This window comes from Sphingomonas jeddahensis, assembly GCF_001981525.1.
Classification (GTDB): domain Bacteria; phylum Pseudomonadota; class Alphaproteobacteria; order Sphingomonadales; family Sphingomonadaceae; genus Sphingomonas; species Sphingomonas jeddahensis.
In genome coordinates, this window is sequence record NZ_MPSB01000015.1 from 1 (window position 1) to 56040 (window position 56040).

General features: G+C 65.5%; 53 protein-coding genes (1 of these 53 only partly in view). 25 read left to right on the forward strand and 28 right to left on the reverse strand.

The genetic code is table 11. The features are described 5' to 3' along the window. Window positions 1–81 precede the first annotated feature (81 nt). The gene (locus tag SPHI_RS13155) at window positions 82–840 is read left to right on the forward strand and encodes a DUF2243 domain-containing protein (protein ID WP_076745419.1); all 759 of its coding nucleotides are present in this window, start codon (window positions 82–84) and stop codon (window positions 838–840) included. A gap of 173 nt (window positions 841–1013) precedes the next feature. After that, window positions 1014–1784, forward strand: a complete 771-nt coding sequence (locus tag SPHI_RS13160; RefSeq protein WP_076745420.1) for a CsgG/HfaB family protein — start codon at window positions 1014–1016, stop codon at window positions 1782–1784. Between the two features lie 21 nt (window positions 1785–1805). On the opposite strand, the gene SPHI_RS15025 is transcribed toward SPHI_RS13160, so the two are convergent. Further along, window positions 1806–1973, reverse strand: a complete 168-nt coding sequence (locus SPHI_RS15025; RefSeq protein ID WP_158049716.1) for a hypothetical protein — start codon at window positions 1971–1973, stop codon at window positions 1806–1808. Window positions 1974–2012: 39 nt separating this feature from the next. Beyond that, window positions 2013–2975, reverse strand: a complete 963-nt coding sequence (locus SPHI_RS13165) for a threonine ammonia-lyase (protein WP_198927877.1) — start codon at window positions 2973–2975, stop codon at window positions 2013–2015. A 163-nt stretch (window positions 2976–3138) separates the two neighbouring features. Here SPHI_RS13165 and SPHI_RS13170 point away from each other — a divergent pair, with 163 nt between their 5' ends. From SPHI_RS13170 to SPHI_RS13180, 3 genes are all read left to right on the forward strand, one after another. Further along, window positions 3139–4371: a type III PLP-dependent enzyme gene (locus tag SPHI_RS13170; protein ID WP_076745422.1), complete on the forward strand. Its 1233-nt coding sequence runs from the start codon at window positions 3139–3141 to the stop codon at window positions 4369–4371. Window positions 4372–4486: 115 nt separating this feature from the next. Beyond that, the gene (locus SPHI_RS13175) at window positions 4487–5566 is read left to right on the forward strand and encodes a 1,9-bis(guanidino)-5-aza-nonane synthase (protein ID WP_076745423.1); all 1080 of its coding nucleotides are present in this window, start codon (window positions 4487–4489) and stop codon (window positions 5564–5566) included. Between the two features lie 319 nt (window positions 5567–5885). Then, a complete protein-coding gene (locus tag SPHI_RS13180; RefSeq protein WP_076745424.1) occupies window positions 5886–6830 on the forward strand; it encodes an alpha/beta hydrolase in 945 nt (314 codons plus the stop codon). Between the two features lie 66 nt (window positions 6831–6896). On the opposite strand, the gene SPHI_RS13185 is transcribed toward SPHI_RS13180, so the two are convergent. From SPHI_RS13185 to SPHI_RS13200, 4 genes are all read right to left on the reverse strand, one after another. Further along, the gene (locus tag SPHI_RS13185) at window positions 6897–7742 is read right to left on the reverse strand and encodes an RcnB family protein (protein ID WP_233130927.1); all 846 of its coding nucleotides are present in this window, start codon (window positions 7740–7742) and stop codon (window positions 6897–6899) included. 262 nt (window positions 7743–8004) lie between these two features. After that, on the reverse strand, window positions 8005–9594 hold the full coding sequence (locus SPHI_RS13190; RefSeq protein WP_076745426.1) for an AMP-binding protein: 1590 nt from the start codon (window positions 9592–9594) through the stop codon (window positions 8005–8007). Window positions 9595–9722: 128 nt separating this feature from the next. Beyond that, a complete protein-coding gene (locus SPHI_RS13195) occupies window positions 9723–11300 on the reverse strand; it encodes an acyl-CoA synthetase (protein ID WP_076745427.1) in 1578 nt (525 codons plus the stop codon). A gap of 58 nt (window positions 11301–11358) precedes the next feature. Beyond that, window positions 11359–12618: an acetyl-CoA C-acetyltransferase gene (locus SPHI_RS13200; RefSeq protein ID WP_076745428.1), complete on the reverse strand. Its 1260-nt coding sequence runs from the start codon at window positions 12616–12618 to the stop codon at window positions 11359–11361. 86 nt (window positions 12619–12704) lie between these two features. Between SPHI_RS13200 and SPHI_RS13205 the strand changes: the two genes are divergently transcribed. The 3 genes from SPHI_RS13205 (at window position 12705) to SPHI_RS13215 (ending at window position 16098) form a co-directional block, all read left to right on the forward strand. Then, the gene (locus SPHI_RS13205; RefSeq protein WP_233130928.1) at window positions 12705–13286 is read left to right on the forward strand and encodes a TetR/AcrR family transcriptional regulator; all 582 of its coding nucleotides are present in this window, start codon (window positions 12705–12707) and stop codon (window positions 13284–13286) included. 10 nt (window positions 13287–13296) lie between these two features. After that, window positions 13297–14256, forward strand: coding sequence for an NADPH:quinone oxidoreductase family protein (locus tag SPHI_RS13210; protein WP_076745430.1), 960 nt, complete (start codon window positions 13297–13299; stop codon window positions 14254–14256). Between the two features lie 225 nt (window positions 14257–14481). Next, window positions 14482–16098, forward strand: a complete 1617-nt coding sequence (locus SPHI_RS13215) for a choline dehydrogenase (protein ID WP_076745431.1) — start codon at window positions 14482–14484, stop codon at window positions 16096–16098. 119 nt (window positions 16099–16217) lie between these two features. Here the strand turns inward: SPHI_RS13215 and SPHI_RS13220 are convergent, their stop codons facing one another. The 3 genes from SPHI_RS13220 to gap form a co-directional block, all read right to left on the reverse strand. Continuing rightward, window positions 16218–17408, reverse strand: coding sequence for a phosphoglycerate kinase (locus SPHI_RS13220; RefSeq protein ID WP_076745432.1), 1191 nt, complete (start codon window positions 17406–17408; stop codon window positions 16218–16220). Next, a complete protein-coding gene (locus SPHI_RS13225; protein ID WP_076745433.1) occupies window positions 17333–17866 on the reverse strand; it encodes an MOSC domain-containing protein in 534 nt (177 codons plus the stop codon). The genes SPHI_RS13220 and SPHI_RS13225 overlap by 76 nt, the downstream gene beginning before the upstream one ends. Window positions 17867–18042: 176 nt before the next feature. Then, window positions 18043–19044 carry a type I glyceraldehyde-3-phosphate dehydrogenase gene (gap, locus tag SPHI_RS13230; protein ID WP_076745434.1) on the reverse strand — a complete coding sequence of 334 codons (1002 nt, stop codon included), beginning with the start codon at window positions 19042–19044 and terminating at the stop codon, window positions 18043–18045. A gap of 158 nt (window positions 19045–19202) precedes the next feature. On the opposite strand from gap, the gene SPHI_RS15030 reads away from it, so the two are divergent. The 4 genes from SPHI_RS15030 (at window position 19203) to SPHI_RS13245 (ending at window position 20569) form a co-directional block, all read left to right on the forward strand. Beyond that, on the forward strand, window positions 19203–19361 hold the full coding sequence (locus tag SPHI_RS15030; protein WP_158049718.1) for a hypothetical protein: 159 nt from the start codon (window positions 19203–19205) through the stop codon (window positions 19359–19361). Beyond that, a complete protein-coding gene (gene zapA / locus SPHI_RS13235; protein WP_076745435.1) occupies window positions 19361–19654 on the forward strand; it encodes a cell division protein ZapA in 294 nt (97 codons plus the stop codon). Before SPHI_RS15030 ends, zapA begins: the two co-directional genes overlap by 1 nt. A 151-nt stretch (window positions 19655–19805) precedes the next feature. Further along, the gene (locus SPHI_RS13240) at window positions 19806–20366 is read left to right on the forward strand and encodes a 5-formyltetrahydrofolate cyclo-ligase (RefSeq protein WP_076745436.1); all 561 of its coding nucleotides are present in this window, start codon (window positions 19806–19808) and stop codon (window positions 20364–20366) included. Continuing rightward, window positions 20363–20569, forward strand: coding sequence for a DUF2842 domain-containing protein (locus tag SPHI_RS13245; RefSeq protein ID WP_076745437.1), 207 nt, complete (start codon window positions 20363–20365; stop codon window positions 20567–20569). The genes SPHI_RS13240 and SPHI_RS13245 overlap by 4 nt, the downstream gene beginning before the upstream one ends. Before the next feature lie 218 nt (window positions 20570–20787). Here the strand turns inward: SPHI_RS13245 and SPHI_RS13250 are convergent, their stop codons facing one another. Further along, window positions 20788–20988, reverse strand: a complete 201-nt coding sequence (locus tag SPHI_RS13250; RefSeq protein ID WP_076745438.1) for a hypothetical protein — start codon at window positions 20986–20988, stop codon at window positions 20788–20790. A gap of 226 nt (window positions 20989–21214) precedes the next feature. Here SPHI_RS13250 and SPHI_RS13255 point away from each other — a divergent pair, with 226 nt between their 5' ends. Beyond that, a complete protein-coding gene (locus SPHI_RS13255) occupies window positions 21215–22291 on the forward strand; it encodes a PA0069 family radical SAM protein (protein ID WP_076745439.1) in 1077 nt (358 codons plus the stop codon). Then, window positions 22291–22617 (forward strand): DUF1905 domain-containing protein, encoded by a 327-nt coding sequence (locus tag SPHI_RS13260; protein WP_076745440.1) that lies wholly within the window; start codon window positions 22291–22293, stop codon window positions 22615–22617. Before SPHI_RS13255 ends, SPHI_RS13260 begins: the two co-directional genes overlap by 1 nt. A 164-nt stretch (window positions 22618–22781) precedes the next feature. On the opposite strand, the gene SPHI_RS13265 is transcribed toward SPHI_RS13260, so the two are convergent. Both SPHI_RS13265 and dnaE read right to left on the reverse strand, forming a co-directional pair. Next, window positions 22782–23600, reverse strand: coding sequence for a transporter (locus tag SPHI_RS13265; RefSeq protein ID WP_076745441.1), 819 nt, complete (start codon window positions 23598–23600; stop codon window positions 22782–22784). A 9-nt stretch (window positions 23601–23609) separates the two neighbouring features. Continuing rightward, complete coding sequence (gene dnaE, locus SPHI_RS13270; RefSeq protein ID WP_076745442.1) at window positions 23610–27206, reverse strand: DNA polymerase III subunit alpha; 3597 nt, start codon at window positions 27204–27206, stop codon at window positions 23610–23612. Between the two features lie 90 nt (window positions 27207–27296). Here dnaE and SPHI_RS13275 point away from each other — a divergent pair, with 90 nt between their 5' ends. After that, a complete protein-coding gene (locus tag SPHI_RS13275; protein WP_076745443.1) occupies window positions 27297–27863 on the forward strand; it encodes an HdeD family acid-resistance protein in 567 nt (188 codons plus the stop codon). A gap of 117 nt (window positions 27864–27980) precedes the next feature. On the opposite strand, the gene SPHI_RS13280 is transcribed toward SPHI_RS13275, so the two are convergent. The 3 genes from SPHI_RS13280 to SPHI_RS13290 are packed head-to-tail and all read right to left on the reverse strand — an operon-like array spanning window position 27981 to window position 30433. Continuing rightward, window positions 27981–28460, reverse strand: coding sequence for a glutathione peroxidase (locus tag SPHI_RS13280; RefSeq protein WP_076745444.1), 480 nt, complete (start codon window positions 28458–28460; stop codon window positions 27981–27983). Between the two features lie 49 nt (window positions 28461–28509). Then, window positions 28510–29190, reverse strand: a complete 681-nt coding sequence (locus SPHI_RS13285) for an ABC transporter ATP-binding protein (protein WP_076745445.1) — start codon at window positions 29188–29190, stop codon at window positions 28510–28512. Further along, on the reverse strand, window positions 29183–30433 hold the full coding sequence (locus tag SPHI_RS13290; RefSeq protein ID WP_076745446.1) for a lipoprotein-releasing ABC transporter permease subunit: 1251 nt from the start codon (window positions 30431–30433) through the stop codon (window positions 29183–29185). Before SPHI_RS13290 ends, SPHI_RS13285 begins: the two co-directional genes overlap by 8 nt. 369 nt (window positions 30434–30802) lie before the next feature. Between SPHI_RS13290 and SPHI_RS13295 the strand changes: the two genes are divergently transcribed. The 3 genes from SPHI_RS13295 to ctrA all read left to right on the forward strand — a co-directional run bounded on the left by SPHI_RS13295 (window position 30803) and on the right by ctrA (window position 33316). Further along, on the forward strand, window positions 30803–31387 hold the full coding sequence (locus SPHI_RS13295) for an isochorismatase family cysteine hydrolase (RefSeq protein ID WP_076745447.1): 585 nt from the start codon (window positions 30803–30805) through the stop codon (window positions 31385–31387). 41 nt (window positions 31388–31428) lie between these two features. Then, window positions 31429–32523: an AI-2E family transporter gene (locus SPHI_RS13300; RefSeq protein WP_076745469.1), complete on the forward strand. Its 1095-nt coding sequence runs from the start codon at window positions 31429–31431 to the stop codon at window positions 32521–32523. Between the two features lie 94 nt (window positions 32524–32617). Then, window positions 32618–33316: a response regulator transcription factor CtrA gene (gene ctrA, locus SPHI_RS13305; protein WP_076745448.1), complete on the forward strand. Its 699-nt coding sequence runs from the start codon at window positions 32618–32620 to the stop codon at window positions 33314–33316. Window positions 33317–33426: 110 nt separating this feature from the next. On the opposite strand, the gene SPHI_RS13310 is transcribed toward ctrA, so the two are convergent. Then, window positions 33427–34596, reverse strand: a complete 1170-nt coding sequence (locus tag SPHI_RS13310) for a glycosyltransferase (RefSeq protein ID WP_076745449.1) — start codon at window positions 34594–34596, stop codon at window positions 33427–33429. Between the two features lie 85 nt (window positions 34597–34681). Between SPHI_RS13310 and SPHI_RS13315 the strand changes: the two genes are divergently transcribed. Beyond that, the gene (locus SPHI_RS13315) at window positions 34682–35656 is read left to right on the forward strand and encodes a cation diffusion facilitator family transporter (protein ID WP_076745450.1); all 975 of its coding nucleotides are present in this window, start codon (window positions 34682–34684) and stop codon (window positions 35654–35656) included. Window positions 35657–35675: 19 nt separating this feature from the next. On the opposite strand, the gene SPHI_RS13320 is transcribed toward SPHI_RS13315, so the two are convergent. Together SPHI_RS13320 and SPHI_RS13325 are read right to left on the reverse strand one after the other, a co-directional pair. Further along, window positions 35676–36005 (reverse strand): DMT family transporter, encoded by a 330-nt coding sequence (locus tag SPHI_RS13320; protein WP_083719995.1) that lies wholly within the window; start codon window positions 36003–36005, stop codon window positions 35676–35678. A gap of 7 nt (window positions 36006–36012) precedes the next feature. Next, window positions 36013–37023, reverse strand: coding sequence for a polyprenyl synthetase family protein (locus SPHI_RS13325; protein ID WP_076745452.1), 1011 nt, complete (start codon window positions 37021–37023; stop codon window positions 36013–36015). Window positions 37024–37085: 62 nt separating this feature from the next. On the opposite strand from SPHI_RS13325, the gene SPHI_RS13330 reads away from it, so the two are divergent. After that, entirely contained in the window at window positions 37086–37364 is a 279-nt protein-coding gene (locus SPHI_RS13330; RefSeq protein ID WP_076745453.1) for a chorismate mutase, read from the forward strand. A 159-nt stretch (window positions 37365–37523) separates the two neighbouring features. Here SPHI_RS13330 and SPHI_RS13335 read toward each other — a convergent pair whose 3' ends face one another. The 6 genes from SPHI_RS13335 to SPHI_RS13360 all read right to left on the reverse strand — a co-directional run bounded on the left by SPHI_RS13335 (window position 37524) and on the right by SPHI_RS13360 (window position 43708). Beyond that, a complete protein-coding gene (locus SPHI_RS13335) occupies window positions 37524–38315 on the reverse strand; it encodes an enoyl-CoA hydratase/isomerase family protein (RefSeq protein WP_076745454.1) in 792 nt (263 codons plus the stop codon). 126 nt (window positions 38316–38441) lie between these two features. Beyond that, window positions 38442–39377, reverse strand: a complete 936-nt coding sequence (locus SPHI_RS13340) for an NAD(P)H-dependent flavin oxidoreductase (protein ID WP_076745455.1) — start codon at window positions 39375–39377, stop codon at window positions 38442–38444. Between the two features lie 75 nt (window positions 39378–39452). After that, on the reverse strand, window positions 39453–40436 hold the full coding sequence (locus SPHI_RS13345) for a DUF2891 domain-containing protein (protein ID WP_076745456.1): 984 nt from the start codon (window positions 40434–40436) through the stop codon (window positions 39453–39455). Next, window positions 40433–41335, reverse strand: a complete 903-nt coding sequence (locus SPHI_RS13350) for a DUF979 domain-containing protein (RefSeq protein ID WP_076745457.1) — start codon at window positions 41333–41335, stop codon at window positions 40433–40435. The genes SPHI_RS13345 and SPHI_RS13350 overlap by 4 nt, the downstream gene beginning before the upstream one ends. Further along, entirely contained in the window at window positions 41332–41973 is a 642-nt protein-coding gene (locus SPHI_RS13355; RefSeq protein WP_076745458.1) for a DUF969 domain-containing protein, read from the reverse strand. Before SPHI_RS13355 ends, SPHI_RS13350 begins: the two co-directional genes overlap by 4 nt. Window positions 41974–42184: 211 nt before the next feature. Next, a complete protein-coding gene (locus SPHI_RS13360) occupies window positions 42185–43708 on the reverse strand; it encodes a fumarate hydratase (RefSeq protein WP_076745470.1) in 1524 nt (507 codons plus the stop codon). A gap of 96 nt (window positions 43709–43804) precedes the next feature. Here SPHI_RS13360 and SPHI_RS13365 point away from each other — a divergent pair, with 96 nt between their 5' ends. The 3 genes from SPHI_RS13365 (at window position 43805) to SPHI_RS13375 (ending at window position 50989) form a co-directional block, all read left to right on the forward strand. Next, on the forward strand, window positions 43805–46447 hold the full coding sequence (locus SPHI_RS13365) for a putative bifunctional diguanylate cyclase/phosphodiesterase (protein WP_096348773.1): 2643 nt from the start codon (window positions 43805–43807) through the stop codon (window positions 46445–46447). 566 nt (window positions 46448–47013) lie between these two features. Next, window positions 47014–48912 carry a ribonucleoside-diphosphate reductase subunit alpha gene (locus SPHI_RS13370; RefSeq protein ID WP_076745459.1) on the forward strand — a complete coding sequence of 633 codons (1899 nt, stop codon included), beginning with the start codon at window positions 47014–47016 and terminating at the stop codon, window positions 48910–48912. A 223-nt stretch (window positions 48913–49135) separates the two neighbouring features. Beyond that, on the forward strand, window positions 49136–50989 hold the full coding sequence (locus SPHI_RS13375) for a putative bifunctional diguanylate cyclase/phosphodiesterase (protein WP_332888925.1): 1854 nt from the start codon (window positions 49136–49138) through the stop codon (window positions 50987–50989). A 480-nt stretch (window positions 50990–51469) separates the two neighbouring features. On the opposite strand, the gene SPHI_RS13380 is transcribed toward SPHI_RS13375, so the two are convergent. After that, entirely contained in the window at window positions 51470–51718 is a 249-nt protein-coding gene (locus SPHI_RS13380; protein WP_076745460.1) for a DUF2171 domain-containing protein, read from the reverse strand. Between the two features lie 175 nt (window positions 51719–51893). On the opposite strand from SPHI_RS13380, the gene SPHI_RS13385 reads away from it, so the two are divergent. Together SPHI_RS13385 and SPHI_RS13390 are read left to right on the forward strand one after the other, a co-directional pair. After that, window positions 51894–52094 (forward strand): hypothetical protein, encoded by a 201-nt coding sequence (locus SPHI_RS13385; protein ID WP_076745461.1) that lies wholly within the window; start codon window positions 51894–51896, stop codon window positions 52092–52094. A gap of 65 nt (window positions 52095–52159) precedes the next feature. Beyond that, the gene (locus SPHI_RS13390) at window positions 52160–53215 is read left to right on the forward strand and encodes a ribonucleotide-diphosphate reductase subunit beta (protein WP_076745462.1); all 1056 of its coding nucleotides are present in this window, start codon (window positions 52160–52162) and stop codon (window positions 53213–53215) included. A 40-nt stretch (window positions 53216–53255) separates the two neighbouring features. Here the strand turns inward: SPHI_RS13390 and SPHI_RS13395 are convergent, their stop codons facing one another. The 3 genes from SPHI_RS13395 to SPHI_RS15435 all read right to left on the reverse strand — a co-directional run. Continuing rightward, complete coding sequence (locus tag SPHI_RS13395; protein WP_076745463.1) at window positions 53256–54209, reverse strand: 50S ribosomal protein L11 methyltransferase; 954 nt, start codon at window positions 54207–54209, stop codon at window positions 53256–53258. Continuing rightward, a complete protein-coding gene (locus SPHI_RS13400) occupies window positions 54199–54900 on the reverse strand; it encodes an SDR family NAD(P)-dependent oxidoreductase (protein ID WP_076745473.1) in 702 nt (233 codons plus the stop codon). The genes SPHI_RS13395 and SPHI_RS13400 overlap by 11 nt, the downstream gene beginning before the upstream one ends. 268 nt (window positions 54901–55168) lie before the next feature. Beyond that, on the reverse strand, window positions 55169–56040 hold the 3' portion of the coding sequence (locus tag SPHI_RS15435; protein WP_269844746.1) for a methyl-accepting chemotaxis protein. 445 nt of this gene lie beyond the right edge of the window; 872 of the gene's 1317 nt are visible here — the last part of the coding sequence; its start codon lies beyond the right edge, outside the window — the gene reads right to left on this strand; the stop codon is at window positions 55169–55171.

Genomic DNA, 56040 nt, shown 5'->3' on the forward strand with positions numbered 1-56040 from the left:
CGCCCCGCCCGCCTCTTCCGCCCCCTGCCAACGGACCCGTCCCCCCGCTCCACACGTTCGCCTCCCATCGGAGGACCGCGCATGCAACGAGGATCATGGGTCGGCTGGGCCATCGGGCTCGGCGTCGCGCTGGGCGGGTTTTTCGACGGCATCCTGCTGCACCAGATCCTGCAATGGCACCATCTGCTGAGCCTCGTCCCCGGCGTCGAGAGCCTGCGCGAACAGGTGCTTTGGGACGGCTATTTTCATGCGCTGATGTACGTGATCGCGGCGGTGGCGCTCTGGGCCTTGTGGCGGCGGCGCGCCCAAATGGCCGGGGCAGCACGCCCGATGACGGGCGCGCTGCTGATCGGCTTCGGATTGTGGCACGTCATTGATGCGCTGTTGTCCCACTGGCTGCTCGGCATTCATCGAATCCGCGTGGACAGCCCCGATCCGCTCGCCTGGGATCTGTTGTGGCTTGCCGTGTTCGGGCTGGTGCCGATCGCGATCGGTTGGTGGTTGCTGCGCGCGCACCGTTCGGCGACAGGCGCGGGCCGCGGTGCGATGACGACGCTGCTGGCGGTCGCCACGCTGACCGGCGGCGCGGCGCTGTGGTCGCTGCGAACGCCGGAGGATCAAAGGTTCACCACGATCGTCTTTGCGCCGGGAACGGAGCCGCGCGAAATCATGAACGCGCTGGTCGCGCAACAAGCCGCGATCGTCTGGGCCGAGCCGTCTTTGTCGGTGGTGGTGGTCGATGTGCCGGCGGCGCAGCGGATGAGCTTTTATCGACATGGTGCGCTGCTGGTTAGCGGGGCGGGCGTGCCAGCAGGCTGCTTCAATTGGACGCGCGTCTAAGACATTCAGATCAGGACGTTCTTGAACAACATCGGCGGGCGTCAGCAATAGCGCGATGATCTTACTGGCTGCTGGCTAGTAATGCGGGACCGTGCTATTCTTCTTCCCATAAGTTCGCATCAGAGGAACGCTCGTGGTTCCAAAGCGCCACGGGTAAATGAAGGGGGAAATCCATGCGTTATACATTGGCCGTCGTGGCAATCGCCGCACTCCTGGTCGATGCGCCCGCATTCGCGCAGAACCGCGGTTCATCCGCCCACCAGGCACAGCGAAAAGGGGAAGCGCAAATTCCCGTCTGTACCAAACGACTTGGCTCGATCGCGATCGTCGAACCTGACAATCAGTGGTGGCGTGAGTTCGACCTTGGCAGCCCCGAGGCGATCATCAAGATTTTCGTACAAAAGTCCGGATGTTTTACCATGGTGAACCGTGGACGTGCGATGATGAGCCGCAACATGGAACGCGCCATGGCTGATTCCGGTGAGCTGCAGGCAGGATCGAACCTGGGGCGGGGCCAGGTGAAGGCGGCGGATTACTTCCTGCAACCCGACATCGTCACCGCCAACCGCAACTCTGGCGGCGGCGGACTCGGGGGCGTGCTCGGCGGGGTCGGCGGGCTGCTCGGCGGAGCGGTCGGTGCGATTGCTGGCGGCATCAACGTGCGCAAGGGCGAGGCGAAGACGACGCTGAGCCTGGTCAACGCGCGGACCACCGAAGAAGAAGCGATGACCGAGGGCTATGCCCGCAAATCAGACATCGGCTTCGGCGGGGGCGGCGGCTTGTTCACGGGCGGCACGTTCGGCGGTGCGGGAGCCGGCGGATATCAGGACACCGCAATCGGCCAGATCATCGTGCTGAGCTATCTCGACGCTTACACGCAGTTGGTGTCGCAGCTTGGCGGCCTGCCGGAGAATGCCGCCGCGGCGGCTCCGCGCGCGCAATAAGCCGTTCGGCGGCCGGGCTGTTTATAGCGTCCAGATCAGGACATTGCCGAACAGCACGGCCGCCATCACGATCAGCAGCCAGCCGCGCTTGGGATCACGGCGCGTGCGGATCATCCAGCCGCCGCCGATGACGCAGGCGAAGGCGGCGAGCATGGCGATCGCGGGGGCGGCGCTGGAGATGGCGTTCATGGGGTGCGCTTACTCACTCCTCTCCTCCAAGGGGAGGAGTTAAGATGCGATCGCCTTTGCGTAGGCGGCCGTGTCCACGTTTCCGCCCGACAGGATCACCAGCATGCCCGGCACCGGGGTCACTTTGCCGGCCAGCAGAGCCGCCAGCGCCACCGCGCCGCCCGGCTCGATCACCAGCCGCAGCTTTTCCGCGGCCCAGCGCTGCGCCGCCACGATTTCGATCTCACTGACCGCTACGCCCTTGGCGTCGCGGCGCGAGAGGACGTCGAAGGTCAGCGGTGAAACCTGCTTGGTCTGCAAGGCATCGCAGGCGGTCGGCGGAGGCGAATCGCCGACCGGCAGGATCCAGCTCGCCTCCAGGCTGCGGCGCATGTCGTCCCAGCCTTGCGGCTCGACCACGGTGATCGCCGCGTCGAGCAGCGCCAGCGTGATCCCGGCGGCCAAGCCGCCGCCGCCGCATGGCACCACGACGTGGCTCGGTGTTCCAAGCCGGGCAGCAGCCATCTGTGCGGCCGCCTCAATTCCGGCGGAGCCCTGCCCTTCGATCACCCAAGGATCGTCGAAGCTCGGCACCAATGTGGCCCCGCGCGCCTCGGCGAGTCGGGCGGCGATCTGTTCGCGCGACTCGGTGGCGCGGTCGTAGCTCACCACCTCGGCACCCAGCGCGAGCGTGCCCTCCACCTTGGCGCGCGGTGCATCGGCGGGCATCACGATCGTCGCCGGCATACCAAGTCTCTTCGCCGCCCAGGCGACACCCTGAGCATGATTGCCGCTGGAAAACGCAACCACGCCGCGCGCCCGTGCGTTTTCATCCAGAGCAGTCAGTCGGTGCCATGCACCCCTGATCTTGAACGCTCCGATCGGCTGCAACGACTCCGCCTTGAAGGCGACCGGCACGTTCTTGATTTCGCTGACGAATAATGGCGTCGGTGGCAGGATGGCGGCGATTTTCGCCGCGGCGTCACGCACTCCGGCTCGGGTCGGCTGTCGCAAAATCGTCACATCTCATCCTTGCTGCCGAAAAGGCGTCGCTAAAATCTCTTTACACAGGGGGTCGGCGACCCTAGTTCGCGCCTCCGCTGCCCCATGGGACTTCCACCGCAAGGCAGTGATTTCGTCAACTGAAGACCGGGGGCTTGCCCTCTGGCATTGGAGGTCCCTTGAATTGCACCAGGATCATTGCGCGCTGGGGCTAGCGCCCCTCTCGACCGTTGCCCGTTCCTCCGTTTCGGGCGCCATCGACATCGCACAGGGCAAGCCGGTTCAGCCGGTCACGCTTGTGCGTCCGCACGCCGCGGCACGCGCCGCCCGGTTCTTCGTGGAGAAGTTCCCGGGTCGGTCGATGTATGCCGTGAAGGCGAATCCCTCGCCTGAGCTTATCAAGATTCTCTTCGAGAACGGCATCACCACGTTTGACGTGGCGTCGATCGGCGAAGTGCGGATGGTGGCACGCACCGTGCCGGAGGCAACGCTCTGCTTCATGCATCCGGTGAAGGCCGAAGAGGCGATCACCGAGGCGTATTTCACGCATGGCGTGCGCACCTTCAGCCTCGACTCGATGGAAGAGCTCGAAAAGATCATGCGCGCGACGCGCAATGCGTCGGACCTGACGCTGTGCGTTCGCCTGCGCGTGTCGTCCGAGCATTCGAAGCTGAGCCTCGCGTCGAAGTTCGGCGTGGCGCCGCATGAAGCGAAGCCTTTGCTGTTCGCCGCTCGCCAGGCGGCCGATGCGCTCGGCATCTGCTTCCACGTCGGCAGCCAGGCGATGACGCCCGACGCTTATGCCGATGCGATGGAGCGCGTACGCGCGGCGATCGTCGAAGCAGCGGTGACGGTCGACGTCATCGACGTAGGCGGCGGGTTCCCGTCGTCCTATCCGGGCATGGAGCCGCCGCCGCTGGAGCGGTATTTCGAGACGATCCACCGCGCGTTCGAGAGCCTGCCGATCAGCTATTCGGCGGAGCTCTGGGCCGAGCCGGGTCGTGCGCTGTGCGCCGAGTACAGCAGCATCGTCGTGCGCGTCGAAAAGCGCCGCGGCAACGAGCTGTACATCAACGACGGCGCGTATGGCGCGCTGTTCGATGCGGCGCATATCGGCTGGCGTTTCCCGGTGGAGTTGCTGCGCGAGCCGCAGTCCACGGTGCGCGATCATCCCTTTTCGTTCTACGGCCCGACCTGCGACGATATCGACCATATGCAGGGCCCGTTCCTGCTGCCGGCCGATATTCAGACCAGCGACTATTTCGAGATCGGCATGCTCGGTGCCTATGGCGCGGCGATGCGCACGGCCTTCAACGGCTTCGGATCGGACGAGACGGTGATCGTCGAGGACGAGCCGATGGTGTCGATGTACACCACGGTGGAACGCGAAGCCGCGTCCAACGTCGTAAAGCTGTAACTCACTACCTACATTATCGAATAGGCGGCGGCGCTCCTCTCGGGGCGCTGCCGTGCTTACGGGTTAGCGCGTCCCCTTCCGAACGACTGTGCAATCATGCGAGAGCAATACCCTCATGACTGACACCCTCACGAAGACCGCGGCCGCGAACGGCCCGATCAACGACACCCGCAAGGCGGAACTGCTGTCCAAGCAGGTCAAGCATATAGACATCCGCTCGTTCGACGCGCGCCCGATTGTGGACGCGATGAGCGACATGAGCTTCACCAGCCGCGACCTCGGCCGCGCGACCAAGATCTACAACGAGATGTTGGCCGACAAGGACTGCACCGTCGTGCTGGTGATCGCCGGCTCGACCTCGGCCGGCGGCTGTATGGACCTGTATGCCGAGCTGGTCCGCTCGAACATGGTCGACTGCATCGTCGCCACCGGCGCGACCATCGTCGACATGGATTTCTTCGAAGGCCTCGGCCACAAGCACTTCCAGGCGCTCGAAATTCCTGACGACGACACGCTGCGCTCGCTCTACATCGATCGCATCTACGATACGTACATCGACGAGGAAGCGCTGCAGAACGTCGACCACACGATCTTCGAGATCGCCGAGACGCTGGAAGCCAAGCCTTACTCGTCGCGCGCGTTCATCCGCGAGATGGGCAAGTATCTGGTCGAGCACGGCAAGAAGGAGAACAGCCTCGTCAAGCTCGCGTACGAGCATGACGTGCCGATCTTCTGCCCGGCCTTCGTCGATTCGTCGGCTGGTTTCGGCCTGGTGAAGCACCAGGTCGATCGCGCCAAGGCGGGCAAGCCGTACATGGTGCTCGACGCGATCGCCGACTTCCGCGAGCTGACGCAGATCAAGATCGAGGCCGGCACCACCGGGCTCCTGATGATCGGCGGCGGCGTGCCGAAGAACTTCATCCAGGATACGGTGGTATGCGCCGAGATCCTCGGCCATGACGACGTCGCGGTCCACAAGTATGCGGTGCAGATCACCGTCGCCGACGTGCGCGACGGCGCCTGCTCCTCCTCGACGCTGCAGGAAGCGGCATCGTGGGGCAAGGTGAACACGGGCATCGAGCAGATGGTGTTCGCGGAAGCCGGCTCGGTGATGCCGCTGCTGGCCTCAGACGCCTATCACCGCGGCCACTGGAAGGATCGCGCCAAGCGGGGTTGGGCGAAGCTGTTCGCCTGATCCTTTCGATAGCGCTGATTTCCTGGCACCCCGGCCCTTTGGTCGGGGTGACTTGTTTCTGCGGCTGCTTGTCGGAGGCGGGCGGGAAGAAGAAGGTTTTGTTCACGCGAAGCCGCGAAGCCGCGAAGATGTTGCGTTAGAGGCCAAGTGCCGCTTTTCTCATGAGTTGAAGCCGCTTCGTGGTGAGAGCTGAACGCCGCAGCGTGCGGGACAGCTTTGCGCCTTCGCGCCTTCGCGTGAAATCCCCTTCTTCCTCTTTGTCCGCTCTTGACGCCGCAGCCATCAGCCGTTGTCTGGCCGCCAGCACAAGGAGACGAAGATGCCGATCAATCGCCGCCAGCTTGTTGTCGGAGCCGCCGGCGTGGCGCTGGCCAGCCGGGTCGCGGCGCAGGATTCGGCGCCGGCGGCGACGACCGAGTGGCCGCCTCGGGAGCATTTCCGGCTGTGGCCGGGCCGCGCGCCCGGCGCCCCTAAGGTGCTGCCGCGCGAGAATTTTGCCATGAGCGGGGCGCCGCCGCGGCGCGAGCTTCATCTGCGCGGTGTCGTCGATCCGGTCGTTGGCGTGTACCGGCCGGCCAATCCAGACGGGCGTGCGCTGCTCTCCATCCCGGGCGGTGGGTATCGTTTCATCTCGGTGGAGAATGAGGGGATCAACGTCGCCAAGGCGTTCAATCCGTTGGGCGTGACAGTGTATGTGCTCGGCTATCGCTTGCCCGGCGAAGGCTGGGCCGATCCCGAGGATGTGCCGCTGCAGGATGCGCAGCGGGCGATGCGGCTGATCCGCGCACGGGCATCGCGCGACGGCATCGATCCGGCGAAGCTCGGCATCGTCGGCTTTTCCGCGGGCGGGCTGCTCGCCGCGAGCCTAGCGGTGGCGCATGGCGATCCGGTCTATACCAAGGTCGACGCCGCCGACGAGGCGTCGGCCGCGCCGGCCTTCGCTGGGCTGATCTATCCCGTAATCTGGAGCGAGACGATGCGCGTGGGCAAGAATGCGGCCGGCCGCTTCAACGCCGATCGGCGCGTGCGGCCGGATACGCCACCGATCTTCATCGCCCACGCACTGGACGACCCTGTCGTGCCTGCCGGCAATCCGCTGTCGATGATGGCTGCGTGCCAGGCGGCGAAGGTGCCGGTCGAGGCGCATTTCTTCCAGGAAGGCGGGCACGGCTTCGGCCCCGCCTATCTACCGCCCGAGCTGCCGGGATCGAAATGGCCGATGCTGTTCGATCAGTGGATCAAACGGACGCTGGCGCGACCGTGATCGGGGAGGACGTGGCGGTCGAAGCCGCCACGTCCTCTTTCTCCGCCGCCGACCGACGGCGTCACGTCACCAGAAGATGTCGGTGATCACGTCAACGACTTCGCCGGTGTAGGTGTCGACCAGCAGCGCATCATTGTAATAACGCACCCATTGAAAATCGCCGTCGGTCGCTGGCAAGCGATAGGACCACGGATCGTTGATCCAATAGCTTTGTGCGAACAGCACCGACGACAGGGTCGCACCGATGCCGAAGCGGCGATAGCCCTGGTTCCAACCATATGGCGGGTAGTAACGCGGCAGGCGGAAGGCGTTGCGGTTGCTGGCACGCCAGCCGAGCCAATCGTAGCGGTTGTCACGGCGCCAGTCGCGGTTCCAGCCAGCGCGATTATTGCGGCCATACCATTGACGCTGGTCCCGCGCGCCCCGGCGACGAACATCGTCGCGGTAATGATCGTTCCGGTCGGCACCGCTCCGATCCCAACCGCCGCGGTTTTCGCTGCGGCGGTCACGTGTGAAATCACGACGGTCGTCGCGCCGGTCACGACGGAAGGCCTCGCGATCGGCGGCACGATCGGCACGATACGTCTGGCGAGTCACGGCGCCATTGGAGAGCGCCTCGCGATCACGCCAGCGTTCGGCGTTGAAGTCGCGACGCTCCTCACGGCGCTCCTGCCGAAAGACGCGCCCTGCCTCGGTACGGGGCCGCTCGACGCGCTGCTCGGGCGCACGCAACGGCCTGTAGTTGCGCGTGGGCGCCTGCTGCTGCGCGCGCCGCATCCGGGCGGCCTCGTCCCCGCCCTGCCGCTGCTGCCAGCCACCCTGCGGACGCGATGACCGCTCGGCGCGTCCGCCGCGATCGCCGCCACGGTCCTGCGCCACGGCCATGCCCGGCAGCAGCGCTGCGGCTGCCATCAATGCTGCGACCAACTTCCTACCCATCTTTCCGTGAACTCCACCGCCGGCGCACCTAGCCGGCCCTGCCGATCACACGCTTATGTGCGGGTGCTGGCGAATGGCGGCTGAATGCGGGCGTCAGCGTTGCGAAAGGAACGGTGCCGCCGTCACCCTGAGCTTGGTTCAGGGTCCACTGATCCAAGGCGGGAGCCTTCGCCTGTGGCGCGGTGGATGCTGAAACAAGTTCCGCATGACGGCAGGTTGGCAGGGCCAACGAGGCTTATGCGACGCCGGCGAGTTGCTTGGCCTTGGCGTAATCGGCCTTGCCATTCGGCGCGCGTAGCGACTCGCCCGTTGCCACGATCAGCTTGGGAAGTTTGTAGCCAGCGAGCTTGTGGCGAAGCACGTCGCGAGCGGCGCCCTCGTCGAAGCCATCGGACTGAACCACCGCAGCCACCGCCTGCCCCCATTTCGGATCGGGCATGGCGAAAACGAGCGCATCGTCCACCTTCGGACAAAGCTTCAACGCCTCCTCGACTTCCTCAGGGAAGATCTTTTCGCCGGCGGAGTTAATGCAGGCCGAGCCGCGACCAAGGAGGATCAGCGTGCCGTCCTCCGCCACTTGCGCGAAATCGCCCGACACTGTGTAGCGGACGCCATCGATGACGCGAAAGGTGCGCGCGCTCTTCTCGGGATCCTTGTGATATTCCACCGGATTTGGCGGTGCGAGCACGACCTTTCCGGTGACGCCGGAACCGGGCACGACCGGCTGGTCGTCGTCATCGAGCACGCGGCAGCGCGGACCGACCATGAATTTGGCGGTTTCCACGGTGCCATCCTTGCTGGTTACCGAGGCGCCCATGCCAATGGCTTCGGACGAGCTGAAGTTATCCTGGCATACCGCATCCGGCATGTGGCGGATCAGCCCGTCCTTTACACCTTGCGTCCACATCACGCCCGACGAACTGATGAGGCGCATCGAAGACACGTTCCAGCGGTTCGGCTCGGCATCCAGCGCTTCCAGGATGGGCCGCGCGAAGGCATCACCGACGACGATCAGGCGGTTCGCCTGCCACTTGTCGATCGCATCGAGCGCCTCGACCGGGTTGAAGCTGCGGCTGGGCAGCGTGGCGACGAACCCGCCGGCCAGCAGCGCGCCGTAGGAAGACAGGAGGCCGGTGCCGTGCATCAGCGGCGGGCCGCAGACGGTGCGCGGATAATCAGGGTTGGCGGCGGCGAAGGCGGCAGCTTCCTCGACGCTCGACGGCACGGGCAGCCCTTGCGTGGCGGCCACGGCGAGGCCGATCGCGTTCAGCTCACTATGCGTCCACACCACGCCCTTGGGCATGCCGGTGGTGCCGCCGGTGTAGATAAAGAAACGGTCGTTCGGATCCCGCGCGATGCCGACGGGACTGCCCTCGCCCTGGACCAGATCGTCGAAGCGGACGGCAAAAGCAGGCGGTTCGTCGCTGCCGCCGATCTCGACAAAGGTGCGCACCAGCGGCGATCGATCGACCACTTCGGACACGCAGTCGCGCAGGCGGGCGTCATAGACCAGCACGGTCGCGTCGCTGTCGGCGAGGATGTACGCCAGTTCGTCGGCGACATAGCGATAGTTGACGTTGACGTGCGTGCCGCGCGCCTTCCAGCACGCCATGAGCGCAACGAGATAATCAGCGGAATTGTAAGCGTAGAACGCGAAGCGATCGCCCGGCTGGAGGCCACGTTCGATCAGCGCGCCGGCGAGATTGTTCGACTGACGGCGCAACGTCGCCCAATCAACGACCTGCTCACCATGGGCCAGCGCGATGCGATCGCCCGGGATCGCTGCCTCGACGGCCTCGATCATGTCGCCGAAGTTGAAGCTCATCCTTGCCTCCCCGTATCTCTATGGCGTCGTGCCGGGCTCGTCCCGGCATCCAGCGGACCGCACATCCTCACGCCGGTGAGTTCGCGGAACAGCGGACCCCGGCACAGGGCCGGGGTGACGAGCGCTTGCTACGCAGCCTGCTCGGCGGGCTTGGTCTTGCCCCAATATTCGTCGCGGAGCAGTCGCTTGTAGAGCTTGCCGGTATCGTGGCGCGGCAGTTCCTCGCGAAAATCCCAGCGGCGCGGCGATTTCACGTGGCTGAGGTTGGCGCGGGCATATTGCGACAGTTCCTCGGCCAGCGCCTCGCGGTCCGCGAGCGGATCGCGCGGCTGGATCACTGCCACGACTTCCTCGCCCATCTCCTCGTGCGGCGCGCCGATCACAGCAACATCGGCGACCTTGGGATGCGTAACGAGCAGATTCTCGATCTCGGCCGGGTAGATGTTCACCCCGCCGGAAATGATCATGAAGCTCTTGCGATCGGTAAGGTAGAGGAAGCCTTCCTCGTCCATCCAGCCCACGTCGCCCAGCGTGGTCCAGCCCTTGGCGCTGGTACTCTCCTTGGTCTTCTCGGGATCATTGTGATAGCTGAACGGCGCCGCGCCGGTCGGGTTGAGATCGGTGACCGGGGCCTCGAAATAAATCGCGCCCTCGGTGCGCGGCGGGACTTCGTTGCCGTCTTCGTCACAAATGTGAGTGATGGTCGTCAGGTTGCGCCCGACCGAACCCTTGTGCGTCAGCCATTCTTCCGAGAGGATATTGTGGAAGCCGTTGCCTTCGGTGCCGGCGTAATATTCGCCGATGATCGGCCCCCACCATTCGATCATCTGTTCCTTGACCGGGATCGGGCACGGCGCGGCGGCGTGCCATACTGCCTTCAGCGACGACATGTCGTAGCGCTTGCGCACATCTTCGGGCAGCTTGAGCATGCGGATGAAGTGCGTCGGCACCCATTGCGCATGCGTGACCTTGTAGCGCTCGATCGCCTCCAGCGCTTTCTCGGCGTCGAACCGCTCCATCACCACGACCGTGCCACCGAGCTGCTGTACCGCCATCGACCAGCGCAGCGGCGCGGCGTGGTAAAGCGGCGCGGGCGACAGATAGACCATGTCCGGCGTGAAACCGTACAGCCCCTGGCCGATCATCGTCAGCGGAGAGACATTCTCGCCATAGGGCTCCTCGGGCAACGCGAAGCGGACGCCCTTGGGCTTGCCGGTCGTGCCGGACGAGTAAAGCATGATCTGGCCCGGTGACGGATCGGCGATCGGCGTGTCGGGCTGCGTCCCTGCGGCCTCTTCCCAGCTATCATAGCCGTCGATCGTGCCGTCCACCATGTAGCGCGCGAGATCGCCAATCAGCGGCAGCACCGCCTCGGCGCACCCAGCGCAGCCCTTGGAGGCGATGAACACCCGGCAGTCGCCGTCGCGGATGATATATTCCGCCTCGCTGGCCATCAGCTTGGACGAGATGCAGGTGAGATACACCCCTGCCCGCTCCGCCGCCCAGACCACCTCGAAATAGCGTGGCGAATTGTCCATCATCAGCGCCACCGCATCGCCGCGCTTCAGCCCCAGCGAGCGGAGCAGATGCGCGCCCCGGTTCGCGCGCTTGTCGAGTTCCGCAAAGGAGACCGCTTCGCCCGTGCCGGCCATGATAAAGGCCGGTTTGTCGGGCGTAGCGAGGGCGTGCTTGTACGGGTGGGTCATCATTCTCTCCATCCGCGGCGGACGCTCCCGGCCCGCTCGCGGATCCATTCACATCAAGTCAGGCGGCGAGACGTTCGACGATGATCGCCGGCGCCATGCCACCAGCGGCGCACATGGTAACCAGGCCGTAGCGCTTTTCCTGGCGCTCCAGCTCGTCGACGATGGTGCCGATCAGGATCGATCCGGTCGCGCCGATCGGGTGGCCGAGCGCGATCGAACCGCCGTTCACGTTCACCTTCTCGCGCGGCAGGTTGAGATCACGAATGAACTTCTCCGACACGACGGCGAACGCCTCGTTGATCTCGAACAGGTCGATGTCGTCCACCGTCAGGCCAGCCTTCTCAAGCACCTTCTTCGCGGCGGGCACCGGCGCGTTGAGCATCAGCGTCGGATCATCACCGATGTTCGCCATGGCAACGATGCGCGCGCGCGGCTTCCAGCCCTGCTTCTCGGCATATTCCTTGGAGGCCAGCAGCACCGCAGCGGCACCATCGACCACGCCAGACGAGTTGCCGGCATGGTGGAAATGCTGGATGTCGAGATCCGGATACTTGCGGTTGATCTGCTTGCGGAAGGTATCGCCGTCCTTGTTGTACGGCACGTCCGCCATCGCGGCGAACGAGGGCTTGAGCGAGGCAAGGCCTTCCGCCGTGGTCTGCGGGCGGGGAAATTCATCGCGGTCGAGCACGACGTTGCCATCGTCATCGATCACCGGCACCAGCGACTTGCTGAAACGACCCTCGGCGATTGCGACGGCGGCCTTCTGCTGGCTTTCAAGGCCGGCACGGTCGAGTTCCTCGCGAGTGAAGCCTTCCTTGCTGGCGATCGCGTCGCCGCAGATGCCCTGGTGCGACTGCGGATGGTTGATGTTGAGGCGCGCATTGCCCGAACCCATGCCAAGCGGCGGCTTGCCCGATTCCATGTCCTCGGCGCCCATCGCAGCCGTGAGGCTCATCATCTCGGTGCCGCCGGCAATGACGCAATCCTCCATGCCGCTCATGATCTGCGCCGCGGCGAAGTTCACCGCGGTGATGCCGCCGCCGCAGAAGCGATCAAGCGTGGTGCCCGACGCCTTCACGTCATAGCCCGCGTCGAGTGCCGCCATGCGGCCCATGTCGCCGCCCTGCTTGCCGCGCTGAGTCGAGGTCGACCAGATGATGTCGTCCACCTCTTCGGTCTTGAGGTTGTTACGCTCCTTCAGCGCCTTCAGCACGGTGGCGGCGAGATGCTGCGGATGCATGTGCGCCAGCGCGCCCTTGCCCTGCTTGCCGATCCCGCGCGGCGTACGAACGGCGTCGATGATGTAAGCGTCGGCCATTGTTTCAGAACCTCTCCAAGAATCCCACCCCGACCGGCCCTTTACCGGCGCGGATTTCCGGCATAACCTTCGTTATGGTACAAGGGATGTCAAGCGTGCAGGCAGCAGTTTCGGGACAAAGCGCAAGCCCGCGAAGCCCGGATCTGACACCGCGCGACTGGTTGGAGGCGGGGCAGTCGCTGCTTCGCCGCGGCGGCCTGCGCGCGCTGAAGCTGCGGCCGCTCGCCGAGGAGCTCAAGGTTTCGACCGGCAGCTTCTATCACCATTTTCGCGACTTTGACGATTATCAGGGCAAGCTCGCCGGCTATTTCGCGGAGGATCAGATCAGCGATCTGATCGCCGCGCTGGAGCGCGCCTCGCCCGATCCGATCGGGCGCATCCGGCTGCTGGGGCAGACCGTGCGGCGGCGCGGTTCGTCACGGATCGCGGTCGCAATGCGGGCCTGGGCCGAAAGCGACCCGCGCGCGCGCGTCGCGGTGGAGCGGCACGACGAGCTGATGCTCGATTTCTTGGCGCGCAACCTGATGGAGATCGGCTTCTCGCGCGACGAGGCGGAGGTGCGGGCCTATGGCCTCATCACGCTGGGCTTGAGCAAGGTGCATGCGCCGCACCTTGATATGACGACGCTTTTCGAGACGCTGCTCGACATCATCGTGGCACGACCATGAGGGGATTGGCATGAAGGCGCTGGTTGTCTCGGCGCTGTCGCCCGACTTGTCGGGCACGGCGCTGGTCGATGTGCCAGAACCGGTCGCAGCGGCGGGTAGGGTGCTGATCCGGGTGAAGGCGGCGGCGCTGAACTTCCCGGACCTGTTGATGACCAAGGGCGAGTATCAGTTGAAGCCGCCCCTGCCCTTTTCACCCGGCATGGAAATTGCCGGTGAGGTGATCGCCGGGGATGGCTTTGCCGCTGGCGAGGCGGTGGTCGCGGGGACCCGGCTGGGTGGATTTGCTGAAATCGTGTCAGTGGATGCGGGCGCCGTGCGCCGCATGCCGGCGCATCTGTCCTTCGGTAAGGCCGCGGGAGTCGGCGCCGCGTATCTGACTGCTTATGTGGCGCTGGTGCGGCTGGCGAAAGTCGAGGCCGGCGAGTGGGTGCTGGTGCATGGCGCCACTGGTGGTGTCGGCCTGGCCGCGGTGGACCTGGCTAAATCGCTCGGCGCCAAGGTGATCGCGACATCGCGGTCGGCGGACAAGCTGGCAGTGGTCGAGCGGGAGTATGGCGTGGATGCCGTGCTGCCTGCATCGGGATTTCGCGAGGCCGTAAAGGACCTTACCGGCGGCGGCGCAGACGTGATCTACGATCCGGTCGGCGGCGATGTGTTCGACGAATCGGTGCGCGCGATCGCTTTCGGCGGGCGGCTGTGCGTGGTGGGCTTCACCTCCGGGCGGATCGCAGCGGTCTCTACCAACATGCCGTTGATTAAGGGTTTTTCGGTGATCGGGGTGCGGGCGGGCGAATATGGCCGGCAGTTCCCGGACAAGGGCCGCGAGAACCAGGAGGCGATCTGGCGGCTGGCGGCGGAGGGCAAGATCCGGCCGCGGGTGCATGCGCAATATGCGCTTCAGGACTGGCGAGCGGCGTTTGAAGCGATGCAGCGCAGCGACATGGTGGGGAAGATTGTGCTGGTGCCGTGAGCGGTCGTCCTGCGCCGCATGGAATAGGTGCCACACAGGGGCAGCGCCCAGGGCGCGTGCTTCGACAGGCTCAGCACGAACGGAGCAAGAGGCACTGCCTTCCCGCCTTCGCCCCTGAGCTTGTCGAAGGGCGTGCCAAAAGGCACAACCTACGGGCACGTGTCGCGGCACGCCCGGCGCGGAAAGATCAACAGACACGGCGCAAAGCCGGTTGGGAGAGGAACGATGGCTGGTTACGATTACGTCATCATCGGCGGCGGTTCGGCTGGTTGCACGCTCGCGGCGCGGCTGAGCGAGGATCCGGCGGTGAGCGTCTGTCTGCTCGAGGCGGGCGGCGCGAACAAGGAACTGATGGTTCGCATGCCCGCCGGCGTGGGCGGCCTCATCAAGGCCAAGGGCAAGCACAATTGGGGCTTCTGGACCCAGGCCGAGCCGCATCTCGACAATCGCCGCCTGTGGTGGCCGCGCGGCAAGGGGCTAGGCGGGTCGTCCTCGATCAACGGCATGGTTTATACCCGCGGCCATCCGCAGGATTTCGACGAGTGGCGACAGCTCGGCCTCACCGGCTGGTCCTGGGATGATGTGCTCCCCTATTTCCGGCGGCTCGAACGCCATCACCGCGTCGATGATCTTCACGGCAGCGACGGGCCGCTGGCGATTTCCGCCGGCGAGAGCGACAGCCCGTTCCATGATGCGCTTGTCGAGGCCGGCCGCCAGGCCGGCTACGCCGCGTGCGACAATTTCAACGGCGCGAACCAGGAAGGCTTCGGCCGCTATGACCTCACCATCTCGAACGGGCAGCGCTGGTCCACTGCCGCCGCCTATCTTCGGCCGGTGCAGCATCGCCGCAACCTGACCGTTATCACCGACGCGCGGACGAGCGGGATCGTTGTCGCTGGCGGACGCGCCGTGGCGGTGAACTATGTTCGCGGCAATCGCGTCGAGCGCGTGGAGGTGGACGGCGAGGCGATTCTGTGCGCGGGCGCGGTGCAAAGCCCGCATATCCTGCAGCTATCCGGCATCGGCAACGCCGCGCAGCTTCGCGACGTCGGCGTGCGGCCAGTGCATGATCTGCCGGGCGTCGGCGAGAACCTGCAGGACCACCTCGACATTATCATGAGCTGGTACAGCCAGGGGCTGTTGACCGCGTTTTCGCAGACCAAAGGGCTTGGTCAGTTGCGCGTCGGCCTGAACTATCTGTTGCGCGGCAAGGGCTTGGGGCGGCAGCAATTCCTAGAGTCAGGGGCCTTCATCTGCTCGCGCGAGGGCCTGTCGCGGCCCGATGTGCAAATCCACGGCGTGCTCGCGATCATGAAGGATCACGGCAAGACTCGCGTGCCGGCCGACGGCTTCTCGCTTCACCTCTGCCAACTTCGCCCCGAAAGCCGCGGGCGGATCACGTTGGGATCGACAGATCCGACCGCCGATCCGCTGATCTATGCCAATTATCTCGCCAGCGAAGTCGATCGGCGTGTGATGCGCGATTGCGTCCATATGGGCCGCGAGATCGCCTATCAGGCGGCGCTCGATCCGTATCGCGGCGCGGAATATGCGCCGGGGCGTGAGGTGCAGTCGGATGCGGAGATCGACGCCTGGGTGCGGGCGAATGCCGAGACGATCTACCACCCCGTCGGCACGTGCAAGATGGGCAGCGATGGTGACGCCATGGCAGTGGTCGACGAGAGGCTGCGGGTGCGCGGGCTCGACGGGCTGCGCGTGGTGGATGCGTCGGTGATGCCGACGCTGGTAGGGTCGAACACCAACGCGCCGACGATCATGATCGCGGAAAAAGCCTCCGACATGATCCGCGGTGTGGAGGCGAAAACGGCGTTGGCGGCCTGATACTCCCTCTCCCCACGAGGGAGAGGGCCGGGGTGAGGGCCTGTCCACGGGAGCGTCGGTCTCGGTGAGACACCACCCTCCCCCAGCCCCTCCCCCAAGCGGAGGGGAGCAAGATGGGACTAGCGGCTCAGTGCTGCCACGCCGGGAAGTTCGCGGCCTTCCATCCACTCCAGGAACGCGCCACCAGCAGTGGAGACAAAGGTAAAGTCTTCCGCCACGCCGGCGTGGTTGAGTGCTGCAACCGTATCGCCGCCGCCCGCAACCGAGACGAGGCTGCCGTCGACCGTCAGCGCCCCGGCGGTCTTCGCCAGTGCCACGGTGGCCGTGTCGAACGGCGGCGTCTCAAACGCCCCGAGCGGGCCGTTCCACACCAGAGTGCGGCAGTTCTTGAGCACGTCTCCCAGCGCCTCGACCGCGGCCGGTCCGACGTCGAGGATCATCTCGTCCGCGGCAACTTCGTGGACGTTGACGGTGCGCGTCGCCGGGTTCGGCTTGAACTCGGTGGCGACCACCACATCATAGGGCAGATGGACGGTGCAGTTTGCACGATCGGCGGCTTCGAGGATCTCCTCCGCCGTGCCGGTCAGGTCATGCTCGCACAGGCTCTTGCCGACATTCACGCCGCGTGCGGCGAGGAAAGTGTTGGCCATCCCCCCGCCGATAATGAGGTGATCGACCTTGCCGACGAGGTGCTTCAGCACATCCAGCTTGGTCGAAACCTTGGCGCCGCCGACCACCGCCGCGACCGGATGCTCGGGCTCACCGAGCGCCTTCTGAAGCGCGTCGAGTTCTGCTTCCATCGCACGACCGGCGAAGGCGGGCAGCTTGCGCGCGAGGCCCTCCGTCGAAGCGTGCGCACGGTGCGCAGCGGAGAAAGCGTCGTTAACGTAAAAATCGCCAAGCGCAGCAAAACGATCGACCACGGCCGGGTCGTTCTTTTCCTCGCCGCCGAAGAAGCGCGTGTTCTCCAGCACCGCGATGTCGCCGGGCTGAAGCGTCGCGACATTCGCCGCGTCGCCTTCCCAGTCGACGAAGCGCACCGGGCGGCCGAGCACCGCCTCATAAGGCTTCACGATCTGCGCCAGCGACATGTCCGGCGTCGGCACCCCCTTGGGCCGGCCGAAGTGCGCGAGAATCAGGACGATCGCGCCCTTGTCGGCGAGTTCACCTACCGTCGCGACCGTGGCGCGAAGGCGGGTGTCATCCGTCACTGCCCCATCGGCGAAGGGGACGTTCAAATCCTCTCGGACGAGAACTCGTTTACCGTGGACGTCGCCCATGTCGTCGAGCGTTCGGAATGACTTGGCCATGTTTCCTCGATCCTGATCTCATCACCGGCGGCAATGCGGCCGCCCTGTATCACCTTTGCGCAGGCGCCGCCCCGCCAGTCGGGCGTGAGCGCAGCCTCCAGCCCCGGCGCGATCGCCTCCATGCGTGCGCAAGGATCATCCTCGCCGGTCACTTCGAGCACCACGTCGCGGCCGATCCGGATGCGCGCGCCGGGCACCTGCGGCAAGTCGATCCCATCGACCAGCAGGTTCGCGCGGCGTTCCTGCCACGGGATGTTGCGGCCGATCTCGGCCGTCGCCGCGTCCCAGTCTGCACGCTCGATGAGCGTCACTTGGCGCTTGTAGGGCTTGCCCCTCACGCCGCCGCGAAAATCGCCAACGACACCGCCTTCAAGCGTGACATCGGCAGCGTCCAGCACCTCCATCGGCGCCTTGGAGCGCGCATGGCGGGCGATGCCGAGGAGGATGCCGGTGGTCATGTCAGTCACCTGAGCGGAAAGCGTACCTACGTCGATACACTCGCTTCGTCATCCCGGACTTGATCCGGGATCCATGGTGCCGCGAGCGCCGCGCTTGGTTGATCAAGCGCCAGCGCCCGCGGATGGTTGGATCCCGGGTCACGCCCGGGATGACGAGCGACAGCAAGCGGGGTCGTTTACCCCAGCTTGGCCATCGCCGTAGCGGTGTCGACCATGCGGTTGGAGAAGCCCCATTCATTGTCGTACCAGCTGACGACGCGGACGAGCTTGCCGTCGATCACCGCCGTCTCCAGGCTGTCCACCGTGGACGAATAGGGCGTGTGGACGATGTCGATCGACACCAAAGGCTCGTCGGTGAAGTGAAGCACGCCCTTCATCGGGCCTTCCGCCGCCGCCTTGAGCAGCGCATTCACTTCCTCGACGCTGGTGTCGCGCTTCGGCGTGAAGGTAAGGTCGACGAGGCTGCCGTCCGGAGTCGGCACGCGGATCGCCGAGCCGTCGAGCTTGCCCTTCAGTTCCGGCAGCACTTCGCCCACCGCGCGCGCGGCGCCGGTGGTGGTCGGGATCATGCTCATCGCCGCGGCGCGGGCGCGGCGCAGGTCCGGGTGGATCTGGTCGAGGATCTTCTGATCGTTGGTATAGGCGTGAACGGTGGTCATCAGGCCGCGCTCGATACCCACCGAATCGTTCAGCACCTTGGCAACCGGCGCCAGGCAGTTGGTGGTGCACGATGCGTTCGACACGATCGTGTGGCCGGCCTCCAGCTTGTCGTGGTTCACGCCATAAACGACGGTCAGGTCGACGTTCTTGCCCGGCGCGGAGATCAGCACCTTCTTGGCACCGGCGGCAATGTGCTTCTCGCACGAGGCGCGGTCGGTGAAGAAGCCGGTGCATTCCAGCACCAGATCGACGCCCAGTTCCTTGTGCGGCAGGTTGGCGGGATCGCGCTCCGCCGTCACGCGGATGCGCTTGCCGTCGATCACCAGATCGTTACCCTCGGCCTCAACGGTGCCGGGATATTTGCCATGAACGCTGTCGCGGCTGAACAGCCAGGCGTTGGACTTGGCATCGGCGAGATCGTTGATCGCCACCAGCTCCAACTCGCTACCGCGCTCCAGCAGGGCGCGTGCCACCAGGCGGCCGATGCGCCCGAAACCGTTGATCGCAACCTTCGTCATCTCGCCCGAGTCTCCCCTCGCATTCAATCTTGCGCGAGCCTTTGCGCGACGGACGGGCGACGCGTCAACCATGGCAGACATGTCAGGGGCGGACCCGTCAGGGTCTTGCCGTCTTCCCTGCGCGACCCTACTCCATTGGCATGACGGATAGTGACGCTGTGACGCGGATCCATGCCGCGATCAGGCGCATCGAAGCGGCGGCGCAACGCCGCGACGCGGAAGAGGCCGATTTGCGCCAACGCCACGCCGCGTTGCGAGACGAAGTGTCGCGCGCGATCGCAGACATGGATGCGCTCAGCCCGCAGGACGCCGGCTGATGGCGCGTGTCACCCTCGATATCGGCGGCACGCACTGGACGGTGAACACGCGCGACGGCGGCGAGGCCGAGGTGCGGCGGCTGGCCGCGATGGTCGCCGACCGCTGGCCGCAGGCGATCCGCGCGGCGGGCGATGGCGGCACGCCGCAGGCGCTGCTGCTGGTTGCGCTGATGCTAGCGGACGAGTTGACCGAGGCGATGGCGGCGCAACCCGACACCAGCCTGCTCGATCAAGTGGCGGAACGGCTCGAAACTCTTGCCGAGGCCCTTGAGCGCGGGCCCGCAAGCGCCTAGATTGTCGGTGACGGGTACTGCCCGGTACGAGCTAGACTTATCCCTGAGGCTATTCATCATCCAAGGGGGCTGTCCCTGCCCAGACCCTGGTCTGACGTACATGGTCCCCACCTGACGTATTGGGCGTCAGTGGATATCCCGGCAAACGGCCATGGCGGTCCCGTCACCCCCCGCCCCTGACAAGAGCGCGCTACGCGCCGCAGCGCGCGCTGCCCGCGCGGCGCTGGGTGAATCGCGTCCGGTAATCGCGCCGCGTCCGGAGCTGCTGTCCTTGCTGGCGCCCGGCCTGACGATCGCAACCTATGCGCCAATGGGCGGCGAAGCAGATCCTGCACCCCTCGCCAGCGCGGCGGTAGCAGCGGGTTGCGCGCTCGCTCTGCCCCATGTGATCGATCGCCCCACCCCGATCCGCTTCCTGCGCTGGCGCGAGGACGATGCGCTGGTGGCCGGGCCGTTCGGGCTGCAACAGCCCGTCGACCACATGGAGGAGGTTGCACCGGACCTGATCCTCACCCCGCTGGTAGCCTTTGACCGCACGCTTGCACGGCTTGGCCAAGGCGCGGGGCACTACGATCGCGCCTTCGCCCGCTACCCGGCCGCGCATCGCATCGGGGTTGCCTTTTGCGTGCAGGAAGTCGATCGCCTGCCGACCGACCCGTGGGACATGCCGCTCCACGCCATCATCACCGAACGCGAGTGGATCACCGCATGAACCCGTCATGGCGCAAGCCGGTGGGGATGCTCGCCATCCTCCTCCTGATCACCATCTGGTGCGCGCTGATCGTCAGCTTTTCCGCAACGATCGGCGGCTGGCATCCGGTGGCGCAACTCGTCTTCTATCTGGTGACGGGGATCATCTGGATCACCCCGCTCAAGCCATTGCTGCGCTGGATGGAGACCGGACGCTGGCGGTAACGGCGCGCTATCATCCAAGGAGGGAATTGGCCTGTTCGTGGACGAAAGAAGCGCGGGAAACCTCTTCGACTAGCTCACTTCGGACCGCGAAGTATCTGGCGCAGTCCACCGGCTCTCGCTGCGTTCAGGTGTTCCAAGGCGCAAGCCATGTTCGACGTCGGGCCGTACGCATACGGCAATCGCCACGATACAACTAGCGCTGGTGTGAAGCCCGCATTTCAGGAATTCAGCGGATCGGTGGGCCCTAGCAAGTTGATCGCTTCCTGAACGCGAATGGCGGCAAAGCTGAGCGCACGGACGGACAAATCATCGGCATCGGAATCGGCCGCCAGGGAGTCAAGACAACCAAGCACGGCGACGAGCATGCCGACGCATTCACTCGCCGTCTTCGATCGATCCATATGCGCCATGTCGCTCATTTTGCGGTCGCTCCGACGATCGTACCTTGTTTAGCCTCGATCTGCCGACGCATCCTTCCCCGATGCGTGGTGCCGACAGACCCTACTTACCTTGCGGCAAAACGTCGATCGAAATCATAACACGTGTCAGTATGTGATAGAAAATTCCGTCCGAAGAAGGAGCAATATCGCGGCCGGCGGTTGATGTTCCGCATTTGTTCTGCGATGATCCCCATCGGAGGCGATCATGGCGAAACAGCGGCCGCAGCGCGGGGCCACCACTAACCTGGTCAGCACGCGTTTCAACCTGCGGCAGCGGGAGGCAGATGGCGACTGGCTCGACCAGCGCGACGAGGTGGATGGCGCCCCGTCGCCGGTCCGAACAAGTGTGCAGCCGCTTCGTCCGCGCACGATCATTTCGTACAACAAGAGCCCGGATGTCCCGTTCGACCGCAGCATCAATCCGCTTGTCGGATGCGAGCATGGCTGCATCTATTGCTTCGCCCGCCCGAGCCATGCCTATCACGACCTGTCACCGGGACTTGATTTCGAGACCAAGCTGTTCGTGAAGCCCGATGCGGCAGCGCTGCTGCGCGAGGAGCTGCGCAAGCCGGGCTATCGCTGCGCGCCAATCGCGATGGGGACGAACACCGATCCTTATCAGCCGATCGAGTCGCAGTGGCGGGTGACGCGCGCGATCATCGAAGTGCTCGCCGCGTGCGACCATCCGGTGATGATCACCACCAAATCCGACCGGGTGGTACGCGATCTCGATCTGCTGGCGCCGATGGCGGCCAAGGGGCTGGTGGGCGTGGCAATTTCGGTCACCTCGCTCGACACCCGGATCGCGATGACGATCGAGCCGCGCGCGCCGCATCCCGAGCGGCGGCTGAAAGCGGTGCGGCAGCTGAGCGACGCGGGCGTGCCGACTTATGTCAACATGGCGCCAGTGATCCCGGCGATCACCGATCATGAGGTGGAGACGATCGTCGCCCGCGCCGCCGCAGCAGGGGCGCGCGGCGTGTCGTTCATTCCGGTGCGGCTGCCGTGGGAGGTGGCCCCGCTGTTCCGCGCGTGGCTCGACGAACATTTTCCCGAACGCGCGGGCAAGGTAATGGCGACGATCCAGTCGCTGCGCGGGGGCAAGGACAATGATCCGGGGTTCTTCTCCAGAATGCGTGGGCAAGGGCCCTGGGCCGAGCTGCTGCGCACGCGCTTCCAGATCGCGCGGCGGCGGCACGGCATCGAACGCATCGGCGAGCGGATGCAGCTGCGCACCGACCTGTTCCGGCCACCGCCCGGGCCGCAGGGGGAGCTGTTCTGATGGACGGGGAAGCTCCCCTGCTTGACGTCACCTTTGCCGGCGCGGTGATCGAATGGCGCGGGCCAGCGCCGTTCTTCTTCGTCGCTTTGCCCGAGGAGGAAGTGGTGGGGGTGCGCGCGGCGGCGCGGGTGGCGAGCTATGGCTGGGGCGTGGTGCCAGTCACCGCGACGATCGGCGACACGGTGTTCGCGACGTCGCTGTTCCCGCGCGATGGCGGGTATCTGCTGCCGCTGAAGGATGCGGTGCGGCGAGCGGCGGGGGTGACGCTGGGGAATGAGGTGGTCGTTCGGATGCGGATCGAAGCGCGGGAGCGACCGCTTCGTTGATGCCTCCCCGGCGCAGGCCGGGGGTCCAGTTGGAAAGCGTTGGTGATGGTCGTCTCGTCTTTTTAGCAGCGTTCCCCAACTGGACCCCGGCGTGCGCCGGGGAAGTGTTGAGTGAAAGGCGATGCAAGCCCCTCCACTTCAGGGAAGGGGCTTTTGCGACCGGTTCAGAAGCGGGTGGAGGCGCCCAAGAACAGGGTGGCGCGGTCGGCGTCGCCGCTGAAGCCGATGCGGGTGCCGGCATCGAACATAAAGTTTTCGCCGAGTTCCAGCGTAAAGCCGGTCGAGGCGATCGCCTGATAGCGGCTCTCGATCCCCGCCGGCGCGCCGCGCGGCAGGATGCCGACATATTCGACATAGCCGCTCACCGGACCGGCGATCGCATGGCCGAGCGTGGCGCTATGGAGCAGATCGACGCCATAGCCGCGCTTCTCGTCGTGATAGACGACATCGGCCTCCAGCATCGCGCCGAAGCTGAACTCGCCGGGCAGATCGGCGGCCATGGGCACGACCACCCCGCCCTCGACATGGCCATTGGAAAGGCCGCCGGTGCCGGTAGGCAGCTTCACGAACGGCATCACTGCAAAGGCGGTGCGATCGTGATCATTGCCTTGCAGGTTGATCTTGAGCCGGACCAAGGTCTCGTCGCCGAAGCCGCTGGTGATCTCGCCTTGCTCATCGACGCGCTGATAAGGCGTGAAGAGCAATTGCAGGTCCATGCTGTCGTTGAGCCCGAGCTTCAGGTTCACCGGCAGCACGTCCAGCGTGCGGCTGCGATCGCGCGCCAGCGTATATTCGGCGGCGCTTAGCTCGATCTGCACATGGCCGGCGTCGACCGTATAGGGGCTTTCAGTCGTGTCCGGGCGATCGGTGCTGAATTCGTGCAGCTCCGCGCGGGGTGTCGGATCGAACAGGCTGTGCCGCTCGGGCAGAGCCGCGTCCGCCTGCGCGGGCTCGGCGGCGAGAAGGAGCAAGGCCGTCAGCATGCCGCGCCCCTAGCCCACCAGCGCCAGCCGCGCCTCGGACTGGCGCAGCTCCACGGCGGTGACGCCGGGCAAATCCTCGATGCGATGCACCAGTTCGAGATCGAGCAGGAAATCGCGGCCGAGCAGCAGCTTGGCCTCACCCTCGGAAAGCGGCGTGCGCACGATCACTTCGCCGCGGGCGCCGCGCTGATGCTCCAGCAGCCCGGCAAGCGCGGGCATCGCCGCGGCGTCGGCCACACATACCTCGATCACGAACCGCGCCAGCGAGGCGAGCGTCTCGAACGGCTGGATCCGCTTGACGGACACGCGCGGCGTTTCCTCGCCCGGGCGTCGATCCAGCTCCACCGTGGCCAGCCCGCAACCGCCTGCCCGCGCGGCCTCCTCCAGATCGGCGGCGACGGCATCATCGAAGCAGGTGGCGACGAACTGGCCGCTCTGATCGCTTAGCGTCGCCATCATGTAGCGCTTGCCACGCGCCGAGGTGCGCCACCGCGCGTCCTCCACCAGCACCGCCATGGTCGCGCCGGCGCGGGTGCCGTCGTCTGGGATCGCAAGCTCGGCGAGCGCGGTGTAGAGCCGCGCGCCGTGGCTCTTGGCGAGATGCGCGTGCCGATCGACGGGGTGCGCGGAGAAATAGAAGCCGAACGCTTCCTTCTCCTGCTCCATCCGCTCGGACATGCTCCAGCGCGCCGATTGCGGCAGCTTGATCGCGTCGCCGGCCGGCTCGGCATCGCCGAACAGGCCGCCCTGCCCGCTCGTCTTCGCCTCATGCGTGCGCGCGGCGACGGCCAGGATCGTCTCCGCCACCGCATAGACGCCGGCGCGGTTGGGCTCGATCGCGTCGAACGCGCCCCCGGCGGCGAGCGTTTCGAGCTGGCGCTTGTTGATGAGCCGCGGATCGACGCGGCGGGCGAGATCGTCGAGCCGGGCGAACGCGCCGTTCGCGTCACGCTCGGCGACGACCTTCTCCATCGCGCCCTCGCCGACCGACTTGAGCGCGGCGAGCGCGTAGCGGACCGCCGGCCCTTCCTCGTCCACCTCGACGTCGAAATCGGCCTGGCTGCGGTTGATGTCGGGCGGCAGGCACCGCACGCCCAGCCGCCGCATGTCGTCGCAGAAGATCGCGAGCTTGTCGGTCTGATGGATGTCATAGGCCATCGACGCGGCGAAGAATTCGTGCGGGTAATGCGCCTTCAGCCACGCGGTCTGGTACGCGAGCAACGCATAGGCGGCGGCGTGGCTCTTGTTGAAGCCATAGCCGGCGAACTTGTCGATCAAGTCGAACAAGGCGTTGGCGCGATCGGCGGGGATCTGGTTGTGCTCGGCACAGCCCGCGACAAAGGTCGCGCGCTGCGCGTCCATCTCCGCCTTGATCTTCTTGCCCATCGCGCGGCGCAGCAGGTCCGCGCCGCCCAGCGAATAGCCGGCCAGCACCTGCGCCGCCTGCATCACCTGTTCCTGATAGACGAAGATGCCGTAGGTTTCGGACAGGATGGGTTCGAGCAGGGCATGCGGATAGTCGATCGCCTCCGTCCCTTGCTTGCGGCGCCCGAACGACGGAATGTTGTCCATCGGGCCGGGGCGATAGAGCGAGACGAGCGCGACGATGTCGCCGAAATTGGTCGGGCGCACGGCGGACAGCGTGCGGCGCATGCCCTCCGATTCCAGCTGGAACACGCCCACCGTGTCGCCCTTCTGAAGGAGCGCATAGACGCCCTCGTCATCCCAGCCGAGCGCGTCGAGATCGACGCTGATGCCGCGCTTCTCCAGCAGCGTCACCGCACGCTTCAGCACCGACAATGTCTTGAGGCCGAGGAAGTCGAACTTCACCAGCCCCGCGCCCTCGACATATTTCATGTCGAACTGCGTGACGGGCATGTCGGAACGCGGGTCGCGATACAGCGGCACGAGCTGCGACAGCGGTCGATCGCCGATCACCACGCCGGCGGCGTGCGTCGAGGAGTGGCGCGGCAGGCCTTCCAGCTGCATCGCCAGATCGAGCAGGTGGCGGACCTGATTGTCGTTGGCGTATTCGCGGTGGAGCTCCGCCACGCCGTCGATCGCGCGCTTCAGCGTCCAGGGATCGGTCGGATGGTTGGGAACCAGCTTGGCGAGCCGATCGACCTGGCCATAGCTCATCTGCAACACGCGGCCGGTGTCCTTCAGCACCGCGCGCGCCTTCAGCTTACCGAAGGTGATGATCTGCGCCACCTGATCGCGGCCGTACTTTTCCTGCACGTAGCGGATCACCTCGCCGCGCCGGGTTTCGCAGAAGTCGATGTCGAAGTCGGGCATCGACACGCGTTCCGGATTGAGGAAGCGTTCGAACAGCAGCCCATGCTCGAGCGGATCGAGATCGGTGATGGTCAGCGCCCAGGCGACCACCGATCCGGCGCCCGAACCACGGCCAGGCCCGACCGGAATGTCATGCGACTTCGCCCATTGGATGAAGTCCGCGACGATCAGGAAATAGCCGGGGAATCCCATCTGGATGATGACGTCGAGTTCGAAATCGAGCCGCTTGCGATAGGCGGCCTGCCACTCCGCTTCTTCTCCCCTCCCGCTCGCGGGAGGGGTCGGAGGAGGGCTTGTCGACACAGCAACGCCATCGCCTGTGGACACGCCCTCCCCTAGCCCCTCCCGCGAGCGGGAGGGGGATTGTGCCCGCAACTCCGAAATCCGCTTTAGCCGCGCGGTCAGCCCCTCGTGCGACAGCTCGCGCAGCATCGCCGCCTCACCCTCGCGGTCGCCGGCAAGGCTCGGCAGGATCGGCTTGCGCTTGGGTGCCGCCACGGCGCAGCGCTGCGCGACCACCATCGTATTGGCGATCGCTTCGGGCAGATCCTCGAACAGCGCGATCATCGCATCGGCGGGCTTCATCCATGCATCGGGTGAGCTACGCGGGCGGTCCTCGCTTTCGACATAGGTCGAATTGGCGATGCACAGCATGGCATCATGCGCGTCGCCGAATGTATGCTCGGCAAAGCAGCACGGATTGGTGGCGACGATCGGCAGCCCGCGATCATAGGCAAGGTCGAGCAGCGCCGCCTCGGCACGTTCCTCGATAGCGTCGTTGCGGCGCGCCAGCTCGACATAGAGGCGATCGCCGAACAGCGCGCTCAGCCGATCGGCATAAGCCGCGGCACGCGCCGGCTGGTCCTCGGCGAACAGGCGGGCGAGCGCCCCCTCCCCGCCGGCCGTCAGCGCGATCAGCCCGCCGGTGAACTGCGCCAGCGTCTCGAAGCCGACATGCGGCGCCAAGTCGATCGGACGATCAAGGTGCGCGCGGCTGACCAATTCGCACAGATTGTCATAGCCGCGCTCGTCCTGCGCATAGAGCGCCAGCCAGTCGACGATTGGCGCCACTCCATCGGGCATGTCGGGCCGCGCCACGCCCAGCATCGTGCCGATGACCGGCTGCACGCCCTCCCCGAAGGCCGCGTCGGAGAAGGCCATCGCGGCGTACAACCCGTTGCGATCAGTCAATGCCGCGGCGGGAAAGCCGAGCTTGGCCGCACGTTTGGCGATCGCCTTGGGCTCGATAGCCCCGTCGAGCATGGTGTAGGACGAAAAGATGCGGAGGGGCACGAACCCGGAATGCGGCATCGCCCGATCCTACGACGGCGCGCGTGATTCGACCAGCGGAACCGCACCCCGGCCGATCCGTTCGGCGGGCAAAGACAGAAGGGCGCGGCCATGACCGATACGATGCGGAGCGACACGCCGACGACTGGCGCCGGCTGGGGCTGGATCATCGCCTACGGTGTTCTGTCGATGCTGTTCGGGCTCGCGGCGTTGCTCTGGCCGTTTCCCGCCACGCTGGCGGCGACGCTGGTGATTGGCGTGGCGTTCGTCTCCTCCGGCGTATTCGCCCTGATCGCCGGTTTTCGCGGCACGGGCGCGGAAAGCCGCGGCTATTCGATCCTGCTCGGCGTGCTGTCGATCATCGCCGGCGTCGTCATGGTGGCGCGGCCGCTGACGGGCGCGATCTCGCTGACCATCGTGGTCGCCGCCTGGTTGCTGGTGCGCGGCGTGGCGGAAATCGCGCTCGGTTTCCGGATGCGGCGGCGGCGCTGGCTGATGGTGGCGCTGGGCGTGGTGAACATCCTGCTGGCGCTGTTCATCATCGGCACCGTGCCCTTCTCCGCGCTGACGCTGCCGGGGTTCATCCTGGGCGTGAGCTTCCTGTTCGGCGGGGTGACCGCGATCATGGCGGGGATAGATCACCGTGCGGGCGCGTCGGCGTTTACGTTTCCTGGGTGAAGGCTCCGTCCGGTACGTTCGTGCTGAGCTTGTCGAAGCACGTGCCAAGCAGCGCAGTCGCCTGGAGCACGCCCTTCGACAGGCTCAGGGCGAACGGAAGAGATCAATCCTGCCCGCCTACAGCAACTTCTCGATATCCTTGCGAATGTCCTCCGGCTTGGTCGTCGGCGCGTAGCGGTCGATCACCTCGCCCTCGCGGTTCACCAGGAACTTGGTGAAGTTCCACTTGATCGCCTTGGAACCGAGCAGGCCGGGCGCATCTTTCTTCAGCTGCTCGAACAACGGATCCGCCTGCGGGCCGTTGACGTCAACCTTGGCGAAGACCGGGAAGGTCACGTCGTAGGTTAGCGAGCAGAAGTTCGCGATCTCCGCCGCATCCCCCGGCTCCTGCGCGCCGAACTGGTTGCACGGGAAACCCAGCACTTCGAAGCCGCGCTCGGCATAATCGCGGTGTAGCTGTTCCAGCCCCTCATATTGCGGGGTGAAGCCGCATTTGGAGGCCGTGTTGACGATCAGCAGCACCTTGCCGCGATGGTCGCTGAGCGACGCGGTGCCGCCATCGGCGGTGCGAACCTCGAAATCGGTGACAGCAGCCATTGGTCCCTCCCCTTTGCTCGCGTGAGGGTGTCGCAATCACGGGCGCGACTCAAGCCGCTTCGATGACGCCCTCATGCAGCCGCACCACCCGGTCCATCCGTGCGGCGAGCCGCTCGTTATGCGTGGCGATCAGCGCCGCCGAGCCTTCCTCGCGCACCAGCCGGAGGAATTCCCCGAGCACACGATCTGCGGTGCTTTCGTCAAGGTTGCCGGTCGGCTCGTCGGCGAGCACCAGCGCCGGGCGATTGGCAAGCGCGCGGGCGACCGCCACGCGCTGCTGCTCGCCGCCCGACAGCTGACTGGGGCGGTGCGTCAAACGGTGGCCGAGGCCGAGTGCGGTGAGCAACGTCGTCGCGCGTGCCTCCGCCACATCCTGCGTGGCGCCATGGATCAGCTGCGGCAGGACGACATTCTCGATCGCGTTGAAGTCCGGCAGCAGGTGATGGAACTGATAAACGAAGCCCAGCCGGTCGCGGCGCACCACCGTGCGGCCTGGGGCGTCGAGCTGCGCGGCCTCCTCGCCCGCGATGCGGATCGAGCCATCGAACCCGCCTTCGAGCAGGCCGACCGCCTGAAGAAGCGTGGACTTGCCCGAGCCGGACGGGCCGAGCAGCGCGACGATCTCGCCCGGTCCCACCGAAAGGTTCACGCCGCGCAAGACGTCGATCGTCTCGCCGCCTTGCGTGAAGCTGCGGGAGAGACCGCGCGTTTCGAGGACCGCCTCACTCATACCTAAGCACCTGCACAGGATCGGTGCTGGCCGCCTTGTACGCCGGGTATACCGTTGCCAGCAGCGTCATCAGCGCAGTGATCAGCACGATGGCGACGATCTCCACCGGATCGGGTTTGGACGGCAGCTCGGTGAGATAGCGGATCGATGGATCCCACAATTCCTGCCCCGTCACGAACTGCACGAAGTTCACCACCGCCTGGCGATAGAAGAGGAACACCGCGCCCAGCACCAGCCCCGCCACGATGCCTAGCGCGCCGATGATCGTACCCACCGTCATGAAGATGCGCATCATCGCGCCCCTTGTCGCACCCATCGTGCGCAGGATCGCGATGTCGCGCGTCTTGGCGCGCACCAGCATGATCAGCGACGAGGCGATGTTGAACGCCGCCACCAGAATGATGATGCACAGCACGACAAACATCGCGACACGCTCGACGGCCAGCGCCTCGAACAATTGCGCGTTCATCTGGCGCCAGTCGCTCACCACCGCGAACCGGCCGACCTTTTCGGCGAGCGGGGCCAGGATCTGGCCGACGCGATCGGCATTCACCGTCTCGACCTCGATCATGCCTACGGTATCGCCGAGCAGCAGCAACGTCTGCGCATCCTCCATCGGCATGATGACGTACGCCTTGTCGAAATCGTACACACCGATCTCGAACACCGCAGACACGGTGTAATTGACGTAGCGCGGCACGGTGCCGAACGGCGTCGTCTGGCCGGCGGGATTGATCAGCGTGATCTCCGATCCGACCGTCGCACCCAGCGATTCGGCGAGCCGCGAGCCAAGCGCGACGCGGCCCGAACCGGGCGTGAGCGAGGCGACCGTGCCGGTGATCACCTTGTTGCCGATCGTGGAATTGCCGCGGATGTCCTCCACCCGCATGCCGCGCACCAGCACCGCCTCCACCCGCCCATTGTAGGTCGACATCAGTGGCTGCTCGACCAGCGGCACCGCGCTGGTGACGCCGGGCGTCGCCTTCGCTTCCTTGATGACGTCGCGCCAGTCGGTCAGCCGACCGCCGATCCCCTGCACCACCGCATGGCCGTTCAGCCCGACAATCTTGTCGAAAAGCTCGGCGCGGAAGCCGTTCATGACGCTCATCACGATCACCAGCGCCGCGACGCCCAGCATCACCGCGCCGAGGCTAAAGCCGGCAACAAGGACGATGAAGCGCTCGCCGCGACCGGGAAGCAGATAGCGCCGCGCGATCATTCGTTCATAGCGCGACAGGATCATGGCCCGGGCTCTATCGGCGCGCCGCCAGGCTGGCAACGGCGCTGTTGCGGAATCGTCACAGGGCGCGCCCAATCGGTTTAGCTGACGTTCATTTTCATGGACGATCGCCAGCCGAGCACCTAGCAACAATGACACTGGCACACAGGCAATGGCCGTGGTTCGGGGAAACGCTTTCCGCCCCGCCTCCTAGATGAGGCGCGCGGGCGAAGGCACAAGGGGGCTGACGAGCAATCGTCACGCAGGCGCCCGGGTCGGAAACGATCCGGGCGTTTGCTTTTTCCGACGAGCCGGACGTGTTGTCGCGCGTAGAAATGATCTTCCGCTGATCCAGATCGTTGTTCGGGCAACGCTGGAGATTACGGTGCGCGTATGGACAACAAGGCTGCGATCCTCGTCATCGATCTTCTCAACACGTTCGACTTCAGTGGCGGCGACGTCCTGAAGCAAGCGGTGGCGGATATGATCGATCCGATCACATCGCTTCGGCAGCAGGCCGCTGCGGCGGATGTGCCGGTGATCTTCGTCAACGACAATTACGGGCGCTGGCACGACGAGCCCCGCGATCTGATCGCCTATGTCGCCGGCGGCAAAGGTGGCGATCTGATCGAGAAGGTGAAGCCAGCGCCTGACGATTATTTCGTCATCAAGCCCGAATCCTCCGGCTTCTACGCCACCACTCTGCCGGCATTGCTGCCGCGGCTCGGCGTATCGCGGCTGGTGCTGATCGGCGTGGCGGCGGACATCTGCGTGTTGTTCACCGCTGCCGACGCCCACATGCGTGAATATGATCTTTGGGTACCGAGCGACCTGGTTGCCTCGCAGCATAAGGAGCGTGCGGGTTGGGCATTGGAGATGATGGAGAACGGAATGAGCGCTGACACGCGCGCGACAACCGATCTTTCACTGGCGGAATGGCTGGCGAGCAAGCCAAAGGTGAAGGCGGGCGGCGGCTGACGGCTGGTGCAACGCGCTACGCGCTGCCACGTTCATGCGCGATGAGCCGGCTTTCCCCCGATGATGATGACGCACGATACATCCGCCGGTTGTTCCTGGCACTGGGCGTCATCGCGCTGGCGACGACGCTTTACTTCACAGGCGATCTGCTGATCCTGGCATTCGGGTCGGTCCTTGGCGCGATCGTCATTCATGCGCTGGCTGAGATTTACGAGGAACGGCTGCGCGTGCCCGCTCGCCCGGCGTTGGGCGCTGCGATCATCACCGTGCTCGCCATCATTGTCTTTCTCGGCTGGCTATTCGGGGTCGAGTTCCGCACCCAGGTCAATGTGCTCGTCACCCGCTTGCCCGACATCCTCCACGAGATCGGCGCCCAGCTCTCCGTGTCGCCCGTTGGTGCCAAGGTGGTGGATGCTGTGCGCGTCGCCTTTGCGGGCAGCCGCGTGGCGCAGGACATCGGAGGGCTGGCCGAAGGAGCCGGTCAGTTCGTGCTCAACGCCCTGCTGGTGCTGGTCGGCGCGATCTTCTTCGCCGTCGATCCCAAGGTCTATGAGCGTGGGTTCCTGCTGCTGATGCCGCCCTCCAAGCGTGCGGCAATGGAGGACGCGTTGCTCGACACCGCCTCCACGCTGCGGCTGTGGCTGCGCGCGCAGCTTATACAGATGACCACCATGGGCGTGCTGGTCGGCATCGGCCTGTGGCTGGTGGGCGTGCCGTCCGCCCCCGCTCTCGGCCTGCTCACCGGCCTTAGCGAGTTCATCCCTTATGTCGGGCCACTGGCCGCCATGGTGCCGGCGCTGGGGCTCGCCGCGACCGAATCCGTCAGTCACGTGCTGTGGACCCTTGGCGTGTTTGCCGCGGTGCGCGTGGTGCAAACCAACTTCATCACCCCCTTCGTCACCAGCCGCGTCGTGGCGATCCCGCCGGCCGTCACCCTGTTCGCGATCCTCGCGATCGGCGCGGTGTTTGGTTTGTTCGGGCTGTTCTTCTCGGCGGCGATGCTGGTGGTGATCTACACGCTCGTACGCAGCCTTTATCTGCGCGACACCCTGGGGGAAGATATCCCGCGCACGCGCCACCGCACCCTTTTCGATTCCGCTGGTCATCGCCGCGACTCGCCGGAAAAGCTGGATTAATGTCTTATTTACCTTTTGCGTTCAGATGTTGAATGGTTAATGGATCGCTTGGGGCGTGACGGTCAGCCGGACGCTCGCAAACGGGGGAATACGGATGCGCGTGCTGCTGATCGAGGACGAGCCGACCACCGCGAAGGCTATCGACCTGATGCTCTCGGCGGAGGGCTTTAATGTCTACTCGACCGATCTTGGCGAAGAGGGCTTGGACCTCGGCAAGCTCTACGACTACGATATCATCCTGCTCGACCTCAACCTGCCGGACATGCACGGCTATGAGGTGCTGAAGAAGCTGCGCGTCGCTCGCGTATCGACGCCGGTGCTGATCCTGTCGGGCGTCAACGAAATGGAATCCAAGGTGCGCAGCTTCGGCTTCGGCGCCGACGATTACGTCACCAAGCCGTTCCACCGCGAGGAACTGGTCGCGCGTATCCAGGCAGTGGTGCGCCGCTCCAAGGGTCATTCGCAGTCGGTGATCCGCACCGGCAAGCTGTCGGTGAATCTGGACGCCAAGACGGTGGAAGTCGACGGCGCCCGCGTTCACCTGACCGGCAAGGAATATGCGATGCTGGAGCTGCTGTCGCTCCGCAAGGGCACCACGCTGACCAAGGAGATGTTCCTCAATCATCTCTATGGCGGGATGGACGAGCCCGAACTCAAGATCATCGACGTGTTCATCTGCAAGCTGCGCAAGAAGCTGAGCATGGCGTGCGAAGGCGAAAATTACATCGAGACGGTCTGGGGCCGTGGCTATGTGCTGCGCGAACTGGACGAGGTTCCCGCCAAGGTCGCCTGAACGACCTGTCGTTTCTCGTGAGAAAGGCTGCGGTGTCGGGGGCACCGCGGCCTTTTTCGTGTGCATGCCGGCACGGAGCCACGACGGCTCCCGGTGATGCGATCGACGCTTCAGCGCCGCGCGACCATTTCGCCGAGGTGATCACGCAGACCAGCGGCATTGGCAGCCCAGGTGAAGCGCGCCGCATGCGCCCGCACCGTTTCCTGCGACGGCGGCGCGGCGAGCAGCTGAGCGATCGCATCGGCAAAGGCTGCAGGGTCGCGCGCCGCGATCCTGCCCGCGCTGGGACCGGTGACGACTTCACCAGCCCCGCCGGCGCTCGTGATGACGATCGGTGTCCCGCAGGCAAGCGCCTCCACCCAGGCATTCGCCAGACCTTCGGAGGCGGAAGCGAGCGCCATCACATCGGCTGCCGCGACCAACGCCGGCAGATCGGCATGCGGCACCGGGCCGAGCACGCGGACACGGTTCTCCAGGCCGGCACGGGCAATCGCTGCCGTGATCGCCGTGCGAGCCGGACCCTCGCCGGCGATCAACAGCGTCGCACCCGGCACGCGTGCGATCGCCTCCACCACGATCTCATGCCCCTTGCGCGGAATCAGCGCCCCCACCGACACGATCAGCGGGCCCATTACGCCGAGCCCCGCCTTTGCCGGTCCTCGATCGACAGGAACGAATCGCTCGAGATCAACCCCCGTATGATGCACGCGGATCCGATCGGCCGGAATGCCGATCGCCACCATGTCGTCACGCATCGCTGCCGACACGGCCAGCAGTCCATCGGCTGATCGCCCCGCTGCACGCACCTGACCAGCGGTTGCCTGCTGATGCCCCCACAAGTGCACGTCGGCGCCGCGCGCCTTTATCGAGACCGGCACGCCATAACGCCGCCCCAGCGCTACCGCCGCCGGCCCGTCCGGGAAGAAGAAGGAGGCATCGATCACGTCAAAAGCGAAGCGCGCCCGTATCCCATCCAACAGGGGGATCAACGCGCGGGTCAGCGCCGCAACATGAAACCGGCCTTGCGTCGCCGGCCACGCGGTGAAGCGCGGGCGATGCACGGCCAGCCCCTTCCACGTCTCCGCAGCGGGGAGCGCCGCCAGCGCGCGATAATGCGGATGCTGCCGCAGCGGCCAGGGCGGTAGGCCGACCGGCGCCACCACTTCAACCTCAACCTCAGTATCCGCTGCCAACCCGATCGTCTGCCGTTCCACGAACACGCCGAAATTGGGCCGCGACCGATCGGGAAACAGGGTGGAAAGCGTCAGGACGCGAAGCATGATCCCCCTCTGGCACGCGTCTGGTTAAGACCATATCGCCATCCGCGTTCTGGCCTCCCCTTTTGCGTCCTGCTACATCGCCGCGATGGGGCACGCGCATCACGGCCATGGGCATTCTCACGGCCACCATCATGGACATGGGCACGACCATCATCACGGGCACGGGCATCATCACCATCCCGCGCCGCCCGCATCATGGGATCGCGCCTTCGCGATCGGCATCGGCCTCAACCTTGTTTATGTGATCGCCGAGGCCAGTGCCGGATTGTGGACCGGCTCGGTCGCGCTGCTTGCCGACGCGGGGCACAATCTATCGGACGTGCTCGGCTTGGCGGTTGCCTGGGGCGGCGCCGCACTGGCGCGCACGCCGCCGTCGAAGCGCTTCACTTACGGGCTGAAGGGTTCGACGATCCTGGCCGCGCTCGCAAACGCGGTGCTGCTGTTGGTCGCGCTCGGCGCGATCGCGCTGGAGGCAACGCATCGCTTCGCCGATCCGGCGCCGGTCCCCGGCCTCACCGTCTCGGCAGTCGCAGCGGTCGGCATCGTCATCAACGGCCTCACCGCCTGGCTATTCGCGCGCGGGCGCAAGGGCGACCTCAATATTCGCGGCGCCTATCTCCACATGCTCGCCGATGCGGCAGTCTCGGGCGGTGTGGTGCTCGCGGGCATTGGCATTTGGCTGACCGGTCTGGGCTGGATCGACCCGATCGTCAGCCTCGTCATCGCCGCGCTGATCTTCTGGCAGACTTGGGGCTTGCTGCGCGAGACAGTGGAAATGAGCCTCGCCGCCGTGCCCCGCGCGATCGACTACGACCGGGTACGGGAGTCGCTCGCGACGCTGCCGGGCGTGGCGCAAGTGCACGATCTCCACATCTGGCCGATGTCGACCACCGAGCCGGTGCTCACCGCGCATCTGCTGATGCCCGCCGGCCATCCCGGCGATGCGTTTCTCGCCAGCGCGCAGGACATGCTCCACCACAACTTCGGCATCGGCCACGCTACGCTTCAGGTCGAAACAGGCGAAGCGCCATGCGTGCTGGAGCCTGCCGGGGCAGTGTAGATCACTGTCGTAAACGCGCTCAAGGCCCCGCGGTGCGGGACCACAGGTTCATCACGATCACGCCCGCAATGATCAGCCCCATGCCGATCATCGCCGCCGCATCTAGCTTCTGCCCCTGCACGATCCAGGCGATGCCGGCGATCAGGACGATACCGACGCCAGACCAGATGGCATAGGCAATCCCTGTCGGAATGTGCCGCAGCGTCAGGGATAGAAAGTAGAAGGCGACGAGATAACCGAGCACCATGATCGCGGTCGGCAGTGGCTGGCTGAACCCCTCCGATTGCTTGAGGAACGACGTCGCAATCACTTCGGCGACGATCGCTATCCCCAGAAAGACGTAGCTCACGCCGCGATCAATATACCCGCGCCACCGCGAACTCGACCGCTTCGATCATCGCGTCCTTCGCCGGGCCGCCCGCGAACGGCGCAATCGCTTCGATCGCCCGCTGGCCATAATGCCGGGCGCGCGCGATCGTATCGTCCACCGCCCGCGTGGCCCGCACCAGATCCACCGCATGCGCGAAATCGGCATCGCTGTCGCGCCGACCTTCGACTGCATCCTTCCAGAACTGCCGCTCTTCCTCATTGCCGCGCGCATAGGCGAGGATCATCGGAAGGGTCATCTTGCCCTCGCGGAAATCGTCGCCTGCGTCCTTGCCCATCGTTCCCGCGTCCGACGTATAATCGATCGCGTCGTCGACCAGCTGGAAAGCGATGCCGAGATTGCGGCCATAAGCGTCGAGCGCCGCCTCCTCCGCCTCGGGCCGCTCGGCAACGACCGCCGCGATGCGGCAAGCGGCGGCGAACAGCGCCGCTGTCTTGGCGTCGATGATCTCGAGATAGCGATCCTCGCCCAGGTCCACGCGCCGCGCGGCGGTGAGCTGGTTCACCTCGCCTTCCGCGATCACGGCGGAGGCGTTGGACAGGATCTTGAGCGCCTTGAGGCTCCCCGCCTCAACCATCAGCTCGAACGAGCGTGAGAACAGGAAATCGCCGACCAGCACGCTCGCCGGATTGCCCCAGATCAGATTGGCCGTGCGCTTGCCGCGGCGCATGTCTGACCCATCGACGACATCGTCGTGCAACAACGTCGCGGTATGGATGAACTCCACTGCGGCAGCGAGACCGTGATGGCGTGAGCCCGAATAACCAAGCAGCCGCGCGCTCGCCAGCGTCAGCATCGGCCGCATGCGTTTGCCGCCGCCGGCGATCAGATGGCCGGCGAGTTCGGGAATCAACGGTATCTCGGATTGCATGCGATCGCGGATCGCGACGTTCACGAGGGTCATGTCGTCGGTGACGAGATCGATCATCGGGTCGAGCGAAGGCTCGGAGCCGGCAAGGCGGTGGACGGTAGCGCTCATCTGAAAGTGCCTCTACGGACGCCGGGCGGGCGCCGCAATGGGCCGTGCAGCGGAGGGCGAGAATGGCAGACGACGTGCTGAAGGGCTATCGCAAGAGCATCGACAATATCGATGCGGCGCTGGTCTGCCTCCTCGCCGAGCGTTTCAAGGTCACCCAGGCCGTCGGCCGGCACAAGGCGGAAGCCGGCCTGCCCGCCGCCGATCCCGGCCGCGAGGAACAGCAGATCGCCCGGCTACGCACGCTGGCGGAAGAAGCGGAACTCGATCCCGAATTCAGCGAGAAGTTCCTGCGCTTCATCATCGACGAAGTGATCCGCCACCACCGCCAGATGCAGGGGTGAGAAAATCCGCCTCTCCCCTCGGGGGAGAACGTGGGGGTGAGTGGCGACGAAATCCCCCTCCCGCTTGCGGGAGGGGTTAGGGGTGGGCCTGTCAACAAGCGACCGGCACGCAAACACGCCCACCCCCAGCCCCTCCCGCAGGCGGGAGGGGGGAAGAACTCACTTCCCCGTGAACACCGCCGGCCGCTTCTCCAGGAAGCTCGCCATACCCTCGCGGAAATCCTGGCTCTGAAACAACGGCAGCAGCTGAAGATAGACATGCTGCACATGGGTATCGAAGGTTTCTTCCATCCCCATCCGCATCAGCCGCTTGGCCCCCTGCACCGCCATCGGCGCATTGGCGGCGATCTCCAGCGCGATCTCACGCGCTCTCGCGGCGACCTGATCCGCCGGCACCACTTCGTTGACGAGGCCTTCCTTGAGGCAATCCTCCGCCGATAGCGTCCGCCCGGTGAAGATGATCTCCGCCGCCTTTGCCCAGCCGAGCATCCGCGGCAGGAACCAGGTCCCGCCCGATTCGGGCAAAATACCGCGCTTCACGAACGCCGCGGCGAGCTTCGCTTCCGCCGCCATCACGCGAATGTCGCAACCAAGCGCCATGTCCATGCCATAGCCCGCAGCCGAGCCGTTGAGCGCCGCGATCACCGGCTTGTCGAGCGCGTGGAGCACCGTCGGCGGCGTATTGCGCAGGTCGATCGTCGCACCGAACGTCGCGGAGGACGAACCGATCCCCTCCCCCTTCTGCGCCGCATTGAGATCGAGCCCCGCACAAAAGGCGCGCCCTGTGCCGGTCAGCACGATCACCCGCGCCTCGCGATCCTCGCCCGCGCGCACCAGCAGGCGGGTCAGCTCGTCGAGCATCGGCCCGGAAATGGTGTTCATCCGCTCCGGCCGGTTCAGCGTCAGCGTGGCGACGCCTTCGGAGACTTCGTAGGTAACGTCCTCGCTCATCCTGTCCTCTCCTCTTTTCCCTCGCCACCCCGGCCTTGAGCCGGGGTCCCGCTGCCTTCGGGCGCTTCGAGAAGAAGCGGGACCCCGGAACAAGTCCCGGGTGACGGGCTAATTACTTCCTGAGCCTCACGCCGCCCGCGCCATCCGCGCGACGGTCGCCTCATATTCCGCCATCGTCTCGTCGAAGATCTGCGCCACCGGCTTCACCTCACGGATACGTCCCGCGACTTGCCCGGTCAGCGCGATCCCCGCCTCCAGGTCACCGCCGAAATACACCGCCTGTGTATCCGCGAACTCGCCAAAGATGTTGGGCGAACCCTCCTTCTCGATCCGCGTCGTGCGATCGGTGCGGAGCGCGCGCAGCGCCGGCCCCGGCCCGCTCCGATTGAGGAACACCGTATCGGTCGAATCCGCCTCCACGATCGCCCGCTTCCAATTCTCATGCACCGGGCATTCCGCCGAGGACAGGATGCGCGTTCCCATCAGCACGCCCTCCGCGCCCAGCGCGAAGGCTGCCGCCATCGTCCGCCCGTCCATGATCCCGCCCGCGGCGACCACCGGCACGTCCACGGCCTCGACCACCTGCGGCACCAGCACCATGGTCGACACGTCCTTCGGGTTCTTGAACCCGCCACCCTCGCCGCCCTCGACGATCAGCCCGTCGACACCCGCCTCGACGGCGCGCAGCGCGCCGGCAAGGCTCGGCACGACATGAAACACCGTCAGCCCCGCCGCCTTGAGCATGCCGGTATATTTCATCGGGTCACCCGCCGATGTCGTGACGAAGCGGATGCCCTGATCGATCACGAACTGGACGATGCCCGGATCGCGCACGAACGCCTGCGCGACATTCACCCCGAACGGCTTGGTCGTAAGCTCGCGCATCTTGATGATCTCGGCCCGAACGGCCTCCAGATCACCCGACGACGTCTCGATGATGCCCATGCCCCCCGCGTTCGAGACCGCCGACGATAGGTGCGAGCGCGCGATCCAGCCCATCGCGGCCTGGATGATCGGCTTCTCGATCCCAAGCATTTCGGTGACGCGCGTGTTCAGCGCCATTGGCCCTCTCCCGATTATTTGAATATCGGGTTGGCATGGCCGGCGCCTTGGCACCAGCCTTTTTCGTGGACCTGTTCAGCTTGTCAGGGCGAGCAGCGCGAAGGTCGCGAGCCAGTGCGTCCCCATATAATCGTCAGCGAGATGGGAGATGCTGGCCGCTAGATGATCCCCCGCCGCCGTCCGCGCGACGGGCGCAATCGGGTGCGTCGGCAGCGCCGCCGCGATCGAGCGCCAGCACCACGCGCGACTGAGGTTGAGGCCATCAAGATGCGCGATCTTGCCATCGCTCCGGTCGGAGACGGTGGCGGGCGTGAACAAGGTCGCCGGCGACCCGCTCACCGCATCGGGCAGAAACGCCTCGAACCAGCCGGCGAACTGCGCCCCCTGCACCCGGCTCATCAACAGCGCCTCGCACAGCGCTGGCGACAGGAACTCGTCGCCGCCCGGCTCCCACGCCTGGCAGCCACGATCCTCACCATACCATCGGCGCGCCCGCTCATCGATCAGCTTCACCAGCGCCTCGTCGTGCGCGGCCGCCCAGTCGCGCGCCAGCACCAGCGCAAAGGCGGTGTTGTAATGCGTGCCGACCCGGATCGGATAGGTCAGCTTCGGCAGATGCTTCTTGAAGCGCTCCGCAAAGGCGCGCGCCAGCGGTTCCAGCGCCGCGCCCCAGCCCGCCTGGTGCCGCACCGCCTCTCCATGCAGCGCCAGCGCCCAGGCCCAGCCATAGGGCCGCTCGAAGCCGGCGGCATAAGGTCGCGCGAGATACGCCACCTCGCCCGCGACCTTCTCCGGCACCAGCATGTCATCTGCCCGCGCCCGGATCTCGATCGTTTCGGCCAGATCCGGTTGGAGCCGCGCGATCGTCAGCAACTGCCACCAGCCATGAACGCAGCTGTGCCAATCGAAGCTGCCGTGGAAAATCGGGTGCAGCAGGTGCGGCTCAACCAGATCCTCCGGCCCGCTCAGCACCTGATCGAGCTTGAACGGATAGCGTTGCCCAACATGCCCCAGCGTCAGCCGGGCGAAGCTCGCCGCCATTTCGCCCCGAAGTTTCATGCGACGATCCACCACAAGAGAATGATATTGAAGGCGAGCAGCGGCAGCGCGGTCGGCACCTGTGCGCGGATCACGCCGTTGCGATCCTTGAGCTCCAGCAGCGCGGCGGGCACCAGATTGAAGTTCGCTGCCATCGGCGTCATCAGGGTGCCGCAGAAGCCCGCAAGCATCCCGATCGCCGCCACCGGCGCCGGATCCGCGCCATAGGTCTGCACCAGCAGCGGGATGCCAACCGCCGCTGCCATCACCGGGAATGCGGCAAAGGCATTGCCCATCACGATGGTGAACAGCGCCATACCCAGCCCGAACGCCAGCACCGCGCCAATCACACTCCCCGCCGGGATCGCCACGCCGATCAGCCGCCCGACCACCTCGCCCACCCCGGCGAGCGCGAACACCGCGCCTAGGCTCGCCAGCATCTGCGGCAACACCGCGGCCCAGCCGATATCGTCCATCAGCGCCCGCCCCGCGCGAAACGGCTCGGCCGGCGCCGGCCGCAGCCACACGTAGCAGAGTGCCAGCGCCAGCAGCACGCCGACGGTCAGCGCCACCAGCGTTGCCTGCCTGGGATCAACCAGCCACGGTACTTGCTTGAACAAGAGCGTTCCCAGCAGCGCGGTAACCGGAATGACCAGGGCCGGCACGAATACCATCGCACCGCGCGCGCGCGGCTCGCCCGTCTCCACGCGCCGCTTCATCCGCCCACTCGCCGCGATCGCGACCAGCGCGAGCACCAGCACGCCATTGCCGATATCACCCAGCCAGTCGCCAAGGAGGAAGCTCGTCGCAATCAGCCCATGAAAGGTGGCGTTCGCCCAGCGCTTCTCCGCCGCGCCGAGCAGGGCAAAGGCCAGAAACGTCAGCCCCGCCACGCCATAGATGAAGTTAAGCCCGATCATCCGCGCCGGACCCGTCGATCGAGCCATAGCAGCCGGCCGCCATGGATCAGGAACGCCGCGACCGCCGCCGGAATCGCCCAGACGGACAGGTGAAGCGGCTCGACGATGATGCCATAGCCCTCCAGCACCCCCTTCATCAGCAGGATCGATCCAATCGCGATGAAGATGTCCTCGCCGAAGAACAGCCCGATATTGTCGGTAGCGGCGGCGAGCGCCTTCACCTTCTCGGGATCATGCGCCTCACCAGCGGCCGCCTCCGCCATCGGCGCGATCAGCGGCCGCACCGTTTGCGCTGGCCCTGCGACCGACGTGAGCCCCAGTGCGGCGGTGATCTGACGGAACGCGAGATAGGCGATCAGCAGCCGCCCGGTGGTCAGCCCTTTCAGCCCCGCCACCAGCGCCCGCGCGCGCGCCTGCAACCCGTTGCGCTCGAGCAGCCCGATGACGGGCAGCACGATATAGATGGCGGTCACGTAACGGGTGTCGTTGAACGCCTTGCCGAACGCCGCCAGGATCGCCAGCGGATCGATCCCCGCTGCAAGCCCCGTGACCAGCGCCGACGCGGCAATGACCAGCATCGGGTTGAAGCGCAGCAGAAAGCCAAGCGCGATGATCGCGATGCCGGACAGGACAAGCATCAGGCGCCGACCCCCACTTCGTCACCCCGGCCTTGTGCCGGGGTCCACTGCGCCGCGTACCTCATCGCTGGAGGTGTGCGGCGCGGTGGATGCCGGGACAAGCCAGGGCATGACGCACCACTTTTCGTGCCAAGCATAGTCGAGGCACGTGCCAAAGGCGTTCCGCTTGTGACCTGTCCCTCGACGTTGCTCGGGACGAACGGGGTCGGTGTCACGCCGGCTGCAACAGCCCTTCCTTGGCGATCTTGTCCCGCCATGCCAGCGGCGCGAGCTGGTGGACGTTGTTGCCTTCGCTATCCACCGCCACGGTGACGGGGAAGTCGCTGACCTCGAATTCGTAGATCGCTTCCATCCCCAGGTCCTCGAACCCGACGACCTTGGATCCTTTGATCGCCCGCGCCACTAGATAGGCCGCGCCGCCGACCGCCATGAGATACGCCGACTTCGCGTCCTTGATCGCATCGGTCGCCGCCGGCCCGCGCTCGGCCTTGCCGACCATGGCGAGGAGGCCCTGGTCGAGCATCATGCGCGTGAACTTGTCCATGCGGGTGGCCGTCGTCGGACCAGCCGGGCCAACCACTTCCTCGCCAACCGGATCGACCGGCCCGACATAATAGATCACCCGCCCCTTGAACTCGACCGGCAGCTCCTCGCCGGCGTCGAGCATGTCCTTGATGCGCTTGTGCGCGGCGTCGCGGCCGGTCAGCATCTTGCCGTTCAGGAGCAGCCGGTCGCCCTGCTTCCAGCTCTGCACCATGTCGGGCGTCAGCGTGTCGAGGTCGACTCGGATCGCGGCCTTGTCAGGCGTCCAGTTGACGTCCGGCCATTCGGCAAGGTTCGGCGTCTCAAGGAACGCGGGCCCGCTGCCGTCAAGGGTGAAGTGCGCGTGGCGAGTCGCGGCGCAATTCGGGATCATCGCCACCGGCTTGCCCGCGGCATGGCAGGGCGCGTCTTTGATCTTGACGTCGAGGATGGTCGAAAGCCCGCCCAGCCCCTGCGCCCCGATGCCCAGCGCATTGACCTTGTCGAATATCTCGATCCGCAGCGCCTCAATGTCGTTCCTGGGCCCGCGCGCCTTCAGCGGCCCCATATCGATCGGCTCCATCAGCGCCTGTTTGGCGAGCAGCACGCAATGTTCCGCCGTGCCGCCGATGCCGATGCCAAGCATGCCCGGCGGGCACCAGCCTGCCCCCATCTGCGGCAGCATCTCGATCACCCAGTCGACGATCGAGTCGCTGGGGTTCATCATCTTGAACTTCGACTTGTTCTCGCTGCCACCGCCCTTGGCCGCGACATCGACCGACACCTTGCTCCCCGCCACCATCTCGACGTGAAGCACGCAGGGCGTGTTGTCGCGCGTGTTGCGACGCGTGAACGCCGGGTCGGCCAGCACGGAGGCACGCAGCTTGTTCTCCGGATGAAGGTATGCGCGGCGCACGCCCTCATCGATCACTTCCTGCATCGAGCGGGTCGTATCGTCGAGGCGGCAGTCCATGCCCCATTTGACGAACACGTTGACGATGCCGGTATCCTGGCACAGCGGCCGATGCCCTTCGGCGCACATGCGCGAATTGGTAAGGATCTGCGCAATTGCGTCCTTGGCCGCCGGCCCCTTCTCGGCTTCATAAGCCTCGCCCAGGGCGCGGATGTAATCCATCGGGTGATAGTAACTGATGAACTGGAGCGCATCGGCAACGCTCTCGATCAGGTCTGCGGCGCGGATCGTCGTGGTCATGATGCGCTGCACTATGGCGCGCGCGCCGCCAGTGCAACGCCGCGCCGACGCGAGCCTGTCATAAACGCTTTTCCAATCATCTTTGCGTAACCCGGCATGATGGGATCTGTCCGCCGTCCAACGCCACTCGCGCGTACTGATCAGCCCCGCCTCTTTGAGGCACTGGGGCTGATCGCACCTGTCCACGACGTGGTGCATGACGCCACCGAACGGCGCCTTGCCGAAGTGGCAGCGCTGTGGCCCGTGATTGTCGCGGTGCTGCTGCTGGGCACTGGTGCGCTCGTCGCGACCTTGGCCCTGGCGCATCAGATCACGCCGGTGGCCCTTGCCCTCGCCGCGCTACTTGCCGGGCTGGTGCTGGCCGCCTGGGCCTTGCTGGCGCTCCCGGCCGCCCGTTCGCTTGCACCGCACCGGCGTGCGACCACCCTGGCAGCGCTCGGCGCCTTGTTGTCCGCGGCGCTTTCGCTTCAGATCGATTTCGCGCCCGGGCTGCCCGGCGGCGCGCTTCAGACGACCACATTCGTGATCGGCTTCGGCGCCATTGTACTGATCGCCATTGCCCTTCACGCGGTGCGAATCGCGTCCCTGGCTTTTGCTCTGACGCTTGCGGTGATGGTGCCCGTGACGGCTGGGCTGGGTGTTCCGGCGGCCGCGGCATTGATCCTGGCAGCGCTGCTCGTCACGGGCGTGCTGCGCATTGCGCGTCGCGACCATGTGGCGCTCGGATCACGCGCCAAGGAGAAGCGTGATCAGCGCCTCGCCACCCGGCTGATCGAGGAATATGAAGCGCATAGCACCGGCTGGTTCTGGCAGACCGACCGCTTCGGCTGTTTGTGCCATTTGAGCGGCAAGCTCACCACGGAGCTTCAAACGCTTGGCTTCATGCCGATCGGCCAGCGGCTGGTGGAGGTGTTCCGGGTCGATTCGTCGATGGCGGATACCGAACGCACGCTGACCTTCCACTTATCGGCGCGCACCGGCTTTTCCGATTATTCCGTCCGCCCGGCATTCGATACGGAAGCCGATCGCTGGTGGTCGATCTCCGGCCGGCCGATGCTCGATGATCTCGGTCGCTTTCAGGGCTTTATCGGCTTCGGATCGGATCTGACGGAGAAGCGGCGGGCCGATGCGGAAATCACTCGCCTCGCACTGTTCGACAGCCTTACCGGGCTCGCCAATCGCCAGCGCATGCGCCTGTCGCTGGATCAGACGCTTGCCCAGACCAAGGGTCTGCGGAGCACCAACGCGCTGTTTCTGCTCGATCTCGATCGGTTTAAGGCGGTGAACGACACGCTTGGCCATCAGACCGGCGACGAATTGCTCAAACAGGTCGCGCAGCGGCTCCAGCGTACGGTGGGCGATGCCGGGCTGGTCGGGCGGCTGGGCGGCGACGAGTTCCAGGTCGTTCTGCCGCGTGAAGGCAATCACGATCGGCTCCAAAACCTCGCACAGCAGATCATCACGGCGCTGTCCCAGCAGTACTTCCTGGGTGGATCGTCGGTATCGATCGGCTGTTCGATCGGCATCGCCATTGCCCCGGAACACGGCAACGACAGCGAAACGCTGATTCGCAACGCCGATCTCGCGCTTTATGCCGCAAAGGCAGACGGGCGCGGTGTGTCACGCTTCTTCCGCGAGGAATTGCTGGCCGGCGCGCAGAACCGCAAACGCCTGGAAGACGATTTGCGCCGGGCCTTGGTCAATGACGAGTTCCACATGGTCTATCAGCCGGTGGTCTCGACCAAGGACGAAAGGATCGTCGGCTATGAAGGCTTGCTGCGCTGGGTTCACCCGACGCGCGGCGCGGTGAGTCCGGGCGATTTCATCCCGATCGCGGAGGAATGCGGGATGATCGAGGCGATCGGCGAATGGGTGCTGCGCACGGCATGCACCGAAGCCGCGCAATGGCCCGAGCATATCCGCATTGCCGTCAACGTCTCGGCAATCCAGTTCGCCAATCCCGCGCTGCCCGCCATTGTTACCAGCGCCATTGCATCCGCCGGCATTGCCGCCAGCCGGCTCGAACTGGAGATCACCGAAAGCGTGTTCGTCAATGACGATGCCGCGTCCAACCACATGTTCCGTGCCTTGAAGCGCATCGGCGTGCGGCTGGCGCTAGACGATTTCGGCACCGGCTATTCCTCGCTCGGTTATTTGAAGAAAGCGCCGTTCGACAAGATCAAGATCGACCAGAGCTTCGTGCGCGGAGCAATTCAGGCCGGCAATCGCAACGCAGCGATTATTCGCGCGATCGTCACGCTGGCGGACACTTTGGGCATGGAAACCACGGCGGAGGGAGTCGAGCAGCAGGACGAGATCGACTTGATTCGTGATCTCGGCTGCAGCCACATCCAGGGTTTCGTTTTTGGTCGCCCCGGTCCGGCGCGCGACATGCTGGCGCAGTTCACGCAAACGGCGGGGGCCGCGAACGCGGTCGGCCACAGGATCAGCCGTGCGAGCCGCGCCACCCTGCTGCGATCGGCGCGGCTGGAGATCGGCGATGAGGCCGGCGAAGTGCGCATCCGCAACCTGTCCACCACCGGCGTGATGATCGACGGCGTGGACTTCCCCGATACGGCGGTCGGCATCGAGGTGCGGATCGAGCTTGTCGATGGCGAACTTTTCCCGGCCACCATCCGCTGGGCGGCGGAGGGCCGCGCCGGTCTGGAGTTCGCGCGGCACTTCGACATGGAACGTCTGGCGCAGCCGACGCTGAAGGCCGTACGCAAGGCGGGGTGACAGCGCTTTATCTCCCCGCTCCGTCGCTGGGGAGGCACACTGGTTCCCGTCACCCTGAACTTGTTTCAGGCTCCACCCTGCCACCAGAAGAGCCGCCGCTTGGGCACGGTGGATGCTGAAACAAGTTCAGGGTGACGGCAAACGGGACAATGGTGTCCCTTGCCCGATGCGGCGGCACCGAATCGGCCATCGAAGATCGGGCCGCGCCCTGCCGTTCCACCAAAATTTTTTTCTTTCGCAGCGCCTGCCTTGCATTTCGCGAACTCGGCGGAAGTCCGCGCGTCGCGCGCTTCCGGCCTCGCCAAAGCGCGCTCCCGCCGCGGTGAACGGCACGCCGTCCCGTGCCCATCCCCTCTTGCGTCCCGGCGCGGACTGCCACAATCTGTTGGGGTAAGCTTCAGGGGTGAACGCTAGCGCTGGTAGAACAAAGGGCGTGATCCCATATCCGGGATCGCGGTCACATGCCTCGTGACACGAGGGATGATCACTTTTTGTTCTCACTTTCAGCCGCGCACCCGTGTAGCATGGGAGTTCGCTCCCGAGTCGAACAAACAAGGACGGTGGCGATGGATTTCAGGGACGCGAACGAGGCGAACATGGCGACCGATACTTTGCAGACGGCTGATGAAACGACCGCGACGGTTGAGAGCAGCACCGCCGGTGCGCAGCGCAAGCCGTACCCGCTCGACGTCGACCACTCGCGCGATTCGCTGCTGACCGACTTCGGTAAGGAAACGCTTCAGGATCGCTATCTCCTGCCCGGCGAATCGTACCAGGATCTCTTCGTCCGCGTCGCGAGCGCCTATGCCGACGATGCCGCGCATGCGCAGCGTATCTACGATTATATCTCGCGCCTGTGGTTCATGCCCGCCACGCCCGTGCTGTCGAACGGCGGCACCGGGCGCGGCCTGCCGATCAGCTGCTATCTGAACTCCGTCCCCGACAGCCTGAACGGCATCGTCGACACCTGGAACGAGAACGTCTGGCTCGCCTCGCGCGGCGGCGGCATCGGCACCTATTGGGGCAACGTCCGCGGGATCGGCGAACCGGTCGGCCTCAACGGCAAGACCAGCGGCATCATTCCCTTCGTGCGCGTGATGGATTCGCTGACGCTGGCGATCAGCCAGGGCTCGCTGCGCCGTGGCTCGGCGGCCTGCTACCTCGACGTGTCGCATCCGGAGATCGAGGAATTCCTCGAAATCCGTAAGCCGTCGGGTGACTTCAACCGCAAGGCACTGAACCTGCACCACGGCGTGCTCATCCCCGACGCCTTCATGGAAGCGGTGCGCGACGGCGGCGAGTGGGAACTGAAGAGCCCCAAGGACGGCACCGTGCGCAGCAAGGTTGATGCTCGCAGCCTGTTCCAGAAGCTGGTCGAGACCCGGCTCGCGACCGGCGAGCCGTACATCGTCTTCGCCGACCACGTGAACAAGAACATGCCCAAGCATCACCGTGACCTGGGTCTCAAGGTTTCCACGTCGAACCTGTGCAGCGAGATCACGCTGCCGACGGGCCGGGACCATCTTGGAAACGATCGCACCGCGGTCTGCTGCCTGTCCTCGCTCAACCTCGAAACATGGGATCAGTGGAAGGACGACAAGCAGTTCATCGAGGACGTGATGCGCTTCCTCGACAACGTCCTTCAGGATTATATCGATCGCCACGAGCCGGGCATGGAGCGCGCCGCGTACAGCGCCGGGCGTGAGCGTTCGGTCGGCCTTGGCGTGATGGGCTTCCACTCCTTCCTTCAGGCGCGCGGCTTGCCGATGGAAGGCGCCATGGCGAAGAGTTGGAACCTGCGCATCTTCAAGCACGTCAACGCCCAGGTGAACCAGGCGTCGATGACGCTTGCTGCCGAGCGTGGGCCCTGCCCCGACGCCGCCGACATGGGCGTGATGGAGCGCTTTTCCTGCAAGATGGCGATCGCGCCGACCGCGTCGATCTCGATCATCTGCGGCGGCACGTCGGCCTGCATCGAGCCGATCCCGGCCAACATCTACACCCACAAGACGCTGTCGGGCAGCTTTGCGGTGAAGAACCCCTATCTGGAAAAGCTGCTCAACGAGAAGAGCAAGAACGCCGAAAGCGTGTGGAACTCGATCCTCGAACACGGCGGCTCGGTGCAGCACCTCGACTTCCTCTCGCCGGAGGAGAAGGATTGCTTCAAGACCAGCTTCGAGATTGACCAGCGCTGGCTGCTGGAGCTCGCGGGTGACCGTACGCCGTACATCGATCAGGCGCAGTCGCTGAACCTGTTCATCCCGGCCGATGTCGAGAAGTGGGATCTGCTGATGCTCCACTTCCGCGCTTGGGAGCTGGGCATCAAGTCGCTCTATTACCTCCGCTCGAAGAGCGTACAGCGCGCCGGCTTCGCTGGCGGGGTGGAGGCAGACAACACCATCGAGAAGCCGAAGTTCGATCTCGGCGAAACCACTGATTACGACGAGTGCCTGGCCTGTCAGTAAGCAAGCGGCTTCGGATTGGCTGAGCAATCCGAGGAGTCGCAGCGACGGGCAGCGGCGCCGGCACAGCCGGCGCCGTCCGAGGGCGCGCCGTTTGGGAAGAAGGACTCAGCGCGGACTTACGTAACGGGCACCGCATTTACGTATTGGCGCGGGTCTGGTCCCTAAGGCGATCTAAACGACTGTCGGCCAGGCTGGGGAACCAATATCAAACGGTCCTCCTCGCGTGCACGCCACCGAATCGCTGATCCAGCTTCAGAACGTCATCCTCGAAATGATCGCGCGGGGAGAAACGCTGGAGCGCACCGCTAAGCGGTTATGCGCCGAGGTTGAGCAATTGGTGCCCGGCGCGGTCTGCACGGTCCTCACCGTTGACGATCGCGGCCTGCTTCACCCCCTCGCCGCGCCCAGCCTGCCCCCTGCCTATTCGGCCGCACTTGATGGGCTGCCAATCTCCCCGCGGTGCGGCTCATGCGGCACCGCCGCCTATTTGCGCGCGCCCGTCACGGTCACGGATATCGCCACCGACGATCGTTGGGCCGATTACCGCGACCTGGCATTGCCGCTCGGTATGGCAGCGTGCTGGTCGAGCCCGATCCTCGATGCGAAGGGCAAGGCGATCGCCACCTTCGCCTTTTACTATCGTGAACCCCGCGGCCCGACCGAGTTCGAGCGCGAGATCGTCAGGCATTGCGTCCATCTGTGCATCATTGCCATCGAGCGCCACCAGTGGGTGATCGATTACGAACGCCGCGCTTACACCGACGCACTCACCACCCTGCCCAATCGCGCCGCCTTCGATGCCGCGCTCCACAAGCTCCCCTGCGACGTGCCGGGCGCATGGGCGTTGCTGGTGATCGATCTCGACAACCTCAAGTTCGCCAACGACACCTTTGGCCATCACGCCGGTGATTGCCTGTTGCGGATCGCCAGCGAGCGGATCGCCGGTGCCGTCGCGCCGAACCGGCTGTTCCGCATCGGCGGAGACGAATTCGCGCTGGTGCTCGAAGACGCCGAGGCGTTGCGCGATCTCGATGGCACGGCCGCACGGATCCTCACCGCGCTCTCGACCGAAGCCGATTGCGGCGGCCACGCCATCGTTCCCCGCGCCACCATCGGCGGCGCGGTCCTGTCGCTCGGTGAGCGCGTCGCGGAACGCGTCCGCCAGAATGCCGACTTCGCGCTGTACCATGCCAAGGAAAGCGGGCGCGGCGGCTTTGTGCGCTACTGGGCCGGGATCGGCACCAGCATGACGCGCCGCCTCACGGCCATCCGCGACGTCGATGCAGCGCTCCGCGACGGTCGGATCGAAGCTTATTACCAGCCGATCGTTCGCCTCGACACGCGCGAGGTGGTCGGGCTGGAGGCGCTGTGCCGCATGCGAATCGGGCAACGGATCATTCCGGCGGCCGCCTTCCACCAGGCCACCACAGACGTCCATGTCGCCACTGAGTTGACCGCGCGCATGATGTCGCTGGTCGCCGCGGACGTGCGTGCGTGGCTCGACCTTGGCATCCCGTTCCAGCATGTCGGCATCAACGTCTCCTCCGCCGATATGCATGGCGCGGTTGACCGGGTGCTTGAACGCGCGTTCGCGGCGCAGAGCGTGCCCCTGAAGCACGTGATCCTGGAGGTTACCGAGTCTGTCTATATGGGTGACGGCGATCGCACGGTGCAAAAGGCGATCGAGACCTTGCGCGCCAAGGGCTTGCGAGTCGCGCTGGATGATTTTGGCACCGGCTATGCCTCGCTCACCCATCTGCTCACTGTTCCGGTCGATATCATCAAGATCGACAAGACCTTTGTCGATCGCCTCGCCGCGGGCGACGCCAGCACTGCGATCATCGAAGGGTTGATCAGTATTGCGGACAAGCTCGACATCCGCGTCGTCACCGAAGGGATCGAGACCGAACAACAGGCCGATTGCCTGCGCGCACTCGGCTGCCAACTGGGGCAAGGTTACCTCTTCTCTCGCCCCCTCGATCGCCACGCCACCACAGCCCTCCTGATGAAGCGTGCGCAATATGTTGGCGAAATGACGGTAGCCCCGCCAACCCGCGCGGCTGTGCTGCCGCGCTGACGCTACCGCGCGCGCCGGCATGGCGAGGGACGACGAAACGTGACGGGCAGCTGCAAACACATACGTCGCCTTGACGTGTCTGACACCTTGAACATATAGTGAACATATCTATTCGCGGCGGGCGAGCGCTTTGGCGCGTGTCCACCAAATATGGGGTGAACAGCAAATGCGTTCATCAACATATCGATATTTTCGAATGGTGCGCCGGCTCCTAATTGCGTAGATACCCGGCGCAGGGTTTGGTGGCCCCAGAGCGCGCAGCAAGCGCCCGAAAGGCCCGTCGCAAGGAAGCATTGTCGGATGGATCAGGGCATCGGCCACGGGGGACTTGCGCGCGCACATGGCGCCGCGACTCGCCTGCGGACATGCGCCATCCGCATGCGAAAAGGGCGGCGCCGAATTGCCGGCACCGCCCTCTCACCGCATCATCGCGCGGCAGCCCGCGTCGCCGCTCCCCATGGGGGCGGCGGGCGCGGGTCACTAGGCCTCTTCGAACATGTCCACAGCGTTCTGCGCGGTGGCGCTCAGCCGCACCGTATTGCCCTCGATCCCCGCAACCAGGCCGGCGGGCAGGTAATGATGCTTGGCGCCCTGCCCATCCTCCGTCGCCGGGCTGTCATCCTTGGTCAGCTTGATCCGCTCGCCCTCGACATGATCGACGGTGCCGACATGAACGCCATCGGCGCCGATGACGGTCATATGTTCCTTGATGTTGCTGTGGTCGTGCATGGTGGATCTCCCATTCGGTTCGGCAACACAACGACACATACCTTCTTTGGATGCATGGGAGGTGTGGCGTGAGTGACAGGCTTGCTGTTCACGGCCGCCGTGCCAACCCCATCGTCTTTTTCGGCGTTGGCGCCCGGAAGACGCGCACTGTCTATGTTACGCGTCAGGTGCGCCGATGAACTGGCAAGTGCTGATCATGTATGCGGTTGCGCTGGTTTTCGCGGTTGTCGGTGTCGCGCTTCTGCTCGCGCTGGCACGGCCGCGCAGTGCGGGACAGGTTTATGCGTTCCGCATGATCGGCATCATGGCCCTCGCCGGCGGCGTCGTCCTTGCGATGAGCGCCACCGCCATGTGGCAATGGAGCGTCGGAAGCTAACGGCTCTTCTTTTTGTCACCTGCGCAACTTTTGTAAAATTGTAAATTTCCGTTTCGGAGTAACCCATGTCCCTCCTCCAAGCATCCAAGCAGTACAAGCCGTTCGAATACCCCTGGGCCTTTGAATTCTGGAAGCGCCAGCAACAGCTTCACTGGCTGCCGGAGGAAGTGCCGCTGGGTGAGGATTGCCGTGACTGGGCGCAGAAGCTGACCGATCACGAACGTAACCTGCTCACCCAGATCTTCCGCTTCTTCACGCAGGCGGACGTCGAGGTGCAGGATTGCTACCACGAGAAATACGGCCGCGTGTTCAAACCGACCGAAATCAAGATGATGCTGACCGCGTTCAGCAACATGGAAACGGTGCATATCGCTGCGTACAGCCACCTGCTCGACACGATCGGCATGCCCGAGAGCGAGTATGGCGCGTTTCTTGAATATGCTGAGCTCAAGGATAAGCACGATTATCTGCAGCAGTTCGGCGTCGATTCCGATGAGGATATTGCGCGCACGCTGGCGATGTTCGGCGGCTTCACTGAGGGTGTGCAGCTGTTCGCCAGCTTTGCGATGCTGATGAACTTCCCGCGCTTCAACAAGATGAAGGGCATGGGGCAGATCGTCACCTGGTCGGTGCGTGACGAGAGCCTGCACTGCGAAGGCATCATCCAGCTGTTCCACGCCTTCGTAAAGGAGCGCAACTGCCTGACCAAGGCAGTAAAGGACGACATCGCCGATCAGTGCCAGACGACGATCCGGCTGGAGGATGCGTTCATCGATCTCGCTTTCGAGATGGGCCCGGTCAACGGCATGACCGCCAAGGACATCAAGAAGTACATTCGCTACATCGCAGACTGGCGCATGGGGCAGCTGGGGCTGAAGCCGATCTACATGATCGACGAACACCCGATCCCCTGGCTCACCCCGCTGCTCAACGGCGTCGAGCACGCGAACTTCTTTGAAACCCGCGCCACCGAATATTCCAAGGCGGCGACCAAGGGCCAATGGAGCGACGTGTGGGATTCGTTCGACAAGCGCCAGAAGGTCAAGGCCGCTCCCGCGGCGAACGAGGATGCTGGCGAGGATGGCGACATGTTCTCGCGCGCCGGAGTCGCCGCCGAGTAAGTTATTGAGATCGGCCAGCCTTTGACGAGGCTGGCCGGGTTCAAATGTCGAGCGCCCAGCCGTCGCGCCCCTTGGGGTCCGGCGGGCTAGCCGGCACGTAGCGCTGCGCACCCGCCGCCAGCCGCAGGATTGTCCAGTCGCCCCGCAGGTCAACCGCTTCCAGCGTACAACCGCAATCAGCAAAGGCAGCGACCACCTTCGCACGCTGCGTCTCCAGCAGCCCGGCCAGCACAATCACCGCCTTCGGGGCCGCTATCGCCGCCAGTTCCGGCGCCATCGACACCAGCGGCCCGGCCAGGATGTTGGCGATCACCAGATCGTACGGCGCCTTGGCCGTGATCGTCTCGTGCAGCGCGCCATCGGCAACGATCAGGTCGACACCACTGACATCGTTCGCGGCGGCATTGGCCCGCGTGACCTCCACCGCCGCCGGGTCGATATCAGTGGCGACGATCGCCGCCTCGGGCCACAGAAAGGCAGCGGCGAAGGCAAGTACGCCCGTCCCCGTCCCCACATCGATCACGTTCGCGAACGAACGCTCCGCCAGCCCGTCCAGCATCGCCAGACAGCCGCTGGTCGTTGCGTGATGCCCGGTCCCGAACGCCTGCCCCGCATCGATCAGCAACGCACGGCCACCGTCCGGCGCCATGGTGGGATGCGCGCTGGTGTGGACAACGAACCGCCCCTCGCGGATCGGCTCCAACCCTTCCTGCGACAGCGCCACCCAGTCCTGCGCGGTGAGCGCAGTGACGACCGGTGCGGTACCCGTCGCACTCGGCACCAAGGCGCGGATCGCCGCCAGCATCGCCGCGTCCGGCTCCGCCTCCATGTACGCGTCAAGCCGCCAGCGCTCGCGATCGTCCTCCACCTCCTCGGTGGTCATCAAGACGGCATCGATCGCCAGATCATCAGCCGCGTCGATCGCCTCGGCCTCCGCACGGGTGCACGGCAGCGTCACGCGCCAGCTATCAGCAGCGCCCATTTCAGCGGACATAGCTCGCCCCATTCACGTCCAGCACCGCGCCAGTCATTGATGCGGGCGCGTCGAGCGCCAACCACCGCGCCATCTCAGCCACCTCGTCGGGCATGGCGACCCGCCCAAGGGGAATGTCGGCGAGCAGCTTGTCCCCTCCCCGGCTCGCCAGATAGTCATCCGCCATCCCGGTCATGGTGAACCCGGGGCAGATCGCAAAGGCAAGAACGCTGTCCTTGGCGTAGCCCCGCGCAATCGACTTGGTCATCGCTACCATGCCTGCTTTGGACGCGGCATAGTGCCAGTGCGCCGGGCTGTCGCCGCGGTACGCTGCGCGACTTGCAACGTTGACGATCCGCCCACCGACGCCGCGCTCCCGCCAGTGGCGCACAGCGAAACGGCACAACTCCGCGGCGGCAGTCAAGTTGATGCGCATCGTGCGCTCCCATCCGGCAGCCCATTCCGCATCGTCATGCTCGATCGGATTAGCCTCAAACACGCCAGCGTTGTTGATCAGCACGTCGATCGTACCCAGCCGATCGAGCGCCGTCTGCCAGAGCGCAGCCGGAGCACCAGCCTGGTCCAGATCGGCCGCGACGAGTTCGCCAGCGTCGCTGGTCGCCTGCCCGACCACGGTGGCGCATGGCGACAGGGCGTCACGGATCGCCGCGCCGATCCCGCGCGAAGCACCGGTAAGAAGGATATTGGTCATAAGGCGGCCATAGGGGCTTGGCGCGGTGCCGTCATCCCGTGGCTGGAGCCACGAAGCCGTCGCGCCCGTGTCATGGATGACGATGCTTGCCCGCGACACCTCGTCCCAGACGTGATCCGGGATCCATGGTCCCGCGCCTCACTGCTCGAGCCCCTTGTCGCGGCGCGTGCGGGTGGTTGATCTCGGATCAAGTCCGATGACAAGGCGGTTGTCGCGCCGACGCTCCCTATTGCGCCGGCTCATCAGCCACGGTGGTGCGAACCGCACATCATGCCACCTTGGTGCTGAACTCGTCCGCCGCATTGCGCAACGCCACCAGCCGATCATCGATGGCCGCAAACTCCGTCCCCAGCAGGTCGAAGTCGCGCGCCACGGCCTGGCCCTCCCGCATGATCGCGGTGATGTTGCCGGCCGTCGCGTCGGCGGCCAGCGCAGTCTCATCCACTGCCGCCGTTATCGCGGTGACGGTCTGCGCCTGGGCCTCCATCGCGCGGCGGATGCGCGTGGCGGCTGTCTGCACCTCGCCGATGGTGGCCTGGATGCCCGCACTGGCATCCACCGTCACGCGGGTGGCATCCTGAATCCCGGCGATCTGCGCTGCGATATCATCGGTGGCGCGTGCGGTCTGGTTGGCGAGGCTCTTCACCTCCTGCGCGACCACGGCAAACCCGCGCCCCGCGTCCCCTGCCCGCGCCGCTTCGATCGTGGCATTGAGAGCAAGGAGATTGGTCTGCCCCGCGATGTCGCGGATCAGTCCGAGGATCGACTCGATGGACCGCGCATGATCGCTCAACATCGCGCTGACTCCGACCGCCCGCTCAGCCTGGCCGGCGGCGCGCGTCGCGATCTCCGCCGCGGCCTCCACCTCGCCGCGCGCATCCTCGATGGCGCGGATCAGCCCCGCCGCGGTCGATGCCGCATCGCGCATCGCCATCGCCGATTGCTCTGCCGCGGCCGCCACTTCAGCGCCACGCCCGACCATCGCATTGGCCGCATGCGCCGCGCCCGACGCCTGTGCCCGCACCCGCTCTCCCAGCAACGCCGCGCCGTCGATCGCGCCCGCGATATGCTCGCGAAACGCGCCGGCATGCGCGGCGCGCTCCTCCGTGACACGCGCACGGTCCGTCTGCGCGAGATGCG

What these genes read in the sequence shown, in the direction of transcription:
- SPHI_RS13275 (WP_076745443.1), top strand. Translation starts at nt 27,297, where the DNA reads ATGACCGATACGATGCGGAGCGACACGCCGACGACTGGCGCCGGCTGG.
- SPHI_RS13290 (WP_076745446.1), bottom strand. Translation starts at nt 30,433, where the DNA reads ATGATCCTGTCGCGCTATGAACGAATGATCGCGCGGCGCTATCTGCTT.
- SPHI_RS13160 (WP_076745420.1), top strand. Translation starts at nt 1,014, where the DNA reads ATGCGTTATACATTGGCCGTCGTGGCAATCGCCGCACTCCTGGTCGAT.
- dnaE (WP_076745442.1), bottom strand. Translation starts at nt 27,206, where the DNA reads ATGCCGCATTCCGGGTTCGTGCCCCTCCGCATCTTTTCGTCCTACACC.
- gap (WP_076745434.1), bottom strand. Translation starts at nt 19,044, where the DNA reads ATGACGAAGGTTGCGATCAACGGTTTCGGGCGCATCGGCCGCCTGGTG.
- zapA (WP_076745435.1), top strand. Translation starts at nt 19,361, where the DNA reads ATGGCGCGTGTCACCCTCGATATCGGCGGCACGCACTGGACGGTGAAC.
- SPHI_RS13385 (WP_076745461.1), top strand. Translation starts at nt 51,894, where the DNA reads ATGAACTGGCAAGTGCTGATCATGTATGCGGTTGCGCTGGTTTTCGCG.
- SPHI_RS13240 (WP_076745436.1), top strand. Translation starts at nt 19,806, where the DNA reads ATGGCGGTCCCGTCACCCCCCGCCCCTGACAAGAGCGCGCTACGCGCC.
- SPHI_RS13355 (WP_076745458.1), bottom strand. Translation starts at nt 41,973, where the DNA reads ATGCTTGTCCTGTCCGGCATCGCGATCATCGCGCTTGGCTTTCTGCTG.
- SPHI_RS13200 (WP_076745428.1), bottom strand. Translation starts at nt 12,618, where the DNA reads ATGGCCGACGCTTACATCATCGACGCCGTTCGTACGCCGCGCGGGATC.
- SPHI_RS13245 (WP_076745437.1), top strand. Translation starts at nt 20,363, where the DNA reads ATGAACCCGTCATGGCGCAAGCCGGTGGGGATGCTCGCCATCCTCCTC.
- SPHI_RS13395 (WP_076745463.1), bottom strand. Translation starts at nt 54,209, where the DNA reads ATGTCCGCTGAAATGGGCGCTGCTGATAGCTGGCGCGTGACGCTGCCG.
- SPHI_RS13315 (WP_076745450.1), top strand. Translation starts at nt 34,682, where the DNA reads ATGGGGCACGCGCATCACGGCCATGGGCATTCTCACGGCCACCATCAT.
- SPHI_RS13215 (WP_076745431.1), top strand. Translation starts at nt 14,482, where the DNA reads ATGGCTGGTTACGATTACGTCATCATCGGCGGCGGTTCGGCTGGTTGC.
- SPHI_RS13175 (WP_076745423.1), top strand. Translation starts at nt 4,487, where the DNA reads ATGACTGACACCCTCACGAAGACCGCGGCCGCGAACGGCCCGATCAAC.
- SPHI_RS13225 (WP_076745433.1), bottom strand. Translation starts at nt 17,866, where the DNA reads ATGACCACCGGCATCCTCCTCGGCATCGCCCGCCATGCGCGCTCCAAG.
- SPHI_RS13180 (WP_076745424.1), top strand. Translation starts at nt 5,886, where the DNA reads ATGCCGATCAATCGCCGCCAGCTTGTTGTCGGAGCCGCCGGCGTGGCG.
- SPHI_RS13155 (WP_076745419.1), top strand. Translation starts at nt 82, where the DNA reads ATGCAACGAGGATCATGGGTCGGCTGGGCCATCGGGCTCGGCGTCGCG.
- SPHI_RS13285 (WP_076745445.1), bottom strand. Translation starts at nt 29,190, where the DNA reads ATGAGTGAGGCGGTCCTCGAAACGCGCGGTCTCTCCCGCAGCTTCACG.
- SPHI_RS13335 (WP_076745454.1), bottom strand. Translation starts at nt 38,315, where the DNA reads ATGAGCGAGGACGTTACCTACGAAGTCTCCGAAGGCGTCGCCACGCTG.
- SPHI_RS13190 (WP_076745426.1), bottom strand. Translation starts at nt 9,594, where the DNA reads ATGAGCTTCAACTTCGGCGACATGATCGAGGCCGTCGAGGCAGCGATC.
- SPHI_RS13390 (WP_076745462.1), top strand. Translation starts at nt 52,160, where the DNA reads ATGTCCCTCCTCCAAGCATCCAAGCAGTACAAGCCGTTCGAATACCCC.
- SPHI_RS13325 (WP_076745452.1), bottom strand. Translation starts at nt 37,023, where the DNA reads ATGAGCGCTACCGTCCACCGCCTTGCCGGCTCCGAGCCTTCGCTCGAC.
- SPHI_RS13300 (WP_076745469.1), top strand. Translation starts at nt 31,429, where the DNA reads ATGAGCCGGCTTTCCCCCGATGATGATGACGCACGATACATCCGCCGG.
- SPHI_RS13380 (WP_076745460.1), bottom strand. Translation starts at nt 51,718, where the DNA reads ATGCACGACCACAGCAACATCAAGGAACATATGACCGTCATCGGCGCC.
- SPHI_RS13350 (WP_076745457.1), bottom strand. Translation starts at nt 41,335, where the DNA reads ATGATCGGGCTTAACTTCATCTATGGCGTGGCGGGGCTGACGTTTCTG.
- SPHI_RS13295 (WP_076745447.1), top strand. Translation starts at nt 30,803, where the DNA reads ATGGACAACAAGGCTGCGATCCTCGTCATCGATCTTCTCAACACGTTC.
- ctrA (WP_076745448.1), top strand. Translation starts at nt 32,618, where the DNA reads ATGCGCGTGCTGCTGATCGAGGACGAGCCGACCACCGCGAAGGCTATC.
- SPHI_RS15025 (WP_158049716.1), bottom strand. Translation starts at nt 1,973, where the DNA reads ATGAACGCCATCTCCAGCGCCGCCCCCGCGATCGCCATGCTCGCCGCC.
- SPHI_RS13260 (WP_076745440.1), top strand. Translation starts at nt 22,291, where the DNA reads ATGGACGGGGAAGCTCCCCTGCTTGACGTCACCTTTGCCGGCGCGGTG.
- SPHI_RS13185 (WP_233130927.1), bottom strand. Translation starts at nt 7,742, where the DNA reads ATGGCAGCCGCAGCGCTGCTGCCGGGCATGGCCGTGGCGCAGGACCGT.
- SPHI_RS13400 (WP_076745473.1), bottom strand. Translation starts at nt 54,900, where the DNA reads ATGACCAATATCCTTCTTACCGGTGCTTCGCGCGGGATCGGCGCGGCG.
- SPHI_RS13330 (WP_076745453.1), top strand. Translation starts at nt 37,086, where the DNA reads ATGGCAGACGACGTGCTGAAGGGCTATCGCAAGAGCATCGACAATATC.
- SPHI_RS13220 (WP_076745432.1), bottom strand. Translation starts at nt 17,408, where the DNA reads ATGGCCAAGTCATTCCGAACGCTCGACGACATGGGCGACGTCCACGGT.
- SPHI_RS13365 (WP_096348773.1), top strand. Translation starts at nt 43,805, where the DNA reads ATGATGGGATCTGTCCGCCGTCCAACGCCACTCGCGCGTACTGATCAG.
- SPHI_RS13195 (WP_076745427.1), bottom strand. Translation starts at nt 11,300, where the DNA reads ATGACCCACCCGTACAAGCACGCCCTCGCTACGCCCGACAAACCGGCC.
- SPHI_RS13340 (WP_076745455.1), bottom strand. Translation starts at nt 39,377, where the DNA reads ATGGCGCTGAACACGCGCGTCACCGAAATGCTTGGGATCGAGAAGCCG.
- SPHI_RS13370 (WP_076745459.1), top strand. Translation starts at nt 47,014, where the DNA reads ATGGATTTCAGGGACGCGAACGAGGCGAACATGGCGACCGATACTTTG.
- SPHI_RS13310 (WP_076745449.1), bottom strand. Translation starts at nt 34,596, where the DNA reads ATGCTTCGCGTCCTGACGCTTTCCACCCTGTTTCCCGATCGGTCGCGG.
- SPHI_RS13345 (WP_076745456.1), bottom strand. Translation starts at nt 40,436, where the DNA reads ATGAAACTTCGGGGCGAAATGGCGGCGAGCTTCGCCCGGCTGACGCTG.
- SPHI_RS13210 (WP_076745430.1), top strand. Translation starts at nt 13,297, where the DNA reads ATGAAGGCGCTGGTTGTCTCGGCGCTGTCGCCCGACTTGTCGGGCACG.
- SPHI_RS13205 (WP_233130928.1), top strand. Translation starts at nt 12,705, where the DNA reads ATGTCAAGCGTGCAGGCAGCAGTTTCGGGACAAAGCGCAAGCCCGCGA.
- SPHI_RS13265 (WP_076745441.1), bottom strand. Translation starts at nt 23,600, where the DNA reads ATGCTGACGGCCTTGCTCCTTCTCGCCGCCGAGCCCGCGCAGGCGGAC.
- SPHI_RS13360 (WP_076745470.1), bottom strand. Translation starts at nt 43,708, where the DNA reads ATGACCACGACGATCCGCGCCGCAGACCTGATCGAGAGCGTTGCCGAT.
- SPHI_RS13280 (WP_076745444.1), bottom strand. Translation starts at nt 28,460, where the DNA reads ATGGCTGCTGTCACCGATTTCGAGGTTCGCACCGCCGATGGCGGCACC.
- SPHI_RS13255 (WP_076745439.1), top strand. Translation starts at nt 21,215, where the DNA reads ATGGCGAAACAGCGGCCGCAGCGCGGGGCCACCACTAACCTGGTCAGC.
- SPHI_RS13250 (WP_076745438.1), bottom strand. Translation starts at nt 20,988, where the DNA reads ATGAGCGACATGGCGCATATGGATCGATCGAAGACGGCGAGTGAATGC.